Source organism: Microbacterium sp. TNHR37B (assembly GCF_001620065.1).
GTDB lineage: Bacteria > Actinomycetota > Actinomycetes > Actinomycetales > Microbacteriaceae > Microbacterium.
Map to the genome: position 1 here is coordinate 1,260,258 of NZ_LQGV01000003.1, position 57,671 is coordinate 1,317,928.

General features: G+C 69.6%; 45 protein-coding genes and 1 tRNA gene (2 of these 46 cut by a window edge). 17 read left to right on the plus strand and 29 right to left on the minus strand.

Going from position 1 to position 57,671, the window contains the following annotated elements; genetic code table 11:
- On the minus strand, positions 1–152 hold the 5' portion of the coding sequence (locus tag AVP41_RS13860) for a biliverdin-producing heme oxygenase (RefSeq protein WP_067165524.1). Its footprint begins 508 nt before the window's first position; 152 of the gene's 660 nt are visible here — the first part of the coding sequence; it begins with the start codon at positions 150–152; the stop codon falls past the left edge of the window.
- Between the two features lie 64 nt (positions 153–216).
- On the minus strand, positions 217–528 hold the full coding sequence (locus AVP41_RS13865) for a DUF2470 domain-containing protein (RefSeq protein ID WP_067165527.1): 312 nt from the start codon (positions 526–528) through the stop codon (positions 217–219).
- Positions 529–625: 97 nt separating this feature from the next.
- On the opposite strand from AVP41_RS13865, the gene AVP41_RS13870 reads away from it, so the two are divergent.
- Positions 626–1,888 (plus strand): serine hydrolase domain-containing protein, encoded by a 1,263-nt coding sequence (locus tag AVP41_RS13870; protein ID WP_067165531.1) that lies wholly within the window; start codon positions 626–628, stop codon positions 1,886–1,888.
- Entirely contained in the window at positions 1,885–2,748 is an 864-nt protein-coding gene (locus tag AVP41_RS13875) for an EamA family transporter (protein WP_067165534.1), read from the plus strand. The genes AVP41_RS13870 and AVP41_RS13875 overlap by 4 nt, the downstream gene beginning before the upstream one ends.
- Positions 2,749–2,825: 77 nt before the next feature.
- Here AVP41_RS13875 and AVP41_RS13880 read toward each other — a convergent pair whose 3' ends face one another.
- From AVP41_RS13880 to AVP41_RS13890, 3 genes are all read right to left on the minus strand, one after another.
- Positions 2,826–3,200: a YybH family protein gene (locus AVP41_RS13880; protein WP_067165537.1), complete on the minus strand. Its 375-nt coding sequence runs from the start codon at positions 3,198–3,200 to the stop codon at positions 2,826–2,828.
- A 74-nt stretch (positions 3,201–3,274) separates the two neighbouring features.
- On the minus strand, positions 3,275–3,844 hold the full coding sequence (locus tag AVP41_RS13885) for an RNA polymerase sigma factor (protein WP_067165540.1): 570 nt from the start codon (positions 3,842–3,844) through the stop codon (positions 3,275–3,277).
- 89 nt (positions 3,845–3,933) lie between these two features.
- Complete coding sequence (locus AVP41_RS13890; protein ID WP_067165543.1) at positions 3,934–4,884, minus strand: helix-turn-helix domain-containing protein; 951 nt, start codon at positions 4,882–4,884, stop codon at positions 3,934–3,936.
- 614 nt (positions 4,885–5,498) lie between these two features.
- Between AVP41_RS13890 and AVP41_RS13895 the strand changes: the two genes are divergently transcribed.
- The 6 genes from AVP41_RS13895 (at position 5,499) to AVP41_RS16725 (ending at position 11,194) form a co-directional block, all read left to right on the plus strand.
- Positions 5,499–6,782: an ABC transporter substrate-binding protein gene (locus tag AVP41_RS13895; RefSeq protein WP_067165547.1), complete on the plus strand. Its 1,284-nt coding sequence runs from the start codon at positions 5,499–5,501 to the stop codon at positions 6,780–6,782.
- A gap of 127 nt (positions 6,783–6,909) precedes the next feature.
- Complete coding sequence (locus tag AVP41_RS13900) at positions 6,910–7,785, plus strand: carbohydrate ABC transporter permease (protein ID WP_067166034.1); 876 nt, start codon at positions 6,910–6,912, stop codon at positions 7,783–7,785.
- Complete coding sequence (locus AVP41_RS13905) at positions 7,775–8,674, plus strand: carbohydrate ABC transporter permease (RefSeq protein WP_067165551.1); 900 nt, start codon at positions 7,775–7,777, stop codon at positions 8,672–8,674. The genes AVP41_RS13900 and AVP41_RS13905 overlap by 11 nt, the downstream gene beginning before the upstream one ends.
- 8 nt (positions 8,675–8,682) lie before the next feature.
- Complete coding sequence (locus tag AVP41_RS13910) at positions 8,683–9,804, plus strand: Gfo/Idh/MocA family protein (protein WP_067165555.1); 1,122 nt, start codon at positions 8,683–8,685, stop codon at positions 9,802–9,804.
- Positions 9,791–10,678: a DUF6807 family protein gene (locus AVP41_RS13915; RefSeq protein WP_067165559.1), complete on the plus strand. Its 888-nt coding sequence runs from the start codon at positions 9,791–9,793 to the stop codon at positions 10,676–10,678. Before AVP41_RS13910 ends, AVP41_RS13915 begins: the two co-directional genes overlap by 14 nt.
- Positions 10,679–10,843: 165 nt before the next feature.
- On the plus strand, positions 10,844–11,194 hold the full coding sequence (locus AVP41_RS16725) for a hypothetical protein (RefSeq protein WP_157532500.1): 351 nt from the start codon (positions 10,844–10,846) through the stop codon (positions 11,192–11,194).
- 84 nt (positions 11,195–11,278) lie between these two features.
- On the opposite strand, the gene AVP41_RS13920 is transcribed toward AVP41_RS16725, so the two are convergent.
- From AVP41_RS13920 to AVP41_RS13990, 15 genes are all read right to left on the minus strand, one after another.
- A complete protein-coding gene (locus AVP41_RS13920; protein ID WP_067165562.1) occupies positions 11,279–12,286 on the minus strand; it encodes a LacI family DNA-binding transcriptional regulator in 1,008 nt (335 codons plus the stop codon).
- 48 nt (positions 12,287–12,334) lie between these two features.
- On the minus strand, positions 12,335–13,717 hold the full coding sequence (locus tag AVP41_RS13925; RefSeq protein WP_231902760.1) for an FAD-dependent oxidoreductase: 1,383 nt from the start codon (positions 13,715–13,717) through the stop codon (positions 12,335–12,337).
- Positions 13,714–14,496, minus strand: a complete 783-nt coding sequence (locus AVP41_RS13930; RefSeq protein WP_067165566.1) for an enoyl-CoA hydratase/isomerase family protein — start codon at positions 14,494–14,496, stop codon at positions 13,714–13,716. The genes AVP41_RS13925 and AVP41_RS13930 overlap by 4 nt, the downstream gene beginning before the upstream one ends.
- The gene (locus tag AVP41_RS13935; RefSeq protein ID WP_231902761.1) at positions 14,493–15,692 is read right to left on the minus strand and encodes a CaiB/BaiF CoA transferase family protein; all 1,200 of its coding nucleotides are present in this window, start codon (positions 15,690–15,692) and stop codon (positions 14,493–14,495) included. Before AVP41_RS13935 ends, AVP41_RS13930 begins: the two co-directional genes overlap by 4 nt.
- Positions 15,692–16,753 carry an NAD-dependent epimerase/dehydratase family protein gene (locus AVP41_RS13940; RefSeq protein ID WP_157532501.1) on the minus strand — a complete coding sequence of 354 codons (1,062 nt, stop codon included), beginning with the start codon at positions 16,751–16,753 and terminating at the stop codon, positions 15,692–15,694. The genes AVP41_RS13935 and AVP41_RS13940 overlap by 1 nt, the downstream gene beginning before the upstream one ends.
- Positions 16,754–16,770: 17 nt before the next feature.
- On the minus strand, positions 16,771–17,835 hold the full coding sequence (locus tag AVP41_RS13945; protein ID WP_067165569.1) for a dihydrodipicolinate synthase family protein: 1,065 nt from the start codon (positions 17,833–17,835) through the stop codon (positions 16,771–16,773).
- A gap of 257 nt (positions 17,836–18,092) precedes the next feature.
- Positions 18,093–18,725 carry a LysE family translocator gene (locus tag AVP41_RS13950; RefSeq protein ID WP_067165573.1) on the minus strand — a complete coding sequence of 211 codons (633 nt, stop codon included), beginning with the start codon at positions 18,723–18,725 and terminating at the stop codon, positions 18,093–18,095.
- A 222-nt stretch (positions 18,726–18,947) separates the two neighbouring features.
- Positions 18,948–19,418 (minus strand): DUF5956 family protein, encoded by a 471-nt coding sequence (locus tag AVP41_RS16730; protein WP_331709395.1) that lies wholly within the window; start codon positions 19,416–19,418, stop codon positions 18,948–18,950.
- Positions 19,419–19,488: 70 nt separating this feature from the next.
- A complete protein-coding gene (locus tag AVP41_RS13960; RefSeq protein ID WP_197464341.1) occupies positions 19,489–20,013 on the minus strand; it encodes a hypothetical protein in 525 nt (174 codons plus the stop codon).
- Entirely contained in the window at positions 20,013–21,068 is a 1,056-nt protein-coding gene (locus AVP41_RS16735; RefSeq protein WP_197464342.1) for a hypothetical protein, read from the minus strand. The genes AVP41_RS13960 and AVP41_RS16735 overlap by 1 nt, the downstream gene beginning before the upstream one ends.
- Positions 21,069–21,483: 415 nt before the next feature.
- The gene (locus AVP41_RS13970) at positions 21,484–22,923 is read right to left on the minus strand and encodes a hypothetical protein (RefSeq protein ID WP_067165586.1); all 1,440 of its coding nucleotides are present in this window, start codon (positions 22,921–22,923) and stop codon (positions 21,484–21,486) included.
- A complete protein-coding gene (locus tag AVP41_RS13975) occupies positions 22,920–25,976 on the minus strand; it encodes an alpha-mannosidase (protein WP_067165590.1) in 3,057 nt (1,018 codons plus the stop codon). The genes AVP41_RS13970 and AVP41_RS13975 overlap by 4 nt, the downstream gene beginning before the upstream one ends.
- A gap of 42 nt (positions 25,977–26,018) precedes the next feature.
- A complete protein-coding gene (locus AVP41_RS13980) occupies positions 26,019–28,460 on the minus strand; it encodes a hypothetical protein (RefSeq protein ID WP_067165593.1) in 2,442 nt (813 codons plus the stop codon).
- Between the two features lie 238 nt (positions 28,461–28,698).
- Positions 28,699–29,940, minus strand: coding sequence for an Nramp family divalent metal transporter (locus AVP41_RS13985; protein WP_231902763.1), 1,242 nt, complete (start codon positions 29,938–29,940; stop codon positions 28,699–28,701).
- 200 nt (positions 29,941–30,140) lie between these two features.
- Positions 30,141–31,076 (minus strand): dihydrodipicolinate synthase family protein, encoded by a 936-nt coding sequence (locus tag AVP41_RS13990; RefSeq protein WP_067165596.1) that lies wholly within the window; start codon positions 31,074–31,076, stop codon positions 30,141–30,143.
- A gap of 179 nt (positions 31,077–31,255) precedes the next feature.
- On the opposite strand from AVP41_RS13990, the gene AVP41_RS13995 reads away from it, so the two are divergent.
- Positions 31,256–32,314, plus strand: coding sequence for a LacI family DNA-binding transcriptional regulator (locus AVP41_RS13995; protein WP_067166049.1), 1,059 nt, complete (start codon positions 31,256–31,258; stop codon positions 32,312–32,314).
- Here AVP41_RS13995 and AVP41_RS14000 read toward each other — a convergent pair.
- From AVP41_RS14000 to AVP41_RS14010, 3 genes are all read right to left on the minus strand, one after another.
- A complete protein-coding gene (locus AVP41_RS14000; protein WP_067165599.1) occupies positions 32,311–33,117 on the minus strand; it encodes a ChbG/HpnK family deacetylase in 807 nt (268 codons plus the stop codon). The two genes, AVP41_RS13995 and AVP41_RS14000, sit on opposite strands and share 4 nt — an antisense overlap.
- Before the next feature lie 7 nt (positions 33,118–33,124).
- Entirely contained in the window at positions 33,125–34,021 is an 897-nt protein-coding gene (locus AVP41_RS14005; protein WP_067165603.1) for a PRD domain-containing protein, read from the minus strand.
- Between the two features lie 61 nt (positions 34,022–34,082).
- The gene (locus AVP41_RS14010) at positions 34,083–35,993 is read right to left on the minus strand and encodes a glucose PTS transporter subunit IIA (protein ID WP_067165606.1); all 1,911 of its coding nucleotides are present in this window, start codon (positions 35,991–35,993) and stop codon (positions 34,083–34,085) included.
- 406 nt (positions 35,994–36,399) lie between these two features.
- Between AVP41_RS14010 and AVP41_RS14015 the strand changes: the two genes are divergently transcribed.
- The 5 genes from AVP41_RS14015 (at position 36,400) to AVP41_RS14035 (ending at position 50,174) form a co-directional block, all read left to right on the plus strand.
- Positions 36,400–38,838 (plus strand): LuxR C-terminal-related transcriptional regulator, encoded by a 2,439-nt coding sequence (locus tag AVP41_RS14015; protein ID WP_067165609.1) that lies wholly within the window; start codon positions 36,400–36,402, stop codon positions 38,836–38,838.
- A 275-nt stretch (positions 38,839–39,113) separates the two neighbouring features.
- Entirely contained in the window at positions 39,114–45,353 is a 6,240-nt protein-coding gene (locus AVP41_RS14020; RefSeq protein WP_067165613.1) for a DUF7507 domain-containing protein, read from the plus strand.
- A gap of 208 nt (positions 45,354–45,561) precedes the next feature.
- Positions 45,562–48,765 (plus strand): glycosyl hydrolase 53 family protein, encoded by a 3,204-nt coding sequence (locus tag AVP41_RS14025; protein ID WP_231902764.1) that lies wholly within the window; start codon positions 45,562–45,564, stop codon positions 48,763–48,765.
- A gap of 147 nt (positions 48,766–48,912) precedes the next feature.
- Positions 48,913–49,359 carry a GNAT family N-acetyltransferase gene (locus tag AVP41_RS14030; protein ID WP_067165616.1) on the plus strand — a complete coding sequence of 149 codons (447 nt, stop codon included), beginning with the start codon at positions 48,913–48,915 and terminating at the stop codon, positions 49,357–49,359.
- Positions 49,356–50,174, plus strand: coding sequence for a sugar nucleotide-binding protein (locus AVP41_RS14035; protein ID WP_067165620.1), 819 nt, complete (start codon positions 49,356–49,358; stop codon positions 50,172–50,174). Before AVP41_RS14030 ends, AVP41_RS14035 begins: the two co-directional genes overlap by 4 nt.
- Before the next feature lie 147 nt (positions 50,175–50,321).
- Here the strand turns inward: AVP41_RS14035 and AVP41_RS14040 are convergent, their stop codons facing one another.
- Both AVP41_RS14040 and AVP41_RS14045 read right to left on the minus strand, forming a co-directional pair.
- Positions 50,322–51,758, minus strand: a complete 1,437-nt coding sequence (locus tag AVP41_RS14040) for a hypothetical protein (RefSeq protein WP_157532504.1) — start codon at positions 51,756–51,758, stop codon at positions 50,322–50,324.
- Between the two features lie 230 nt (positions 51,759–51,988).
- Positions 51,989–52,843 (minus strand): NAD(P)H-binding protein, encoded by an 855-nt coding sequence (locus tag AVP41_RS14045; protein WP_067165627.1) that lies wholly within the window; start codon positions 52,841–52,843, stop codon positions 51,989–51,991.
- Positions 52,844–52,937: 94 nt separating this feature from the next.
- Here AVP41_RS14045 and AVP41_RS14050 point away from each other — a divergent pair, with 94 nt between their 5' ends.
- Positions 52,938–53,309: a winged helix-turn-helix transcriptional regulator gene (locus tag AVP41_RS14050; protein WP_067165631.1), complete on the plus strand. Its 372-nt coding sequence runs from the start codon at positions 52,938–52,940 to the stop codon at positions 53,307–53,309.
- Between the two features lie 44 nt (positions 53,310–53,353).
- On the opposite strand, the gene AVP41_RS14055 is transcribed toward AVP41_RS14050, so the two are convergent.
- From AVP41_RS14055 to AVP41_RS14070, 4 genes are all read right to left on the minus strand, one after another.
- Positions 53,354–53,869 carry a hypothetical protein gene (locus tag AVP41_RS14055; RefSeq protein ID WP_157532505.1) on the minus strand — a complete coding sequence of 172 codons (516 nt, stop codon included), beginning with the start codon at positions 53,867–53,869 and terminating at the stop codon, positions 53,354–53,356.
- A gap of 202 nt (positions 53,870–54,071) precedes the next feature.
- A tRNA-Gly gene (locus AVP41_RS14060) sits at positions 54,072–54,145 on the minus strand.
- Positions 54,146–54,221: 76 nt separating this feature from the next.
- Positions 54,222–54,914: a CPBP family intramembrane glutamic endopeptidase gene (locus AVP41_RS14065; RefSeq protein WP_082829235.1), complete on the minus strand. Its 693-nt coding sequence runs from the start codon at positions 54,912–54,914 to the stop codon at positions 54,222–54,224.
- Positions 54,915–54,980: 66 nt separating this feature from the next.
- Complete coding sequence (locus AVP41_RS14070) at positions 54,981–55,955, minus strand: sunset domain-containing protein (protein ID WP_067165641.1); 975 nt, start codon at positions 55,953–55,955, stop codon at positions 54,981–54,983.
- Between the two features lie 271 nt (positions 55,956–56,226).
- On the opposite strand from AVP41_RS14070, the gene dcd reads away from it, so the two are divergent.
- Both dcd and AVP41_RS14080 read left to right on the plus strand, forming a co-directional pair.
- On the plus strand, positions 56,227–56,832 hold the full coding sequence (gene dcd / locus AVP41_RS14075) for a dCTP deaminase (RefSeq protein ID WP_067165645.1): 606 nt from the start codon (positions 56,227–56,229) through the stop codon (positions 56,830–56,832).
- Positions 56,833–57,057: 225 nt separating this feature from the next.
- Positions 57,058–57,671, plus strand: partial view of a BCCT family transporter gene (locus AVP41_RS14080; RefSeq protein ID WP_067166051.1) — the beginning only. 997 nt of this gene lie beyond the right edge of the window; 614 of the gene's 1,611 nt are visible here — the first part of the coding sequence; it begins with the start codon at positions 57,058–57,060; its stop codon lies off the right edge, out of view.

Below are 57,671 nucleotides of genomic sequence, written 5' to 3' on the forward strand. Positions count from 1 at the left end.
ATGAACCAGTGCTGCGCGACGAGGGCGATGTAGTCGTCGCGGGTGCCGCGACCGCGCATCAGGTCGGCCATGAAGCCGGCGTGCTCGCTCCCGGAGTGGGCGGAGGAGGAGCGCTCGCGGAGGGCGGTGGAGAACGGGATCAGCTCGGCCATGCGATGAGCATAGCGGAAGTTAGGTACAGCTAACCTGAAGGTTTCCTTTCGAGGGTCGTGCGGCTCAGGCGTGCGGGCGGGGCGTGACGCCCAGACGCTCACAGGCGGCGTCGTACAGGGCGACGACCTCGCGCCGCACCTCGGGGCGCTCCGTGATCGGTCCCCCCGGCCAGGGAATCGTCACCGTCTCCTGCGCCCCTGTCGCCGTGACCACCTGCCACCGGCCGCCGTCGCCGTCGAAGTGCACCATCTCGGCGGAGACGACATCGGGAACCGCCGAGAAGGCGCGCGTGATGAGCACGTTGTCGTCGACGTGATCGTTGTTCATGTGCCCCAGCACGCCGCGCAGAGTGGTCTCGTCGAATTCGTGAGTCATGACAGTCACCCTATTGACGCTCGCGGTACGGCCGCTCGTCCGGGGGCCCGCGAAGCCATGACGTAGGCTGGAAAGGAACACTCGGGGGGGTGATGGGATGAGGCGGAACCGGCGCGCACGCGTCGTGTGGGCGGTTCTCGCGGCAGCGACGATCGGCGTGATCACCGGTTGCTCTCCGTCCCCCACCGTCGAGCACGAACCCCTCCCCCAGGTCGACGCCGCCTTCCCGTCCGCGGTCCAGGAACAGCTCACGACGGCGGTGACGACCGCGATGGCGGCCACCGGCTCCACCGGAGCGATCGTCGAGGTGCGGGCACCCTGGGCCGGCGTATGGCGCCAGGCCCTCGGGACGCAGACGCCGAAGGGCGGTGCCGTCTCGCCCGACCTCGCTTTCAAGGCGGGCCCCATCACGCGCACCATGACCTGCGACGTGCTCTACGGCATGGCGCATCGGGGGATCGTCCGTATCGACGATCACCTGACACGCTGGCTGTCGGGCTATCCGTCGGCGGAGGGCATCACGCTCGGCGACCTGTGCGACAGCACGAGCGGGCTGAAGTCGTACGCGAAGGAGATCTCCGACCGGTGGTACGTCACTCCGGAGCGGGTGTGGAAGCCGAAGGAGCTGGTCGCGTACGGCATGTCGACAGGGTTCGACGGCGAGCCGGGAACGGCCTACCGTGACTCCGACACCGGCTATGTGCTGCTCGGCCTCGCGCTCGAGCGGGCCGGGGGCAAGAGCGCAGCCGACCTCTTCGACGAGTACGTCTTCGAGCCCCTCGGAATGGAGTCCAGTTCGCTGACCTCCGGCTCCCGCACCGGTACCGGCGTGCTCACCGGCCAGCGGTCGGCGAACGACGAGGACGGCAAGATCGACTGCACCGCTCCCGTGGACGTCACCGCGGTCTCCGGGTCTGCCGGGTTCACCGCGGCGGGGGCGTTCTCCACGGTGGACGACCTCAGCGACTACATCCAGGCCGTCGCCCTCGGCACGCGCTCCTTCGACACCGCTGCGCGGTTCGCCGACTCGCTCCCCACCTCGAGCACCGCACCGACGTGGTTGACGGCTCGCGGCGGCGTCGTGCAGGCGGCGACGCTGGTGGGGCAGGCGGGGGCCGTGCCCGGCTACCTCACCGCCGTCTTCGCCGACCGTGAGACCGGGATGTCGGTCGTGGTCGTGCTCAACAACTCTCGGGCGAGTGGGGTGGCTGCGCGCGATCTCGCCTGGGAGCTCGCGGCGACCGCCTCGAAGGCGCCCGCGGCGGCGGGAGAGAAGGCTCCGGAGGGCGGCCGGCTGCCGTGGGAGCCTCAGACGTACGCCGACAAGATCGTCGACGCGGCCATCTGCCCCCTGCCGTGAACCGCCGGGCGGGTGCGGCGTCCGCGTTCGTGGTCATCGGCCTCGCCTGTCAGGAGATCGGTGCCGCGGCGGCCGTGCACCTGTTCCCGCAGGTCGGGCCGCTCGGGGTCGTCATGCTCCGCCTCGTCTTCTCCGCGCTCATCCTGTTGCTGATCGCCCGCCCGCGGATGCGCGGGTACACGCGAGCGGACTGGGCGGCCGTCGTGCGATTCGGTGTCGTGCTGGGGGTGATGAACGCCCTGTTCTACCTCGCGCTGCAACGGCTTCCGCTCGGAGTCACGGTGACGATCGAGGTGCTCGGGCCTCTCGTGCTGTCGATCGTCATGAGCCGTCGGGCGTCCGCGTGGGGATGGGCGGCGCTCGCGTTCGCGGGAGTGCTCGCTCTCGGTGGCGGCGGGTGGGACCGCCTCGATCTGCTCGGGGTGCTGTTCGCCCTCGGGGCGGCGGCCAGTTGGGCGTTCTACATCCTGTCGTCGGCCCGGGTGGGGGCGGTGTTCCCCCGTCTCGACGGGCTCGCGTGGGCGATGGCCGTCGCCGCGGTGCTGTCGCTGCCGTTCGGGGTGGCCGGAGCCGGCAGCGCGCTCCTTCGGGTGGACCTCGTGGCGCTCGGCGCCGCGGTGGCTCTGCTCAGCTCGACCATTCCGTATGCGCTGGAGCTCATGGCGCTCCGGCGCCTTCCCGCGTCCGCGTTCTCGATCCTCATGAGCCTCGCCCCCGCCACCGCGGCGCTCGCGGGTCTGGTGCTTCTCGGCCAGAGGCTCTCGTGGATCGAGGTGGCGGGAATCGCCGTGGTGATCGCCGCCTCGATGGGAGCCGTCCGCTCCTCCGCCCGCCGCACCCCGATCCCTCCCGTCAGCTGACGCGAGTGTCCACGACGCGCCGGGCCCGGGGCGCCCCGGGCGGCGTGTCGTGGACACTCGGCGGTGGGGGGTGGGGGTCAGGCGGTGCCGAAGGGGTTGTCGACCACGTAGCGCCAGCCGTGGGCCTCGTCGAACACCGCGACGTCGGCGGTGGTGCCCGACAGGGCCACCTCGCTGCCGTCGGGACCGGTGCCGGTGATGCTCCAGTCCGCGATCGCGAGGCCGGTGTTGCCGCTGCGGAAGGTGTGGCGGACGGTCATCTCGATCGGAAGCTGCAGGCCGAGGAACTGCTCCAGGGCGCCGCGGACGGCGTCGGCGCCGGTGACGGGCGTTCCGGGTGCCGGGACGAAGACCACGTCGTCGGTGTTGAGAGCCATCAGGCCATCGAGGTCGCGGGCGTTGAAGCGCTCGGCGAAGGCGAGGTTGAGCTGGTCGAGTTCGGTGACGGTCATGAGTGTGTCCTTTCCGGAGGGCGCACGATCGCGCGCTCCAGAGAGGAAGACGCCACGGCGTCAGGAATGTGACATCACGACGCGATCTCGTCGTCGGTGAGCATGCCGCTGCGCCGACAGCCCGCGAGCGCCCGGCGCGCACGGCTGATCCGTTGACGGACGGCGGCGGGACTGAGACCCAGCCGGACGGCGATCTCCTCGGCGCTCAACTGGTCGACCGCGCTCAGGAGCAGGGGTTCGCGCAGAGTGTCGGGCAAGTCGTGCAGGGCGCGGACCGCTCCGTCGAAGACCACCCGCGTCTCCACCTCCTCGGCGACGCTGTGCGGATCGGGAGCGGCGTCCTCCCACGGCGACTCCTCCCGCCGAGCGCGCCACCGAGCGAGATCGACGGCGGCGTTTCGGGCGATCGTATCCAGCCACGAGCACATGCCGCCCGGGGTGACGTTCTCCAGCCGCTCGACGGAACGCCAGGCGCGCAGCAGGACGGTCTGGGCGACATCGTCGGCATCGTCGATCGGCACGCCGAGAGAGATGCTGCGGCGACGGAGCCGCTGCGGGTCGGCGGAGATCATCGCGGTCAGCGAGGCCCGGGCATCGGGTCCGGGCTCCGGCTCCGGCTCTGGAGAGGGCGTGGCGCGCAACATCGACTCCGTTCCTGCGTCGTCCACAGAGGCAGCGCGCGGAAGGGCGAGAGTATTCCGAGGGGGCGACCGTCAGCATCGGCCGTGGACCATCACAGGGCGCGCAGCAGCGAGTCGACGGAACCGAAGCCCACGGCTTCGGCGACCGCGGCGCGGGTGAGCTCGGGGCGCTCCGTCATCAGTCGGCCGGCGGCGGCGGCGCGGACGGTGCGGAGCGTCGCCGCGAAGCTCGTGCCCTCCGTGCGGAACGCCTCTTGGAGGCTGCGGCGGGACACGCCGAGCCGGCCGGCGACCGACGCCGTGTCGATGGACTTGTTCGGGTACTCGTCCATCACGATCTCCATCGCCGCGCCGAACAGCGTCAGCCGCTGGCGGGGCTCGCGGCTGGCCAGCAACTGGATCGCGGTGCGGGCGACCTCTTCGGCGGCGGTGCGAATGGGCTGCGAGTCGGCGAGGTCGGCGGGGTCGAGCCGGCACACCCCCGCGGCGAAGGCGTAGGCGGGGAGGAAGGCGCCGGGGAGCCCCGGGGTCTCGTCGGGTCTCCCCGAGGGGGCGATGCCTTCGCACATCCGCGCGGGCACGCTCAGATACACGACCTCGGTGGGGGTGCTGGACGACCGCATCACGATCGGCTCGGTCCCCGGGAGGAGCAGGCGCGCCCCCGCAGGCCCCGCCGTCGTGCGTGCGGCACCGTCGACCGCGAGGTGGCCCCGTGAGACGAGGAGCAGCGCGGCACGGTCGATCGAACCCTCGTCGCGGTCCCAGAGCAGAGTGAACGGGGGCACCACGGCGTGGACGAACGTCATCCCCGGGAACTGCGCGGCACGGGCACGGAGGGGGACGCCCGTATCGAGCTCGAGGAACCGGATGTTGGCGGTGTAGAAGTAGTCGGCCATCCGCTGGGCGCGGGGCAGCTCCCGCGGATGGGAGAGGTGGATGTCGAGGCGGTGGAAGTCCTTCTCGGCGAAGACGTGCGCGCGGCGGACGCGACGCTCTTGTGCCGGCGAGAAGGTCCCCGGTGCGGTGCCGCTCGACTCGTTCATGGGTCTCCGTCCGCGGCATCCGGGAGGGGAGTGGGGGGGCAGCCGCTCCCGCCATTATGTCGAGCCGACGGTCTCACGCGGTACCGCAGTTCGCGCGTCCGTCGGCGCAGGTCGCGCAATCGCCTGGCGAGACGGGGCAATCTGTGGGCCTCGACGTGCCCCTGGGAGGCGTATCCGCTGCGGACGCGGCGGGCCGTGCCGCACTTCGCGCGCCGGCGGATGCAGTCTGCGCGCCGGCCGCTCCGGCGCCCGCGGCTGCGCCATCATCGAGCCAGAAGTGCCCCGATCCTTGAGCACTTCGGTCCTCTCGTCCGCCCCTCTCGGGCTCGTCGCGATGCCTCCCCCAGCGCATCCGCAGCGGATGTGAGCGATCGGTCCGTACCCCCGCGTGAGCCTCGCTCCGCGGGGGTACGTCGTTGTCCTCGAGTTCGTAGTGAACATTCGATTGCGCATCGGTCGTGAACATCTCGTTGACCGATCGTGTGGCAACTTCTATAGTGATCCTCGAGCCGCAGTGAAATCGATTGTTCAGATGACACGGCGCCCCTGACACGTCGAACCCGTGGAGCGACGGCCAGAGTTCAGCAACTCTCAATGAAGAGAAAGAAGACACAGTGTTCACAGGACGCAAGACACGCATCCTCGCGGGGCTCGCTGCGGCGGCCCTCGCGGTGGGGCTCGCGGGGTGCGCCTCGCAAGCCGAGCAGAAGCCGGAAGGGCCGGTGGAGATCCGGTTCACGTGGTGGGGCGGCGACGCTCGCCACGAGCTGACCAACAAGGCGCTCGACGCCTTCGAGGCCGAGAACAAGGACATCAAGGTCGTGCGCGACTTCGGTGGCTTCGACGGCTACCTCGACAAGATCACCACGCAGTACGCCGGCGGCAACTCGCCCGACGTCATCCAGCTCTACAACGAGGTGCTCGTCGAGTTCGCCGACCGAGGGCAGCTCTGGGACCTCAACAAGGCGGTCGACTCCGGCACGCTGTCGCTGGAAGGCTGGCCGCAGGACGTCGTCGACACGACCACCGTGGGCGACGAGCTGGCCGCCCTCACCTTCGGCTCGACCACGCACGCCTACATCTTCGACCAGACCGCGTCGGAGAAGTACGGCGTGACCGCGCCTGCCGAGGGCTACAGCTGGGACGACCTGAAGACCTACTCCGAGGCGATCTCGAAGGCGAGCGACGGCAAGGTCTGGGGCACCACCGACCTGTCGCACAGCTACCAGATCTTCGAGGTGTGGGCCAAGCAGAACGGCGAGGAGTACCTCACCGCCGACGGCATCGGCTTCTCGCAGAAGACGCTGGAGTCGTTCTGGCAGTACTGGGCCGACATGCGCGAGGATGGCGCCGTGCCCAGCCCCGACGTGTCGACCGAGTACCTGGGCACCCCGTACGACGCGGTCGTGCAGGGCGTGGTCACCTCGACCTTCCTCTTCACCAACCAGTTCGCCTCGGTGGCGGACAGCACGCCGTCGACGCTCTCGATCGCGCGGATGCCCGGCGAGAACCCCACGCCCGGTCAGTACCTGCGCTCGGCGATGAACCTCACCGTGTCGAGCCAGTCGAAGCACCCCGAAGAGGCGGCGCGCCTGGTGAACTTCCTCCTCAACAGCGACGAGGCCAACGAGCTCCTCGGCACCGACCGCGGGTTCCCGTCCAACACGAACGTGTTCCCCGCCGCCACGAAGGGGCTCGAGGGGGCCTCGGCGGAGGCCGCGAAGATCTTCGAGTCGGTGCGCGAGAAGGGCTCGCCGGCCCCCGTCCCTGCGCCGGTCGGATCGGCCGCCGTCAACACGATGTTCAGCGAGTACGCCCAGCAGGTGCAGTTCGGCCAGCTGAGCGTGACCGATGCGGCCGCGCAGTTCCTGAAGGCCGCCGAGTCGGAGCTCGGCTGATCCGATGACCGACCACGCCACTGACCCGGAGCGCGCCGTCGTCGACGACCCGGCGCGCCCGGGGAGGGGCCGGGTGCGGGCCCCGCACGGGTCCGCACCCGCTCGGTCCGCGTCGCTCCGACGGGCGATGCGGCGGAACCGGATCGCCCCCTACCTCTTCCTCACGCCCTGGCTGATCGGGTTCTTCGTGATCACGCTCGGGCCCATGCTGTATTCGTTCTACCTCTCCTTCACCGACTTCAACCTGCTCGGGTCGGCGGAGTGGATCGGCATCGACAACTACATCGAGCTCTTCACGTCCGACCCGAAGTACCTCGAGTCGGTGCGGGTGACCCTCGTCTACGTCTTCGTGTCGGTGCCGCTGCAGCTGGCGTTCGCGTTGCTGCTGGCGGTGCTCCTCAACCGCGGACTGCGCGGTCTCGCGCTGTACCGCTCGATCTACTACCTCCCCTCACTCATCGGGGCCAGCGTCGCGATCGCGGTGCTGTGGCGGCAGATGTTCGGCCGGAACGGGCTCGTCAACCAGGTGCTCGACTGGTTCGGCATCGTCGGGGAGAGCTGGATCGGAAACCCCGACACCGCCCTCGGCACGCTCATCATCCTCAACGTCTGGACCTTCGGGTCGCCGATGGTGATCTTCCTCGCGGCGCTGCGCCAGGTGCCGGAGTACCTGTACGAGGCCGCCGCGGTCGACGGTGTCTCCAAGTGGAAGGCGTTCTGGCACATCACGCTGCCGATGCTGACGCCGGTCGTGCTCTTCAACCTGGTGCTGCAGCTCATCGGGGCCTTCCAGGCGTTCACCCCCGCCTACGTCGTCTCGGGCGGCACCGGCGGCCCCGTGAACTCCACCCTCTTCTACACGCTGTACCTGTACCAGAAGGGCTTCGCGAACTTCGAGATGGGCTACGCGAGCGCCATGGCCTGGGTGCTGTTCTTCTTCATCGCGATCGTGACGGCCGTCAACTTCTGGCTGTCGAGGTATTGGGTGCACTATGACGACTGAGACCGCCGCCCTCATCACCCCCGCCGGGCGACGCCGCCGCCGCGGGGAGGAGAACGTCCGCCCGCCGCGGAAGCGTCCGCTGGCCCACCTCATGCTCATCGGGTTCGGCGTGCTCATGCTCTACCCGCTGATCTGGATGCTGGGCGCCTCGTTCAAGGAGAGCCAGTTCATCTTCTCGGAGGTGAGCCCGTTCCCGAACCCGGTGACGCTGGAGAACTACCGGCAGGGGTGGCAGGGATCGGGAGTCGGCTTCGGCACGTACTTCCTGAACTCCACGATCGTGTCGGGACTGTCGGTGCTGGGCAACATGTTCGCGTGCTCGCTCGCCGGCTTCGCCTTCGCCCGGATGGAGTTCCGCGGCCGCAAGTTCTTCTTCGCCGCGATGCTCGCGACCCTCATGCTGCCCACGCACGTGCTCCTCGTGCCGCAGTACATCCTGTTCTCGAACCTCGGCTGGGTGAACTCGTTCCTCCCGCTCGTGGTGCCGAAGTTCCTCGCCGTCGACGCGTTCTTCATCTTCCTGATGGTGCAGTTCCTCCGGGGGCTCCCGCGGGAGCTCGACCAGGCGGCGATGATCGACGGCGCCGGGCCCTGGCAGACGTACTGGCGGATCATCCTGCCGCTCACGCTGCCGGCGCTCGCGACGACCGCGATCTTCACGTTCATCTGGACGTGGAACGACTTCCTCACTCCGCTGCTGTATCTGCAGGATCCGCGCATGTACACGGTTCCGCTCGGTCTGAACGCGTTCCTGGATGCCAGTGGCGAAAGCGCCTGGGGTCCGATGTTCGCCATGGCCGTGCTCTCGCTCGGTCCGCTGTTCGGCTTCTTCCTGGCCGGGCAGAAATACCTCACCTCCGGAATCGCCACGACTGGTCTGAAAGGCTGAACCCGTCCATGTCCTCTCATCCCCTCGCCCGTGTCGCCGTCGTCGGCGCCGGGGGCATCGGAGCCGCCGCCCACCTCCCGGCCGTCACCTCGCTCGCGGGCGAGGTGGAGCTCGTGGCCATCGTCGACCTCGACGAAGAGCGTCGCACGGCGGCCGGTGCGCAGTTCGGATGCGGCAACCTGTACGCCGACATGGCGCAGATGCAGGCGGAGCAGCGCCCCGACATCGTGATCATCGCGACGCCGCCGCACCTGCACGAGCCGCTGTCGATCCAGGCGATGCGCGCGGGGGCGTGGGTGTATTGCGAGAAGCCCCTCACTGGGTCGCTCGCGAGCGCCGACCGCATCATCGCCGCCGAGGCCGAGACCGGGCAGTGGACGATCAGCGTCTCGCAGTTCCGCTATGCCGGCGGGTCGCAGCAGGCACACGAGGCGCTCCGCTCCCACCGGTGGGGGCGGCCGCTCATCGGCGTGGCCCACACCACGTGGTACCGCGGGCCGGAGTACTGGGACATCCCGTGGCGCGGGAAGTTCGCGACGGAGTTCGCCGGTGCCACCACCACGCAGGCTTACCACGCGGTGGATCTGCTCCTGTGGCTCATGGGCGGCGACTGGGCCTCGGTGAGCGGCATCGCCGACACCCTCGCCCGGCCGATCGAGGTGGAAGACGCCTCGGCCGCGGTGGTGAGGTTCGAGTCGGGCGCGATCGCCACTCTGCTTTCGACGGTGCTCTCGAGCAAGCAGGAGACGCGGCTGCAGGTGATCGCCGAGCGCGCGACCGTCGACCTGGACACCCTCTACCTTCCGCAGTGCGACGAGTGGTCGCTCAGGCGGATCGACGAGGAGGGTCAGACGGTGGTCGACGCCTCGTGGCCGGTGCCCGAGCCCCCGCTCGAGGTGAACGCGCATCGCTCGCAGCTGCAGGCGATCCTGGCCGCCTGGCGTGAAGGCCGTGTGCCCGAGGTCACGGCGAGCGAGGCCCGTGCGACGCTGGAGTTCCTGACGGCGCTGTACAAGAGCTCCGCGACCGGTGGACCGGTCGCGCGGGGCGAGATCGGCGCCGGTGACCCGTTCTACGAGGCGCTCGACGCCGCCGGACCCGACCGCAAGGGAGTGCATGCCCGTGTCTGACGTCTCCATCCGCCGCGACGGCGATGACCTGCACCTCACGGTGGACGGGAGCGAGGTGGGACTATACCGCGCGAGCGACGAGAGCATCCCCGCGGTCAACACGCCCAAGCCGTACTTCCACCCGTTGCGCACCGTCGGCGGCGTGGTGGTCACCGGGTTCGCGCCCGACGACCACCCGTGGCACCACGGCCTGGAGTTCGCCTTTCCCCGGGTCGGCGCTCACAACCTGTGGGGCGGCGGCACCTACTTCGGCCCCGAGCGGGGCTATGAGGTGGTGGAGGATCAGGGGCGCATCCGCCACGACGCCTGGGGAGAGGTCGATCCTAGCCGCTTCTGGCACACGCTCTCCTGGCTCGGGCACGACGGCGAGCCGCTGCTGACCGAGGAACGGTCGTACCGGCTCCACGCCGTTTCCGCCGACGAGACCACGGGCTGGCTCCTCCAGCTCGACACGGTGCTCCGCAATGCCACCGACGAGGAGGTGGCGATCGAGACTCCGGCTCAGCGCGGCCGTCCCGACGGCGGATACGGCGGCTGGTTCCTGCGGTTCGCCGAGGGTTTCACGGCAGCGGGCCTGACCGCCGACGGCGAATCGGTAGAGGCTTCCGGCGCGGCCGGAGACACCTTCGTGATCGATGGGCGCACCGCCGCCGGTGAGGCCGTGACGGTGGGCATGCACTACGGCCCCGGAGAGAGCGCGGGGGAGCGGCGGTGGCTGTACCGGTTCGAGCCCTTCTCGCTCGCGGGATTCGCCGTGGCCTACGACCGCGGGCTGGTCGTTCCCGCCGGCGGCGAGCTCTCCTTCTCCCACCGCATCGCCGTGTTCGACGGGTCGATCCCGGGCGACGCGGTGACGGAGGTGCTGCGCGGCTGACGGGGGCTGGTTCACCGCCATTCATGTCGCGACGGAAGCGGCGTAGCGGGCCCTGACAAGCCGTGGTTGGACACATATCGGAGGTGCGGCAAATGAGCGTTGGGTCCGATTCGCCGGTGACTACCGGACAGCGGTTTCTTTCGGTGCGGCAGATACGTTTCAGGGATGACTCACGCACCACGAGATCCGACCTCGGAATCGGCGCTCGCTGGAGTCGTCGTCGGGCTGCTGCTTCTTGTAGCAGTCGCGTCCCTCGCGGCTGGTAGCGCCCTACAGTCTTCGCTGAGCGGTGGGCTGCCGCCCTACGGCGCCACGGCGTCAGAGGAAGCGCGCTGGGCGTGGGGAAGGGCGCTGTGGGCCATCGGAGCCACGTTGGCTCTTGGCTGGGCCGTGCTTGTGGTCGCGATTCGACGAAGGATCGGACTCCGCCTGATTCCGGCAGTCGGTGTTGCGCTCGGCGGAATTGCCGTCGCGCTCTCCATTGCATTCGTGGCCTGGATCCTCTTCCTCGCCTGAATCGGTTCCCGACCACCTCGCGAACGGGTGCCTCATTCGACGGCTCAGGGACGCGGGCTCGGCAGTTCCGCCCCGTAGCCGTCCTCAACGCGCCGCGGTGGACTCCCGTGCGATCAGTTCCGGGGCGGGGTCGGCGACCAGCTCATTGGTCAGCGGCTCGCCGCCCAAGTGGTCGAGGAGCATCGTCGCGGCGCGCGCGCCGGCCCGGCGCATGGGCATGGCGACCGCGGTGAGGGTGGGGACGGTGTAGCGGGCCATCCACGCGTCTTGGATCGTGACGATGCTGAGCTCCGAGGGAACGGCGACGCCGGCCTCGTGCGCGGCGCGGAGGGCGCCGATGGCGGCGTTGAGGCTCGCGGTGACGAGGGCCGTCGGCCGCGACGACAGCGCGAGCACCGTGCGGGTGGCCGCGGCGCCGGCGGGGGCCTCCCATCCGGCGGGGACGATCCACTCCTCGTGCACGGCGAGGTCGGCGGCAGTCATCGACTGACGGAAGCCTTCGAGGCGGCGGAGGGCGGCGTCGTGGCGGGGCGCCCCGGCGATGAAGCCGATGTCCTCGTGACCGAGGTCGCGGAGGTGATCGATCGCGATCGCCACGGCGCGACGGTCGTCGAGGGCTACCGATCCCACGTGCCCGTCCAGCCGGGTGTTGAAGAGGACGACGGGCACGTCGAGCTGGGTGGCGGCGAGGAGGTCGTCGTCGGTGAGGTGCTCATTGCGCTGCAGGATCACCCCGTCGACGCGGCCGTGACCGATGACCTCCGCGACCGACCGCGCATCGGCGGAGTCGGTGTCGAGCTGCGCGAGAAACACGGACGAGTGCCGATCGTGCACCACTTCCTGCACCCCCTGGTGGAGGCTCGAGAAGATCGCGTTGTTGACCTCGGGGACGATCAGCGCGATCGCCCCGGCCCGCGACAGCCGGAGCGCCCGGGCGCGGTGGTCGGGCACGTAGTTGAGCTCTTCGGCGGCCGCCATCACCCGTTCCCGGGTCTGCGGACTGATCCGCGCCTCGGTGTCGTTGTTGAGCACGCGGGAGGCGACGCTCAGCGACACCTGCGCACGCGCCGCGACGTCTCTGAGGCGGGCCATGCCGCTGATCCTATCGATTGCGCAGCCTCTCGTGGGGTCTCACTGCGCCTAGATCGAACTGCCCGACGCGACCAGGTCGGCACGGACGTCCTCGCCCCGGATCGCACGGTAGGGCACGTCGCCTCGGAGCGAGCGCACCGTCGCCAGAGCGGCGGCGTTCCCATACTCGAAGCACTGCGCGGTCACCCGCGCCGACGCGAGCGCCTCGTGCTCGGCGCCCAGGCACCGTCCCGCGACGATGATGTCTTCGCCGGCCTCCGGAACGAGGCTGAGATAGGGCACGTCGTACCAGTCGTCGATGAGCCAGTGGAGCTTCGGCGCGGCCCCGTCGTGGAGCTCGATCGGCCACGGTGAGCGGACGATGCCGTCGGAGCGCTTCCGGCAGGCGACGACGTCGTCGTTCGTGAGCATCTCCACCGCCTCGATCGAGCGCGTCTGACGGATGCCGGCTTCGACCCCGGTATCGACGACGAACGCGTCGGCGCACCCGGCGACCGCGCCCCGCAGGAAGTCGGCGTACGCGCGCACCTGACGGCGCCCGCGGACCTCGGCGATCGTGAAATCCTCGGGGTCGACGACGTTGAGCATGCGGCCGTCGGCGGCGGTCAGCCGCGTGGCGTTGACCATGAGTTCGCCCGGCCGCGTGGTGGCGAAGATCCAGATCTTGTCGCGGGGAAGATCGGCGCCTGTCGCGCGCGCGGCGACGATCGCCTGCGAGACGGCAGGCGGGCTGATGGTGTCGTCGCCGAACTCCGCCCAGAACGCGTCGGTGTCGACCCCGCCGAGGCGGAAGAACATGGTCGGGTTCTGGATGCGGCCGCCGTCGCCGTAGCGGTAGCGCCCGCCGGCCCGGGCGACCACCGCGGCGTCGCCGGAGGCATCGATCGTCCGCCGTGCGTGCACGGCGGTGCGCCCCGCCTTCGACTCGATCGCGACGCCCAGGTGCCGGTCGCCGTCGAGGATCGCCGCGACGACCGACGCGTGGAAGATCACCCGCACCCCGGCACGCTCCAGCAGGTCGTCGGCCGCCTCGCGCCAGACGACCGGGTCGTGCGCCGAAGCCCATGTGCGGCCGTAACGCTGTGGCGGGGTGAGCCCGCCGCGATCGTGCAACGCGACCCGGAACCGCTCGGTGAAGCCGTGCACCACCTGCTGCGGCGCCGCGTGGTCACCGGCGAGGTACATGCCGCAGATGGTGCCGCTCATCCCCGCGACGGCGGCGCCCCCGGCGAAGCCGTACTGCTCCACCAGCACGACGTCGAGCCCCTGCTCGGCGCAGACGACCGCGGCGGCCACACCGGCGGCGCCCCCGCCGACGACCACGACGTCCACGTCGGCGAGCACCGGGAGGCCGTGGTCCGCGGGCAGCACGCTGCGCTCCTGCCACGAGGCGTCGTGCGGAAGGGGAGACGCGGCAGGTGGCATGGTCATCGGCCCTCGAAGCGTGCCGCGCGCTTCTCGACGAAGGCACGGACGCCCTCCCGGCCATCGGCGCTCGCGAAGAGCGCGAGGAGGGATCGGGTCTCCTCCTCACTGCCGGGAGAGCGCCCGTGGGTCTCGTACGACGCGCCGATCGCGCTCTTGGCCGCCGCGAGGGCGAGCGGAGCGCGGGAGACGAGGTCGGCCACGCGCTCATCGACGAGCGCGGACAGCAGTTCCGGCGTCGTGACGGCGTTCAGGAGCCCCGCCGCCTCGAGCTCGGGCGCCGACAGCACGCGTGCGGTGAGAATCGCCTCCTTCGCGCGCGTGGGCCCGAGGTGGCGGACGAGGCGCTGCGTGCCCTCCCAGCCGGGGATGAGGCCGAGCGTGATCTCGGGAAGACCGAAGCGCGCGCGGTCACTCGCGAACACGAGGTCGGCGGCGAGCACGAGCTCGAAGCCGCCTCCCATCGCGATGCCGTCGACTGCGGCGACGACGATCGTGGGACTCGAGCTGAGACGGTGCATGAGCGACTTCGCACGCGCGCCGAAGGCGGCCAGCGCGTCGAGGTCGTCGAGGCTGCCGGCGTAGCTGGCGATGTCGGCGCCCGCGCAGAACGCGGCTCCGCTCGCCGAGATCACCATCACCGGCAGGCGCTCGTTCTCGGCCCGGTCGAGTGCGGCGTGGAGGCCGTCGAGCATCTCCCGGGTGAGCGCGTTGCGCTTCTCCGGCCGGTCGAGGCGCACGTGGAGCGCGCCGTCACGCGCCTCGACCCGGATCCCGGTGCTCATGCCACGGCTCCCGTACTGCGCAGGGCGTGAACATCGTCGTCGCTATAGCCGAGGCTCGTGAAGACCTCGGCCGTGTGCTGGCCGAGCTCCGGCGGCGCCGTCCGGACTCCCGGACGCACCCCGTCGTAGGTCACCGGATGCTTGAGCACCCGCACGGTTCCGGCATCGGGGTGCTCGTACTGGTCGAAGCTGTCGTTGTGCTGCACCTGCGGGTCGGCGATCACGGCGTCGTGATCGTTGACGGGCGCCCACCACATCGCGGCGGCGCGGAAGACCTCCGCCCATTCGGCGGTCGGTCGGGTCGACAGGTGCGCGGCGACCCGCGCGTTGACGTCTTCGCGGCGGGCGAAGGCGTCGCCGGGCTCTATGCCGTTGAAGCCCTCGTCGTCGAACACCTCTCGCAGTTTCTGGGGGCTCGTGAGCGACAGGCAGATCCACCCGTCCGCGGTGCCGAACACCCCGTAGGGCGCGGTGTAGAACGGGCTCGACACCCCGCTCGCCGAGCGCTCGCCGCGGAAGCCGTTGAGGGCGTAGGTCAGTGGCTCGATCTGCAGGTCGAGGGCGGCGTTGAGGAGGTTGCTCTCCACCTTCGTGCCCACTCCCGTGCGTTCGCGTCCGTGCAGGGCGGCAAGGATGCCGAAGGCCCCGAGTACCGCCCCGTGCTGATCGACGATGCAGGCCCCCGTCGGCTGCGGCGGCTGGTCGGCGCGCCCGGTCGCCATCGCGAGACCCGACATCGCCTGGATGAGCACGTCCTGCCCCGGGCGGTCGACGTAGGGTCCGTCGGACCCGTAGCCCGACAGCGACGCGTAGACGAGGCGCGGGTTGCGGGCGTGGAGCGCCTCCCAGCCGAACCCGAGCCGGTCGAGGGTGCCGGGGCGAAAGCTCTCGATCAGCACATCGGCGCTGTCGAGCAGGCGCAGCAGCGGCTCGGACGCATCGGGGTGCTTGAGGTCGACGACGATGCTCCGGACGTTGCGGTTGCCGAGACCGAAGAACGGGCTGTGCCCCTCCAGGAACGTCCCCGGCCCGGTCCACGAGCGCTCGAACGCGCCCGTCCGCGGTTCGATCTTGATGACGTCGGCGCCGAGGTCGGCCAGCAGCTGACTGGCCGACGGTCCCTGCAGGAAGTGCGTGAAGCTGACGACGCGGATGCCGGAGAGCATCCCCGGGCCCGCCGCGGGGGTCGCGGACATCAGAAGATCCCCGTCCGCACCTGGAACTTGCTGGGTTTGCCATAGAGCGGCTGGCCGCGCTCCACCCAGTCGGCCACCCAGTCGATCATCCGTTCCACCCCGACCACGGGGTTGCCGAGGAGGTGCTGCGCGCGCTCGCAGTTGACGAACAGCGCGCTGTCGCTTTCCTCGCCCTCGAACACCGGGGCGACACCGAACCTCCGGCCGAACTCCTGCGCCACATGGCGCACGCTCACGCATTCCGGGCCGCCGATGTTGATCGGTGTCGCGGGGGTCTCGCAGTGGGCCAGCAGCCGCACGAACTGGTTGATCGCGTCGCCCTGCCACTGGATGTTGACGTTGCCGGTGGCCAGCGGAATCGGGGTTCCGGTCTTCACCCAGTCCGCGATCTCCTGCAGCACGCCGTACCGCATGTCGATCGCGTACACGAAGCGCACGATGCGGCCCGGGGTGCCGTGCAGGCGCGAGAAGTACTGGAACGTCCGCTCGCGCCCGACGACGGAGTTGGCGTACTCGCCGGGCCGGGCCAGCGGCGGCACCTCTTCGGTCACGCCGCCGCGCCGGGGGTCGGACCACGGGTAGACGTGGATCGTCGACAGTGCCACGATGCGGCTGTCGCGGAAGGCCTCGGCGACATAGCCGGGCACGAGCGTGTTCATTGCCCACAGGAAGTCCTCGCGCCCGCGGTAGTCGAACTTCAGCCCCGCCATGTAGATGACGTTCGGGAGTTTGGGGAGCGCCTCGACGGCCTCGCGGTCGAGCAGGTCGGCGGTGATCGCCTCCACGCCGTGCTCTTCGAGATACTCGCGCGAGCCCGCATCGCTGAAGCGGGCGACCCCGACGACGCGCTTGTGCGGGGCGGCGCGCTTGATGAGCCGCGCGAGACCGAGCCCCATCTTCCCGGCGACACCCAGCACGATGACGTCGCCGTCGAGGGCGGCGAGGTCCGCGACGGTCGCCGACGTGGGGCGCGAGAGGAATTCGTCCAGCGCGTCGACGTCGTCGAACCGGTCGGGGAGCGGGTCGCGGTCGAGCAGCAGCGGTGGGGCGGTCGTCGTCATCGGGTGTTCCTCCAGGGTCACGTCAGCCACGCGTCTCGGTGCGCGGCGACGAAGTCGTCGTCGGTCAGGTGCGGGTAGGACGCCTGTACGCGGGTGATGTCGTCGGCCTGTCCGGGGGAGAGGGTCTCGTTCTCGTCGAGGCACCACACGCCGTCGAGGAGACCCTGACGGCGGAGCACCTCGTGCACGCCGGGGATGCATCCCGCGAAGTCGTGCACGGCGTCGTAGACCGCGCGGTTCGCATCGGTCACCTGGCTGTCGAGGGCGAGGAGGCGCGCGGGCACGGTGTCGTCGCGAGCGGTGCTCCGCAGCTCGTCGAACAGCTCCACGGCCCGGCGCGTCCAGACGCTCCAGTGTCCGAGAAGGCCGCCGACGATCCGCACCGTGACGAGCTCCTCGCCGCGACGGATCGCGAAAGGCTGCAGCAGGTCGAGCACGATGTGGTCGTCGTTGCCGGTGTAGAGGGCGATGCGTTCTTCGGCGCGAGCGTCGACCACGGCGCGGACGATGTCGATCGTCCGGTAGCGGTTGAAGGGGGCCATCTTGATCGCGATCACGCCCTCGATCTCGGCGAACCGTCGCCAGAAGTCGTAGCTCAGGTGCATTCCGCCGACCTCGGGGAGGAGCGCGAAGCCGATCACCGGCGCCACCTCCGCCACGGCACGGCAGTGGGCGAGGATCTCCGCCTCGTCCGAGCCCCGCCACGACGCGATGTTGAGGAGCACGGCGTGGTACCCCGTCGAGAGCGCGAGTTCCGCTTCGGCGACGGTCTGGCGCGTGTCGCCGATGACGCCGGCGATCAGCGCGACGGGTCGGTCGGTCCAGGTCGCCGCCTCTTCGGCGGCGATGCGGAGGACGTCGGGGAAGAGCCCCGCGGCGCGGATGCCGAACTGGGTCGTGTGCACACCCACCGCGAGACCGCCGACACCGGCGTCGAGGTAGTAGCGGCTGAGGGCGCGTTGGCGGCGCTCGTCGATGCGCCGGTCGGCCGTCAGCGCGAGGGGATGCGCCGGGATGACGGCGCCGCGCGCGATGATCTGCCGAGCGGCGTCGGCCGCGCTGTCGGGCTGCTGGAGCGTCACTGCTCACCTTTCGTTCTGGGGGAATCAAAGCACAGGGAACGAGAGGAGCGCAACCGTTTGTTCACACGTGCTGCATCGAGGTGCGCAATCCGTTGCTCATTCGCGTGCGCAGGCAGTGTCCGCCGCGGGTCACGGGGCTGTGGATTCTCCCGGCACACGACTCCGGACGGAGGAGATCAGCCCGTGGCTGGACGGCGGGGGCTGATCTTCTTCGGGAGAACGCGCGGAGAAGTGCGGAACGTCGCCGGTGGGCGGCGTCAGCTCTTGGAGCCGGTGAGGGCGAGCGTGCCGCCGAGGCCGATCATCATGACGCCACCTGCGCCGGCGAGCGTCGAGGTGCGTCGCGGCGACCGGGCGAACCACAGCCGGGCCGTGCCGGCAGCCAGTGCCCACACGCTGTCGCAGATGAGCGCGAGCACTTGGAAGACGATGCCGAGCAGGAGCAGTTGCGCCCACACCATGCCCGCCGACGGCGCGACGAACTGCGGCAGCACCGCGACGAAGAAGGCGATGGTCTTGGGGTTGGTGAGCCCCACGATGAAACCTTGTCCGAGAAGTCGCCACGACGAGGTCGGCACAGGGTCGGCTCCCGTCGCATGTGCGTGACGATGCCGGATCGCCTGAATGCCCAGATAGACGAGGTAGAGCGCGCCGACGATCTTGATGACGGTGAAGGCGACGATCGACGAGGCGACGATGGCGCCGACGCCGAAGGCCACCGCGACGACCGCTGGCACGGTGCCGAGGGCGTTGCCGACGACGCTCAGTACCCCGGCGCGGCGACCCAACGCGATCGAGCGTCCGATGACGAACAGCACGCTAGGCCCCGGAATCACGATGATCACGATCGACGCCACGGCGAAAGACACGAGGTTCTCGATCGGGATCATGAGGGAACCGTACTCCCGCGGCGCCTGACACGCGAACCCGCGAGATACCGACCGAAGAAAACCAGATCGGCGATAAGGACGGCGAGGGCTGCTCCGAGGGCAAATCGCACGCACGCAACGAGGCCGAAGCCATGCGACCAGATGAATGCCTCGTCCCTCGTGAACTCCGAAACGGTGACTGCCCACATCGCAAGGTCGCTCCTCGAAACAGGCGGAGACACCCTAATCGAGAGCACCCAGCACGTCTTCGAGGCGCCGTTTGATCGCGGCCACCACTTCGCGGCCGTTCGTAGGGGTATAGGCAGGGATGGCAGGGTCATCCAGCGCAGCTTGGAGATCCGACCCCGACAACCCCGCAGGGAGATGCAGGCGCCACTCGTCGCCCGGGGGAGGCGCCGGCAGTCCTAGCTCCCCCATGAACTGCTCAAGTGCCTCCTGGACGTCGGCGATGTCCTCCGCGTCGGCCGGGCGTGTACGCCAGGTCTCACCGCCTCTACTCTCGCGGACCATACCGTGAACCCTCGGCACCCGCTGAACGAAGCGGGGCCCCGCCAGGTAGGCGACCAGAGCCTGCGCTGTGCTAGCGGCGCTCAGAATGACGACCTCCCCTCCACCAGCGATTGGTGTGCTTGGAAGGCAGTCCCAGCGATTGACTTTCACGGAAAGTTGCACCCCGAGCGTCCCGAAGGGCACGCGAAGCCGGCACTCACAATGATCACGATCGACGCCACGGCGAAAGGCACTTCGGATGAGCGGGCGGTGGTCACTTCGCCGTGGTGGCTGTGCGGGCTCGCGGTGCTCGTGAAAAACCGCGGCCCGAGAAGATCAGGTGAGAAATGAGAACGGCGAGGGCTGCTCCGAGGGCAAATCGCAAGCACGCGACGAGGCCGAATCCATGCGACCAGATGAATGTCTCGTCCCTCGTGAGTTCCGCCACGGCGACCGCCACTCCCATCGACAGGGCAGCCGACACGGCAGCGAGAAGCACGTGGAGGCCGCGTCGCGCGAGGATCTCGGCTCGCGCCATCGTGACGGCGAGGTACAGCGCCACGAAGAGCACAAGCGGTAGGGCGTACCAGGGGTTTGCCACCGAATACAACACCGGCATCCAGAACGGTGCAGAGACCACATCCCACACCGTCGCACCCGGAGTCGTGCCGAAGATCGACGCACCCCAGATGAACACACCGTTGTAGAGCACGATGCTCAAGGCGGCGACGCTCGTTCTCATGAACGCGCGCGCTCCTCGTGTCGCGGGAAGCGACTTGGCAGGTGCTTCTTCTGTCATCAGTAGCTCCCAGTCTTCACCAGAGAATCGTAAGCGCAGAAATTTATGGCGGCGAGACAGCCAAAGCCATCGTTCTTGCGCTGCAGGATTCGGGTCCACGTGGAGCTCGAGTCGCGTCTCAGATACGCCTCATGGTTTGGCACAGGACGCCGAGTGCCCGCGAGGATCGAGTAGGATCCAGAACGTTTCACTTCAATTTGAAGCTCCGCGTAGATGGGCAGCGTCAAGGCGGGATTACAGAAAGGGTTGCCCACAGCGATCTTCATGTACAGTCTTGCGCTGGTCGAACTCATCGACTTGTTCGTGGTAGTGATGCCCGAGGTGCCAGCGTTCTTGGTGTCGTCATGGACCCAGACGTTGTTCGAGTTTTTGACCTGGCGCGTTGTGCTGCCGACAGACTTCACGGTAGACATGGTAGCCGTGGTCCACATGAACTGCGTGGTGACCTGAGTGCGGCTGGTCCCGCTGCTGGAACTCCAAGAACGGTTGTCGCCCTTGAAACGGTAGGTACCAGTCGGTGGTGTGCAGGCGATCTGCGGACCCGCGACGTACGCGTCAGCAATGAACGTCCGGTATCGAAAAGTTGTCTTCGAGGGTGCCGCGGCGGCCGCTGATGCTGCGGCCGCTGTTGCTGCGGGTTCGGATTCGCTCGTCGGCACGGTCACTGGGATTCCCCAGGTCGTTGACTCCTGAGGAGGCTCGGTGTCCCCGGCGCGCACGGACGCAAGTTCGTCCTCGGTCAGCAGGTCTTCCCAGCGCTCTTCAGGGATAACTGAAGTCAGAGACGCCTGGTACATGTAGGACTGGCCTGGTGAAGCTGTCTCATCCACGACATTCACGCGGGGCGCGCCGTCGTAAACGAGGGTATCTTCACGGGTCACTTGCAGGCGGAAGCCTTCAATGTCCGGGAGCAGTAGTTCGACGCGATCGTTACTCGCTACAGCCGCAGCGCGACTCTCTGGATCCGCGGAGTCAAGAAGCGCTCCAAAGACCGCAGCAAAACCTCCGTTGCCATCCTCAATCACCGCTGTCTCATCCTCGAACGAGCTTACCACCTCAGCTGGCTGGTATTCTCGTTGAAGCGAGTCTTCTATCGAGACGGAGTCGCCTGCGACCGCGGGAATAAGTGTGAAAGCCGAGTCGCCTGACTGCGATTCGTGTGTCGCGTCGGCTATCGCGGGCGATGCCGCAGTCGATGTGGCTAGCACAGTCACGGCTGCCAACAATAAGGCTCCCCAGTCGCCCACTCGAGATTCTCTCACAACTTCCCCAATCTGTGGATCTCGGACGATATTGCCGAAGAACTGGGCGGCGGTCAAATCGCAGCACTCAGTACCCTCATGATGCCGCTCGCGACTTCATGATGACGAGTTGAATGACGATTCTGACTATCGAGGTTTGGTGCCCGGGTCGGTGTGTGAGCCGGTAGGCGAGGGTGCAGTGCCTTCGCCCGCCCGTCGACGCTCGCCGTCAGATGAGGGAGCGCGCCGTCTGCAGCGTCAGTTCCGGCAGGCCGGTCGTGTCGAGCGTGGGGGAGAACCCGAACGGTGCTGCAAGGGCGCTCGCGAAGTTCACGTCACCGCCCTCGATCCGCAGTCGTGCGCCCACTCTCTCGTCGGCGCGGTAGAGGTCGGGATGGTGAGCCAGGGCGTCGTCGACGATCGTGGCGCCGAGCGGGGTGAGCCGTCCGAAGTAGTGGTGGCCGTTGCGCTCCAGGTGCGTGAGGCCCATCGCCGAGGCCACGACGAGGTCGTGCGACACGGTGAGCGGCGGCAGCGTCGAGAGGTCTTCGGCGGTCATGAGCCGGGTGCGCCCGTCGACTGCCGTCCGGTGGGCGGTGAGCACAGCGTTGGCAAGACCGCGGAACACGCCCTTGCACCCCTTGTAGGTGCCCCCGGCGTATCCGAGGTCGAGCGCTCGTCGGACGGCGCCCACATCGGCGTCGGACTCGTCGATGATCACTGCGATCCCGTCGGCGGTGAGGCGACCGAGCGTGTCGGCCAGGGCCGGGTCGAGGGCGACATCACGGTGCACCGGCTGTTCCACGGCGATGAGGCTCTCGCGCAGGCGCGGCCCGACCTCGGGGTCCGACCAGAGGTCGCCGATCCAGCGCTCCAGGTGGGCGCCGTCGCGCATCGACTCGTTGCCGTCGATCGTGAGTTGCGGAGTGACGGCGGCGGCGTCGCATACCCGGAAGATGCCCGCGAGGCGCACGCGATCGGCCGCCGGGTCGCCCGCGGTCTTGATCTTGAGGAATCGCACGCCCGTCTCACGCAACACGCCTTCCAGGCTCACCGGAAGGCCGTCCTGCGGCGGATCGACGCACTCCGCGTCGGTGAGCGCGTCGGCGAACCCCACCGTGTGGCGCACCGCGAGGCGCGACGCGGGGGCGCCGGGAAGGTGGGCTCGCCAGTCCGAGCTGCTCAGCTCAGGATGGAGGTCGGCGGGCGAGAACCCGAGCGTGCCGTCGTGCAGCGCCTCGACGAACGGACGCCCCGCGGCCCGGCACACCGCGTCGATCACGGCGCGCTCCACCAGGGCGGTTCCGAGCCCCGCAAGGAGCCCCGGCACGCCGTCGGCGGCGGCCCACGCCGACTGTCGCGCGTCCAGCTGGCGCCACAGGTCGAACGCGGTCTCGCCGCGGAGCCCTCGTGCGGCGTCGAGAGCATGGAGCACGACGCCCACGAGGCCGTCGAGGTCGTCGGAGAACGACGTCGTGGCGTCCTTCGTGAACCACTTGGGGGGCAGCTGCTCCGACGCCCAGCCGGTCACCGGTTCGGCACCGTCGATGCGCAGAGCCACCTCCACGACGGTGTGCGGCGCGACGGTCATCTCGGCGATTCCGTAGCGGAACGGAAGGCGGGTCTGCACCCGCACCACCCGCGCCTGCGCGGAGACGAGCTCGATCATTCGTGGTCCTTCCTGATCAGACGCAGCGTAGCGAGCTGGAACGGCCGGAACTCCAGCGGGATTCCGCTAGAGCCAAGCTCGTCGCGGACGACGCGTGGCTCGATCGGACGCTCCAGCAGATCGGTCTCGGTCACCAGGGTCACGGCGAAGTCGGTCGTCAGCGCGCCCCGAGAGCGGCGGCCCCACGCCTCGTACAGGCGCACGATCACGTCGCCGCTGCCGTCGTCGGCGAGTTTGAGCGCTTCGACCATCACCCCGGGAGCCGTCACCCGCACGAGGGGTTCGATCGGCACCGCGGCGGCGCCCGGCACCTCGCGGAGCGGCACGTTCAGGCGGTACCCCTCGGCGACGGCCTCCGGAATGCCGGCGCCGGGGCGCAGCGAGAACCGCATGCGGTGGCGTCCGCGGTCAGACGTCGGATCGGGATACCGCGGAGCGCGGGCCAGGGAGATCCCCACCACGGTCGCCGGCGTCCCGGCGAACGTCTCGCGGGTGACGTCGTAGCCGTAGGTCGCCTCGTTCGCGAGCGCGACGCCGTATCCCGGCTCGCCGACGTGCAGCCACCGGTGCGCCACGACCTCGAACCGGGCCTCCTCCCAACTGGTGTTGGTGTGGGTCGCGCGGCGAAGGTGACCATACGCCACTTCGAAGGTCGCCTCGTCGGTGTGCACGTCGAGCGGCAGGAACAGCTTCAGCACCTTCTGGTCCTCGTGCCAGTCGAGGTCGACCGCGATCTCCATCCGCGGCTCGCCGCGGCGGAGCGTGTAGTCGATCGCGATCGTCGATGCCTCCGTGCGTCGGCGCACGCGGACGGTCGCGGTGTCGGCACCGGCCTCGACGATCTCCACCTGCACCCCCGGGCGCAACGGCGCGGGCCGGGAACGATAGTGGGCGTCGAGATCCCATGCGTCCCACGTCGTGGGGGTGTCGTGGAAGAGGCGCAGGCGCCCCGCGGTGGCGCCCGCGGGAATCAGCTCGCGAGCGGCGCGGAGGTCACGGAGGGAGGAGATCTCCCCGTCGGCGGAGACGGAGACGCGGAGGAGCCCATTGTCGATCACCGCCCCGTCGCCCTCGGCCCCGGCGAGCACGGCGGGCGCGCTCGACTCCGCCACCGGCACGCCGCCGCCCAGCGCGGGGATCCCGGCCTCGGTCAGCGGGGACGCGTTGACGGCGACGACCGCCGGCTCCCCCGACGCATCCGCCGGGATCGCGGAGCGCAATGCCGTCGCGATGAGGTCGTCGAGCTCGGCCTCGATCCGGGCGTACGCCTCTTGCGCTTCGTGATGCACCCAGGTGATCGACGACCCGGGCAGGATGTCGTGGAACTGCAGCAGGAGCACGTCCCGCCAGAGCCGGCGCAGCGCGTCGTGCGGGTACGCCGCACCTGCCCGCACCGCGGCCACGGTCGCCCACAGCTCGGCCTCCCGCAGCAGGCGTTCGGCCGTGCGGTTGCCGCGTTTGAGGGCGATCTGCGTCGTGGCGACGCCGCGGTGCCGTTCGAGGTAGAGCTCTCCCACCCACACGGGAGGATCCGAGAGGTCGGCGATCGCCTCGTCGAAGAAGCGCGCCGGCGTCGACGGGATGACGCGGGGGCTCCCCTCCAGGTCGGCGTAGCGGGCGACCGAGGCGAGCATCTCCTCCGTGGGGCCGCCCCCGCCGTCGCCCCACCCGAAGGGAAGGAGCGACACGTTCGTGGCGCCCTTGTCGGCGAACTGCCGCTCCGCCTTGCGCAGGTCGAACGCCGACACCTCGGCGTGGTACGTGTCGGCCGACGGGAAGTGCGTGAACAGCCGCGTGCCGTCGATGCCCTCCCACAGGAAGCTGTGGTGAGGGAAGGTGTTGGTCTCGTTCCAGGAGATCTTCTGGGTGAGGAAGTACCGCGCTCCCGCCGCCGCGGCGATCTGCGGCAGCCCGCCGCTGTAGCCGAAGGAATCGGGGATCCAGACATCCTCGGTCTCCACCCCGAACTCCTCGAGGAAGAAGCGCTTGCCCTCGATCAGTTGCCGGGCGAGCGACTCGCCGCTGGGCAGATTGCAGTCCGGCTCGATCCACTGGCCACCGGTGGGGATGAACCGTCCCTCGGCCACCCGCTCGGCCACCCGCGCGTACAGGTCGGGGTAGTCCTCCTTCACCCAGGCGAACTGCTGGGCCGACGTCGCGGCGAAGGAGAACCCGGGGTCGGCGTCCATGAGGGCGAGCACGTTCGCGAAGGAGCGGGCGACCTTGCGCCGGGTCTCCCGCAGCGGCCACAGCCAGGCGCTGTCGATGTGGGCGTGCCCGACGGCATGGATCCGATGCGCCGAGGCGTGCGCCGGACGCGCGAGCACCTCCGCGAGCTCGCCGCGGGCCGACCCGGCCGACCCCGCGACGTCGCCGGGGTCGATCCGGTCGAGGGCGCGCTCGATCGCCGTCAGGACCTCCTCCCGGCGGGCGTCGGCGTCGGCCGCCTCCGCGACGAGGCCGGTGAGGGCCTGCAGGTCGCGCAGCAGCTCCGTGGTGGGAAGGTGCCGGCGGGCGAGCTCGATCCGCCCCCACCGGTAGAGCGGGTCATCGCCGGCGGTGGCGCGGTCGCCGAGGGAGGTGGGAAGGAAGCGGAAGTGCTGGGCGACGTCGGGATTCGCGGCCGCTTCGATGAAGTAGACGAACTCCTCACCCGGGCCCTCCGGCAGCACGAACACGCGCTGGGCGGGTTCGATGCCCTTGACGGGGCGCCCGTCGGCGGTCCAGATGAGCGCCTCGCTCTGGAAGCCCGGGCGCCAGTCGAGGAACCCGAGGTCGATGCTGAGTTCCGTGCGGTGCTCGGCGTCGCCTTCCCACTCCTCCGGCACGCGTCCCGAGACGCGTAGCCAGGCCGTGCTCCACGGCGCGCCCCACGCGTCTCCGGTGCGCGCGGGCGTGTACTCCTGCTCCACCGCGACGGGGAACGGCAAGGGTTCGGTCGTGGCCCACACGGCGAGGCTGAGCGGCACGGTGTCGAGGTGGACCGCGGGGAGGAGGTCGTCCCGCACCGCCCGGGCAGCACGGGCGAGCACGCGGTCACGTCGGTCGAGCATGAAGGTCCTTTCGAGGAGGGAAGCGCCGGGGGTGGCGGAGGGTCAGCGGCGCGCGGTCCGGAGCGGCGCCGGAACGTCGCGTCCGTAGCGGTCGAGGGCGACGGCGAGGATGCCGAACTGCTCGGTGAGCTGGCCCTCGTAACCGCACGTCGCCCCGTCCCAGTACCGCCAGTCCACGCCGGTCTGCGATCCGCCGAACGCGGTCCCGTCGGCGAGCGTCTCGCACAGGGGCGTCAGGAGCGATTCCGCCTCCGCGGCCATCCCGACCCGGAACAGCGCCGCGACGAAGTGGCGCGACTGCGAGTGCGAGAGGGCGCCGTTGAGGTAGAACCCGTGGGGGAAGCCCTGCATGGGAGCGGTGAGGTCGGCGTCGGGGATCGACCACAGGTTGTTGGGCAGCCCCCACCGCGCATCGGGCGCGCCGCAGCGCTGGTATTCGTCCCAGAGGGCGGCGATCACGGCGCGCTCGCGTTCGGGTGACAGCACGCCGCTCGTCGCCACGATCGCATTGACCGCCAGGAACGCGTGATCGTGGAGCGCACCGTCGGCCGACCGCCACCCGGCGATCCACCCGGTGTCGGGGTTGTGGAAGGCGGGCAGGAACGCCCGCTGCAGCCGCGTCGCCCATTCCGTCAGCCCGTCGGCGAGGTCGCCGGCTCCGAGCCGCGGCAGCGAGACGGCGAGGAGGCGCAGGGTGCGGAAGAGGAGGGCGTTCACGTAGGCGTCCTTCCAGCCGAACGAGACGACGTCGTACCAGTTGGTGCTCCAGTCGTGCTCGCCGCTGACGCCACGGCGGTGGGGGCTCTCGATGAGGCCGTCGCCGTCGAGATCCCGTGCCGCGAGTGCGTCGAGGTGGGCGCGGAGGCGCGGCCGGTAGGCATCGACCCAGGCGGCGTCGTCGGATCCCTCGAGATACTCGGCCAGTCCCAGCAGCGTTCCCACTCCCGAGATCAGGTACTCGTCCTCCGCCGGGCGCAGCACCGGACCGTCCCGGAGGGTGCCGCTGGCGTAGCCGGGGCCACCGTCGAGCCAGCGTTCCAGGGAGTCGCGGAGCATCGCGCGCGTGTCGATCCCCGGGGCGACCTCGCCGCAGCGCACGGCGAGGGCCGACCAGGTGTCCATGCTCATGGGGCAGTGGATCGAGACGCTGTTGTTGCTGTACGTGCCCGTATCGGCGCGGTACGACAGTCCCGTCAGTGCGGTGCGGCGGATCGCGCGCGCGATCGGCTCCGGAGCCTCTTCGCGGGCCTCGACGCCCGTGTCGGTGACGCGCCACGACATCCGGGCGTGGAAGGTGCCCTCGGCCAGCACGACGGTGCCGCGATCGGTGGGCTCCTCGCCGAGCTTCAGTTCGCCCAGCAGCCAGCCGTTGCCGCGATCGGCATCGGAGCGCCACGCGGCATCGGTGCTGTCGCCCGTGACGTGGAACGAGCCATGCCCGGGGACATGAAGGAGGAGAGGGAGGTCGAGAAGGCCGGTCCGGCCGATACGACGCACCGTCCCGAGAGTCGTCGTGGCGGCCACACCGGGATCGAGCGCCGTCTGCCAGAGGGCGCTCTCCCAGGCCTCGATCGCGCGGCCGGACGTGCGGGTCGCGTCCAGCTCGAGCCCCTCGGGGGTCATCGTCCACGCCAGGCGCAGGCGCTGCCCGGCGTCGGGGATCGTGAGGTCGTAGGTGACGGTGGCGCCCGTCACCCGCACCTCTCCATCGACCCGGCAGCGCAGGGCGGGCCCGACGAGCGACGACCCGCCGACCGGGTGCAGCATGACACCCTGCAGGTTCACTCCCGGGCGGTGCAGGAGCAGGTCGCGATCGACGCGGCCGTGGCCCTCGTCGTCGACGGCGAGGAAGCTGAACCCGGCGCGACCGAGGGAGAAGCCGACGGCGTACCGGTCGGTGGCAAAGCGCACCTCCCCCCGATCGGCTTCGGCGGAGACGCCGTCGGGAAGACCCGACAGATCCACGCCCGCGTTCCGCAGTCGCGCCTCTCCCTGGGTCGGGGCGACAGGGTCGTCGCCGAGCAGTTCGAACGCGTCGTCGGCGAGGTTCCATGGCGTCCACGGCCCATCGAGTGCGCTCCGACGCACCTCGATCACCGCGGCGGAGGTCTCCACCCCGCCGAGGTCGAACTCCACCGGCGGCGCGGACCCGTCCACGGGCACGGGCAGGTCGGCGACGTCGAGCAGCGTCGTCCATCCGGCGCCGGTGAGAGCCCGGAGGCGGATTGCCGTCACCGCGTCCCACTGATCCTCGCTCCCGCACTTGTGATAGCCGCGCCCGGGTCGCACCCGCAGCGTCCGCAGGGCCGTGGGCGCGGGGAGCCGCAGCGTGCGGGCATGGACGATCCGGCGCCCGACGAGCGCGTCGGAGGGCTCGCCGTCGGCCCAGATCGCGACCGTGACGCCGGAGCGATTACGAAATCCCATGCCGCCCAGCGGCGGCGGGCGTTCGATCAGGGAGAGCAGGTCGACGGTGGCGGTCATCGGGCATCCGTGGGTCTGTCGGGCACAGCGGTGTGCGGAGGAGCGCACGAACAATTCATGCGCAATCGATTTTTCACGATGGTAGCGCACGACGCCCGACCGCGCCACGGGCACGCTGTGCCGCCGCGTCAGTCCCGCGGACGCAGAACGAGACGCCCCGCACCGGGCCGGATGTCAGAGACACGCAGCCCGAGCGGGGCGATCGGTGGGTCACGCGGGCAGGAGGCGCCCGCGGCGGTTACGTGAGGAGACTGATGGCGAGCCGGATGGAGAGGGCGACAACCGACACGAGTCCGATAACCCCCATGACGTTCTGCCACCAGCGGTTGCGGAGGCTTCCCATGAGGGCGCGGTTGTTCGCCATGATGAGGATGAGTGTCGCCAGGATCGGGGCGAACAGAACGGTCAGGGCCTGCGCGATGACGATCAGCTCCACCGGAGACGATCCCGAGAAGATCAACGTGATGGCGAGCCCGAAGGCCAGGATGAAGGCGCTGCCGAGACGAGCCGTCTTCGTGTCCGCTGACCCGCCGCGTCCGAGGGCGTCGGAGATCATCGTTCCGCCGGCCACGCAGTTCGGGATCATCGACGAGAAGGCGGCGCCGAAGAACCCCAGGGCGAAGATCCACGCGCCGACCGGGCCCGCGATGGGCTCGAAGATCCGCGCCAGACCGCCGAAGGCCCCGGGGGCGTCCGTGCCGGTCGCGTGGAGGACGGCCGCAGCGACGACGATGACGAGGGCGGTCATGATCCCCGGTGCGATGATGCCGGGAATCGTGTCGACGATCGTGATGTCGCGATAGTCCGCCTCGGTACGACGCCGGGCCTTGGTGCCGTAAGAGGCGTAGAAGGCCGCGTTGATGGAGAAGTTCGTGCCGACGAGCCCGATGATCAGCAGCCACGCACCGTCCGGCACGACCGGGACGAGTCCGGCGCCGGCGGCCGCCCAATCCGGATTGGCGGCGAAGGCCGAAACGATGAAGCACACGGCCATGAGCGCGACGATGACGATGAGCGCCTTCTCGACCACGCGGTAGATGCCCTTGAGGAGCAGGATCGTGGCGACGGCGGCGGAGCAGATGATGGTCCACATCACGGGGGACGTGCCCGGGATCAGCATCGACAGGCCGACGCCAGAGCCGACTGCGTTGCCCACCGAGAAGCAGAGCGTGATGAGGAAGACGCCAACGCCGGCGACCACGCCGACCCAGCCGCCGAGGGTCTCCTTGATCGAGGCGATGAGGGACACCGGAGTCCGGATCCCGAGCCGCACGCTCATGTCGGTGAGGAACACCATGAGGATCGTCGAGACGATGATGACCCAGATCAGGGTGTAGCCGTAGAGCGCGCCGGCGTTCATCGCCGTGGTCAGGTTGCCGGGGCCGAACTGCCAGGCGCCCGCGACGAATGCGGGTCCGATGAGAGTGAGCTGTCGCCAGAAGGAGCGACGACGGTGACGGGACTCGACGATGGACCTCACTGTCTCAGTCGAGATGCGCCCGTGTCCAGTGGCAGGCGTGGCGGGTGGTCGGGTGGCGGAGGGGCGGTCGGTGCTCATGGTTCTCCTTCGTTGGAGGGCGGCGATGCCGCGTCGTCGTCATTGACAGGGGGCGGTGCTCCGAGGGTGAGAACCGCGAGAGCCGGGCGGGGCGTCCGCGACACGCCCCGCCCGGAAGTGGATCACGCCGGGACCGTGACCGTGCCGAGCTCGGCCGAGGCAAAGGCGGCGGCGATCTCAGCGTCGGCTCCGGGCTCCAGCGGCAGGAGCGGCGTGCGGACCGTCGCGTGGTCGAGGATGCCGCGGTTGACGAGGCCCCACTTGAGGGCGACCGTGCCCTCCATGTGCGATCCGCGGTGGTACACGGCCTTGGTGACGGGCAGCAGACGCTCATGGATCGCGTGGGCGGCAGCGTAGTCGCGCCGCTTCCCCGCCTTGATGAGCTCGATCAGCAGTTCCGGCGCGATGTTGCCGTAGCCGACCAGCAGGCCGTCCACGTCGAACATCGTCGGCAGCAGGTACTCGTCATGACACGACAGGATCTGCAGTTCCGGGTAGGCGGCCCGCAGGGCGGGGATCTCGGTGTACCACCGCCGCATGTTGCGGACACCGTTCTTGGTGTGGTTGACCCCCTCCTGCCCCGCGATCTCGAGCTGGGTGTCGAGGTCGTAGGAAGCCTTGGTGTTGTCGGGGTACTGGAACAGGATCTCCTCCAGGCCGGACTCCTCCCAGATCGCGCGGTAGCGGGTCTGCGGTGCGCCGGACTGGAAACCGAAGCGCAGCCAACCGTGCGAGGGGTAGACGAGCGCCCCCTTCGCACCGGCGTCGGCGGCCGCCTTGGCCTCTTTGGCGGCGGTGAGGTTTCCTTCCTTCGTGATGCCGGCGATGATCGGCAGCCGGTCATCGACCGAGTCGCGGAAGGCGCGGATGACGTCGAGCTGCTCCTCCTCGGTGAGGAAGGTGCCTTCACCGGCGTGACCGAGCACGACGAGGCTCTTCACGCCGTCGAGCGAGCCGAGCCAGGATCCCAGTCGCTGGATCGCTGCGTAGTCGACGTCACCGTCTTCCGTGAAAGGGGTGACGGGGGCGGGGTTGAGGCCGCGGAGGTCGAGGACCATGGGAGGCTCCTTCTCTTCGTCGAGATCCACCGAACTGAGAACGTTGGCGGGAACGTTTGCATTAACGTTTGCAAGTATTGTGGGGACATGAGTTCCTGTCAACCCCTTCGCGGCTCGCAGGATCCGGTGCCGTCTCCGGGTCTGGCTAGACTGTGCGCGGCGACGGGGAGGGCGCATCGATGAGCACACCGCACGCGGGGCCGGGATCGCGCCATCGCGACGGGGGGCCGGTGACCCTGCGGGAGGTCGCCGAGGTGGCAGGGGTGAGCATCTCCACCGTGAGCAGGATCCTCGACGAGCGCACACCGCCGTCGAAGTCGGCGACCGCGCAACGCGTGCGCGCCGTCGCCGACGAGCTGGGATACCGCCGGAACGTCTTCGCCTCCAACCTCCGGCGGGGTGCGACGGGCACAGTCGGGGTCCTCGTTCCCCGACTGACCGACGCGGTGATGGCGATGATGTTCGAGGCGATCGAGCGCGTCGCTCGTCAGCGCGGCTACTTCGCCGTCGTCGCGACCTGCGGCGACGACCCCGACGCGGAACGCCGCGCCACCGAGACGCTGCTCGATCGCGGCGTGGACGGGCTGATCCTGGCCACCGCGCGACTCGACGACGAGCTCCCCGCTTCGCTCCGCTCGCGCGGGGTGCCGCACGTCCTCGCGCTGCGCACCGACCGCGTGAGTCCGTCATCGCTCGGCGACGACGAGACCGGCGGATACCTCGCGCTCAGGCACCTGCTCGACCTCGGCCATCGCGACATCGGCGTCATCACAGGCCCATGGTTCACCTCCAGCGGCCGCGATCGTCGCGCGGGCGCGGCCCGTGCCGCGGCCGAAGCGGGAGTGGCGCTCGCCGACGACCGCATCCTCGCCGTCGGGTACGGGCTGCAGCACGGCATCGACGCCGGGCGCCAGCTGCTCGAGGGGGACTCGCGGCCCACGGCCATTTTCGCCGCCAACGACAACCTGGCCGTCGGGGTGCTGAGCGTCGCTTACTCCCTGGGCATCCGTGTCGGCGAAGAGCTCTCGATTGTCGGGTACAACGACATCCCACTCGTCGCGCAGCTACCCGTGCCGCTGACCTCCGTACACACCCCGTTCGATCAGATCGCGGCTAACGCCGTCGAGCTCCTGCTCGGAGAGAGTTCAACGCAGACGCTGGTCGCGCTACCGTCGCTCATCCCGCGCCAGTCCACCGCTCCGCACCGACCGGGGCAGGCGCCCGCGAACGTCCGCTAAGCGGGAAGCGCGTCGGTGAGACGGACGATCTCCACGCCGGCGTCGTCGAGGCGTCGCCGCACGGCGGGCGAGGTCACCAGCTCCAGGTCGCGCGCCCGGATGATCGAGTAGCTGCTGAGGTCGAGGATCTCCGCATCCACGTAACCGGGATGCACGATCAACAGGCTCACCTCGTGCGAGAGGATCGTCGGCAGCAGCCGGTCGATGGCCCCCACCGCGTCGGCGCGGGCCTGATCGTCGAGCGGGAAGGGCTTGGCGTACCAGTCGTTGGGCAGGAGCGGCAGGCCGCCCGTGCGGTACAGGTCGTCGACGAAGGGCACACCCAGGTCGGCCGCCGCGCGACGGACCACCTCGTCGGAGACGGGGGAGACGAGCGAGTGGTGGTGCACGTAGGCGGGCGGGCGGCCCATGAGCCCGAAGAACCGCTCGATCTGCGCGGCGGCTTCGGCGGCCGTCTGTTCCGGGTCGAAGGGCTCCTCGGCGAACTCGGTGTAGACGGCGTCGCCGCCCACGACGCGATACGCCTCCCGGATCTCTCCGGACGAGCGGAAGCGCCCCGACTCGGTCACGAGACCCGGCACCTCCGTGGCGGGAAGCAGCGGAAACCCCGTCACGAAGTTCACATCGATCCCGACATCCACGCCATCGAGCTCCCTGAGCCGCTGCGCGGCGAACTCCGCATCGGGACAGTTGGTGAACATGCCGGTGGCGCGGACGATCCCGTCGGAGATCGCATCGAGGATCCCGAGAGTCGTCCCGTGGGTGATGGCGATGTCGTCGGCTTGGACGATGAGGGCGGTCATGGCTGTCTCACTTCTCGGGTGCGGGTGCGGGTGCGGGTGCGGGTGCGGTGGTGCCGGCTTCGGCGTCGCGACGCTGTTCGTCGCGCAGGGTGATCAGGTGCAGGAGCAGGTAGATCTTCTCCTCGTCGGTCACCCCCGCCTCGAAGGTGGAGTCCAGGTATGCGCCCATGCGTTCCGCGCACGCGTAGAGGTCGGCGTTGTCGGCGATGAGAGCCGCGTAGTACTCGTCGGCGGCGCCGTGGTGGACGCGGTGCCGGGTCAGGCGCTGCACGACGAACTTGATGTGCGTGAGAAAGCGCGCGCTCGCCGTCGTCGATCCGTCGACCTCGATGCCGAGGTCTTCGCGCACGATGTCGATGAGCGCGCGGATCGTCGTCCCGAGGGTCATCGCGCGGCCGGGATCGCCCACGAGGCCGGCGTTGACGAGGTGCAGCGTGATGAAGCCGGCCTCGTCGAGGGGGAGCTTGCGACCGAGCTCGGCATGGATGACGTCGAGGGCGTGGAGGGCGATCGCGAACTCGTTCGGGTAGGTCATCTTCGTCTCCCACAACATCGAGTTGTAGAGCGGGATGCCGTCGTCGATACGCCGGATGGACTGCGCGATGTGGTCGGCAAGCCCCACCTCCACGGGCGAGGGGAGCTCGATGCCGTAGGTCTTCGACAGCATCTCCGACACGCGGGTCGTGGCGTGGAGCACGGGGTAGGGCACCTCCAGCAGCACGCGGAATGCGCCGCTGCGGCCGACGCCGGTGAGGTGGAACTCCCGCTCGACGCGGGACTCGTCGACCGGCTTGCCCTTGCTCGTGAGGTAGCCGACGCCGGCTCCCACGAGGATGACGTCCTCGCCGTCGGCGTCGACGGCGTTGACGATGTTGTTGTTGAAGATCTTCGTGATGGTGCGCATGAGACTCTCGTCTGCGGTGGGGCGGGGCCGGCGTCGGGTCGCCGGCCCCGCCAGGAGGTGGCTAGTCGGACGCCGGGTGGATGGTGAACAGAGGATCGCGCTCGGCCACTGCGCCCTCGGCGCGGAGGTCGACGCGCTGGTCGCCGCCGAGGTTGGTGACCACGACGGGGGTGACGAGCGAGTATCCGGCCGCCGAGATCGCGGCGGCGTCGAACTCCACGAGGAGGTCGCCGGCCGCCACGCGCTGCCCCTGCACGACGCGGGTCGTGAAGTGCTTGCCCTCGAGTCGCACGGTGTCGATCCCGACGTGGATGAGTAGCTCCACGCCCTCGTCGGTGCGGATGCCGATCGCGTGACCGGTGGCCGGTACGGCCACGACGGTGCCGCCCACGGGGGCGACGACCCGATCACCCGTGGGGTCGATCGCGACGCCGGGTCCGATGAGCCCTCCCGAGAAGATCGGGTCGGGGGTCTGTGCGAGCGCCAGCACCGTGCCGGCGAGGGGCGCCCCCACCACGACCGTGGCGGTGCGGGCAGCACCGTCGACGAGGCCGCGGAAGCCGGAGCCGAGGACCGGAGACTGCGTGGCCTCGGCGTCGGCGGACTCCGCGGAGGCCGTGCCCTTCTTCTGGTAGCCCCACACCTGCAGCAGGACGATCGGCACCACGAGGCCGACGATGAGGGCGATGACGGCTCCGACCACCGGCACCAGTAGCGGCAGCGCCAGGATCGGCGCGGGGCTGAAGCCGACGCCGTAGACGCCGAAGATGCCGAGCACGAGGCCCGACGCGGCGGCCGAGATCATCTGGATGATGAGCACGCGACGGAAGGGGAGCACGAGCCCGTAGAGCGTCGGCTCGGTGATCCCGCCGATCCCCACCGAGATCGTGGCGGCGACGGCCGTGTCGCGGAGCTTCCCGTTACGCTCGCGCGCGGCACGGATGACCATGCCGAGCGCCACGCCGAAGATCGCGTACTGGTACCCGAACGCCGCGCCGATGATGACGCTGCTCCCGGCGGCGAGCTCGACGAGGGCGATGGAGATGAGCGCCCAGTGGATGCCCATCGCGACGAGGAAGACCCAGAGCGCCGGGACCACGACGTAGAAGACGAGCGGAGCGTTCGTGCTGAGCCAGGCGAGCCCCTCGCCGATTCCCTGTCCGACGACGACGCCGATCGGCCCGAACACGAGGGCCGTGAGCGGCACGAGGATGAGCAGTTCCAGCGTGGGCACGAACACCTGTTGCAGGGCCCGCGGCAGCACGCGCTTGAGGAGGCGGTCGAAGCCCGCGAGGGCCAGCGCCATGAGCAGGGCCGGGAACATCGAGCTGGCGTAGGAGTACATGAACAGCGGCAGCCCGAACGCCTGCGCCACCGATCCCTGCTCGCCGATCGCGGTGAAGGCGGGGTGCAGCAGAGCGGCGGCGATCGCGGCGCCCACGAACGGGTTGGCTCCGAGCTTGCGCGACGCGGTGAAGCCCACGAAGACGGGGAGGAAGAAGAACACCGCGTTTCCGGTGGCGGTGAGCACCGCCGCGGTCGGGCTGTCGGCCGCGAGCACGCCGAACTGGGTGAGCAGCAGCACGAGCACCTGCACGAGGGCTGCTCCGGTGATCGCGGGGATCAGGGGCTGGAACGTCGCCGCGAGGAAGTCGAACACGACGTCCAGCGGCCGGCGCTTCCCCGTCGCTTCGGCGGTGTCGTCGAGGCGGGACCAGCCGGGCAGCGCGACGAGGCGGTCGCGCACTTGGTCGACGTGGGTGCCGATGACGACCTGCACCTGTCCGCCCGCGCGGACCGTCTGCAGCACGCCGGGGGTGTCGTTCAGCCGATCGAAGTCGACCTTGCCCTCGTCGCGCACGACGAAGCGCAGTCGGGTCGTGCAGTTGTGTACCGACGCGACGTTCTCGGCTCCACCGACGAGATCGCCGATCGTTCGCGCGAGAGTCGCATCCGTGTCCGTGGTGACCACGGCTCCTCCTTCATTGGATGATCTGCGGAAGTCTCGCCTGCGGGCAACAAAAAAGACCTCACACCACGAATGGATCGTGATGGAGGTCTCGCCTGCCGTGCAGTAGCAATCCTCACGTGGGACGGGTGTCCCGCCGAGAATTATCCTCAGCCGCGCGGGGGACGTCAACCCCACCGCCGAGTGTCCACGACGCGCCGCCCGGCCCGGCCCAAACCCGGCGCGTCGTGGACACTCGGCCGTGTCGGTGGCGTCGGTGGCGTTCGCCGGAATCCGCAGTCCGGCGTTCGATCTCCGCATGGCGGACGGGTCGGCGTCATGGCGATGCGGGTGCGGGCCATGCTGGACGTCGAGACGGGAGTCGCCCGATCTCTGTCGTCACCGGACCCACCCAGCTCCGAGGATGCGCGTGACCCTTCATCAGCCGACGCAGCGTTCGCAGGAACGGCTGCATGCCCGCCTCGATGCGGGGGCCGATGTGACCCTCGTTCGTGGTCCGGTCGCCTCGGGCAAGACGACGCTGGTCGCCGCGTGGGCTCGCACCCGACGCGATCACGGGCAGCGCGTGCTGTGGCTGGACGGAGAGGTTCCGCCGGAGATTCGCGAGGGGCGAGGGGCGGGGGCCGGCGGCGGCCCCGCGATCGTCGTGCTGGATGACGCCGACCGCGTCCGGGATCTCGATGCGCTCGACGCGCTGCTCGAGGTCCTCGATGCAGCCGGGACACGCCTCGTGGTCATCTCGAGGCGCCACCACCCCGTCATCGACCGGCTGCCCTCGCGAGGCGCGACGCTCGCGGTCATCGACGAGCGCGAGCTCCGCGTCGACGCGGCCGATCTGCGCGAGGCCGCGTGGGGCTGGGGAGAGCTGCTCACCGACGACGAGGCGGAAGAGCTCGTGGCCGACACCGCGGGGTGGATCGGCCTTGCCCGCGCGGTCGCCGGTCGTCTCTCCGGCGACGCCGCCCGGCTCGCCGGCTTGAGCTTCGTCCACACTCAAGCGTTCCCGGCCGATCCCGAGACGATGGGCCACGCGATGCTGTTCGCGCTCGCTGAGCACGTGACGGTCGATATCGCGCGGGTGGTCGTCGACAGCGTCAGCGCGGCGTCCCCCTCCGGACGCGTCGACGAGTCGCTCGCCTCACTGGTGTCGGCGGGCTTCCTCCGTCCCCAGGGAGGTGCCGGGCCCGCTGCGTGGCGTTTTCCGCCTCTCATCGGCGAGGTGCTCGCTGAGGCGGGGCGACGACACTTCGCAGCTCACCTCGACACCCTGCACTCGGCGGCCGCGCGGAGCCTCCTGCCCCATGCGGCTCACGACGACGAGGCCCTGGTCGCCGCCGTCCGGCACGCCTCGTCGGCCGCAGACGACGACCTGCTCGGGCGGCTCTGGGTCGAGCACTGGCCGGCGCTGACGCGACGGTTGAGCGCTCGCGTCGTCCCGTCGTTCGTCGAGCGGACCCGCGGGCTCGGATCCGCCGACGCCGGCGTGCGACTCGCCGCGTCGGTGCTGTCAGCGCTGCAGAACCCTGTCACCGGTCCTCGCTCCTACGAGCAGCTGGGATGGTCGGCGCCTGCGCCCACCGCCGCGCCGGCCTCGGCGACCGATGCTCTCGTGGTCAGCAGCGCGGTCATCGCGCACCGTCGCGGGTACGCCTATGAGGAGGCTCTGCGGCTGTGTCGGCGACTCGATGATCGTGCCCATCCGCCCCTCGCGACGACGGCGGCGGCCGCGTGGCTGCGGCTGCAGCGCGGTCTCACCGAGGCGTCGCACAGTGACCCGGAGGGCGTGCCGAGGCTGGAGTCGGTCGCGGCCGCGCCTCTCGCGGGTGCGGAGTTCATCGCGGCGATCGCCGCAGCGTCGGCGGCGGCGGCCCGTGCCATCCGCGGCGAGACGGCGCAGACGCGCGAGCTCCTGCGGCGCCTGGACGAGCTCGACAGCGATCACGGTCCCTACGGCGACCTGGTCCGCTATCCGGCAGATGTCGCTCGGGCGCTGCTGCGCTTCGATCGACTCGATCCCTCGCCCGCGGGAGTGCTGGATCATCGCGCACTGTCGCGGACCGCGTTCGACGAGTGGCCCCTGCTCCTGCCCACCCGCACTCGACAGGCCCTGCTGTTCGGTTCCCCGGCCGTCATGATCGGCGAAGTCTCACGACTGCGCGCATCGGCGCCGCCGACTCTGCCGCCGCAGGGGCGCATCCGCCGGCTTCTGGACCGGACGTTCGCCGATCTGCTCCTCGCGCTCGGGGAGGTCAACCGGGCCCGGAGGTTCTTCGACGAGTCGGTGGCGCCCTCGGTGGTCCTCTCCGTTCCTCGCGCCCGGATGGCCGCGATCGTCGGCGACCATGTCGGAGTCCACGCCGAGGCCACGGGGTTCGGGTGGAGCGCCGAGCTGTCACCGCGCGACCGAGCGGAGCTGGCGGCGATCCTCGCCGGATCGGCATGGGCCGCCGGAGACCATGCCCTGGCGGGGGAGTCGTTCGCGCGTGCGGGCGGCCTGGCGGGCGAGATCGCGACGCTGGTTCCCTTCGCCGGCATGCGTCGCGATGCATTCGACGCGCTGTCGGTCGAGTACCCCGTCGTGCTCGCCGCCGAGGACGTCCAGCGCGTCCGCGCCGTCCGAGAGGTGTACCCGCGGGAGGGCGCGCTGGTCACCCTTTCGCCGCGGGAGACCGCAGTACTGCGGGCCATCGACGAGCATGCACGTCTCGCCGATGCCGCCGCCGCGTTGAGCGTCTCGGTGAACACCGTCAAGAAACAGGTGGCCGCCGTGTACGCCAAGCTCGGGGTCAACGACCGTCAGGCCGCTCTCGCCGCCGCTCGCCGAGAGGGTCTGCTCGCCGACGCGTGACCCGCCATCGGAGAACCGTCGCGGGAGAAGCGCCGCGGATGATGCGCGTACCAAACAGCGGACCATTTTCGGTCCCGTCTGTGAGAACCCTGTGACCATGGCAAGGATCGTCGCGTGCCCCCCCGAGCGCGATGACTGCTCTCGCTCGTCGGCGAGAAGAGGTCGATGTGAAAGGTCCCCCCGTGGCACGTTCGATGATGCGAGTCCCCGCTCGACACCTCCGCGATGATGGTCGCCGGCGCGGCGGGCGACGAGACGGAGGGCGGCGTGGTGCCGTGCTCGTCACCGTGGGCGCCTTGGTGGCCTCATTGCTCTCCGTCGGCACCGCTGCGTCGGCCCAGGCAGCGAGCGTGTTCGAACTCGAGGGCCAGTGGGCCCAGGACACCCCGCTCCCACCCGACACGGTCCGCACGGACGACGTCGTAAACGCTCGGTGGTGGCTCAACGTCAACGACGATCAGCCGGCTCCGGGCAACGAGCCCACCGACGACCCGATCCTCGCCACCGTCACGGCCACGGGTGCGATCTTCGAGGATGTCCCCGCGGTGTGTGCTCCGGCCACCTCCACGATCAGCGCCGACGGAACCGTGCTGGTCTGTGACCTCGGCACCCGCTTCGACGGATCGGCCATCACCTTCACGAGCGGTATGCGCGTGACGGCTCTCTCGGGCGAGCAGGTGAGTGTCACGGCCGAGATCCCCGGCGCTCCGGCCGTCGCCCTTCCGCCGCTCGAGGTCGCCAACCCGTTCATGATGGACATCGCCTTCGGAGCGAACTCGAACCAGCGCAACATTGGAACCACGACGCGCGATCTCCGGTTCAACTGGACGATCTTCCACGGCACGGACGGCCCGGCCGGTCCCGCGAGCGTCACCTACGACCTGACGGTGACGAACACGCATGGCGCTCCGACGGTGCAGTTGTCGAACGCCTGTGGCCCGTTCGACACGTCGTCGGCCTCGGGGCACCCCTGGTCCGGAGGCACGCATTCGGCTGACCAGATGGCTCCTGCCGCCACCTGTACGCTCACGCGTCTGACCAACACCACGTATCGACTCGTGATCAGCGGACTCGACTACAGCAAGACCCAGGTGCCGACTCGTGACTCAGTCGGCAACGCCCTCCCCACGGATCGACAGGCGATTGCATCCGGTGCCTTCTGGATCCGAGTCTCCAGCGAAGAGACGCAGGGGAGCGTCACCGTTGCGGCGGCACCCGTGACCTACACCGCTGTTGACGGCACGACGAGCGCTGATGACGCGTCCAACAACTCGTCGACCAACCCCTGGTCGATTGGTGTGAACTATGGCGGATGGGGCGACACATCGTCGTGGTCGGACACGCTGAGGGTGGCGACCGGCACCGAGGTGCGTTCCCGCTCGTCGCTCTCGATTGCGAATGTCGCGACACCGGGGCCGATCGCGGGTAACTGCAACATTCTGGATACCCGGTATGTGACCTTCACCAGTGCGAGCTTCTATGACTCGAACAACAACAACGCTCCTCTACCGGGGACGATCGAGTACTACACCGGCACAGCGGCGTTGCTCAACCCGCTCAGTGCGAGCTACGACCCCAATGCCTGGCAAGGCTGTGACGGGACGACCGGGTGGTCGGCGACTGTTCCTGCGGACCTTTCCACCGTCCGCGCGGTGCGGGTGCTCTACAACCCGAGCACCGACGTTCCCGCCACGTCGCGCGTGTTCCTCGACACATACCAGCGCATCAAGGATGACGTCGCGGTCGGTCAGGACGTCTGGATGTGGTCGGCCTACACCGGGCCGAGCTCGGCCAACCCTCCCTGGTACTACCCGAACCGCAGCATGTCTGTCTCTGATATCCCCGACGTGGGAACGCGGACCCCGGAAACGCGCTATCCGTTCACGGGTCACCACCGCGACATCCTGCGGATCATCGGCGTCGAGCCGAACGTCGCCAAGGCGGTCTCCCCCGCGGTGATCACCCCCGGTGAGACGACGGCGACCTACACGCTCACCTACTCCGCCGATGGCACCGGTCAGGTTGCGCCGGAGGTCGATGGGTACGTGCTGAGCGACGTGCTTCCAGAGGGCGTGACTTACGTTGCGGGCAGCGCTTCGCCCGAGCCGGTCGTGACCACCGCGGGGGGTCAGCAGACGCTCACGTGGACGTTGAATGACGTCCCCACGAACACCGAGCAGACCCTGTCGTACGACACGACGTTCGCGCCGACGATCGCCGGTGGAGAGACGCTGACCAACACCGTCACCGCCACCTACGGCGAGGTCTCCGACACCGCGCGCGCCACGGTCACCTCGAACGACGCTGGCATCACGCGCATCGTGAAGACCGCCGACCAGAGCTACATCCCCAACGTCGCCGGCGACGGCGTCGGTGAGGGATCGTGGACGGTCAGCGTGATCTCCCGCGACCCGCTTCCGCAGGCCTTCACCGACACGATCGACATCCTCCCCTACGTGGGTGACGGCCGGGGCACCGACTTCGCCGGCTCGTATCAGCTGTCGGGTCCGATCGTCGCGCCGGGGGCGACCGTGTACTACACGACGACGCCGCCCGCGCTCCTCTCCGACGACCCGGCGCACGTGAGCAACGGCTCGGCGGGGAACCCCGGCGGCAACACGGTGGGGTGGTCGACGACCTTCCAGCCCGGCGCCACCGCCGTCCGGGTGATCACCGGAACCCTCGCCCCGCAGGCGACCTACGCGTTCACCGTGCCGATCGTCACCGACGGCGTCGCGGGCGGCGACGTTCTGGTCAACCGCGCGCAGGGTCGCGCCGAGAACACGCGTCTCGTCATGCGCACCTCGGACGAGACGACGATCGCCAACTACTACTCCGCCGACCTCAAGAAGTACGTCCGCGATGAGGACGGCGAGTGGATCGATGCCAACGATGCTGCGACCTATCCGACCTTCCACATCGGCGACACCGTCGAGTTCCTCATCCGGGTGACCAACACCGGTCAGGGAACGCTGACGGACCTCGAGATCTCGGACGACGAGTACCCCGAGCTCGGATCCTTCACGATCGCCGAGCTCGCACCGGGGGACTCGGAGGATCACACCTTCTCGTTCGTGATCGAGAACCCGATCGCCGACACCGTCGTGAACACGGCCTGCGCGGAGGCCGCGATCCCGGCCGACTCGCAGATCGCGCCGACCATCCCCTGCGACCCGGCCGGATTCCGCGTCGTCGGCGACCCGACCCACGAGAAGGAGCTCGTCAGCGCAACGCCGATCGGCAACGGCCAGTGGCAGCTGGACTACCGGCTCACCGTGTCGAACCAGGACACTCCGTCGACGACGTACTCGCTCGTCGATGAGCTCCGATTCACCGACCAGGTCGACGTCGTCTCGGCAGAGGTCACCTCGGCCCCCGACGGCGTGGAACTGTTCGACCCCGCCTGGGACGGACAGGACAACGTCAGGATCGCGACCAACGTCTACCTCGCCGGCAACGACGACGAGGGCTATGAGCCGCACGTCTATGAGCTCCGCGTGATCGCCGATGCGCCGCTGCAGTTGGACGGCGTGGGCGGCGACGACGACCCCACGGCGTGTGGTGCCGACGGCAGCTCCGAGGCGCGAGCGTTCACCAACACCTCGACACTCACCAAGGTCGACGGAACGACCGAGGACGACGCCGCATGCGCCGCTCTCCCCTCCATCGACATCGTCAAGGCGGTCGCAGGGGGCCCGACGCCCGAGGGCGATGGCACCTGGAGCATCGACTACCTCCTCACCGTGACCAACAGCGGGGCCGGTGCCGGTGAGTACGACCTCGTCGACGGCATGACGCCGACGGGTTCGCTCGAGGTGATCGAGCGTGAGCTCACCGACGCGCCCGACGGCGTCACGACCAATGACGACTGGACCGGACTCGGCACCGCCGGATCACCGGAGAACGTCATCGCGGAAGGCGTCGAGCTCGGTGCGGGCGCGACCCACACCTACCGGATCCGCGTGCTGATCGGGATCGGGGCGAGCGAGGGAGTCCCCGTCGTGAGCGCCTGCGGCAGCGAGACGCCGGAGGGCTCGTCGGGTCTGTCGAACACCGCGCAGGTGGGTCACAACGGGCTGACCGACGACGACGAGGCCTGCGTCAGCGTGGCGGCGTTCACGATCGACAAGTCCATCGCCTCCGGACCGACGCCGAACGGCGACGGCACGTGGACGATCGCGTACGACCTCGTCGTGGAGAACGTGGGCGGAGACGTCGGTGAGTACGACCTCGACGACAGGCTCCGTTACGGCGAGGGCATCGATGTGCGGGAATCGCGCATCGTCTCGTCGCCGGAGGGCGTGACTCCGGCCACCACGTGGACGGGTCTGGGTGAGCCGGGCGCCGAAGCGAACCGCATCGCGTCGTCCGTGACGCTCGCCGCGGGAGGCACCCACACCTACCGTGTGGAGGTCACCGTCGAGCTCGATGGGGCGGCGGTGTCCACGGAGTCGCTGGCGTGCGCTCCCGCCGGCAGCGGAGCGGACGGGGGCCTCGCCAACTCGGCCTCGGTCAGCTACAACGGCATCGTCGCCGAGGACGAGGACTGCGCGGGCCTGCCGTGGCTGCTCCTGGACAAGGAGGTCGCCGAGGGGCCGATCGCCAACGGCGACGGCACCTGGACGCTGGCCTACGACCTCACCGTCACCAACGCCGGTTCCGCCTCGGGCGACTACGACCTCGACGACCGCCTGCGCTACGGCGAGGGGATTGACATCGTCTCCGCCGCCGTCGTCTCGGCACCTGACGGGGTCGACACGCTCGCGTCGTGGACCGGCACCGGCACGGCCGGCGCGGAGCAGAACGACATCGTCCGCGATCAGGCGCTCGCCGCCGGGGAGGCGCACGTCTACCGCGTGGAAGTCGTCGTGACCTTCGACGACGCCGTGCTCGAGGGGAGCGCTCCGGCCGGGCTGACCTGTCCCGAGCCGGGTTCCGACCAGAGCGGCGCGCTCGCGAACACGGCCGGGCTCTCGCACAACGGCGAGGACAGCCGAGACGACGCCTGCGCGACGTTGCCGCTGATCGACATCGTCAAGGAGGTCGCCGGTGCGGTCGTGCCGGTGGCGGGCGAGGCCGGCGTCTACGACGTCAGCTACCGCATCCGGGTCACCAACTCCGGGCAGGCCGAGGGGCAGTACGACCTCGATGACCGCCTCGCGCCGGGAGAGGGCGTCACGGTGGAGGAGATCGTCGACGTCACCACCGACGTCGAGGGCGCTCAGCTCGACGAGACGTTCGACGGCCTCGACCAGCCGCGCCTCGTGACCGGCCAGGAGATCGCCGCCGGCGCGACGCACGTCTATACGGTCGTCGTCCGCTACTCCGCTGTGCTCACCGATGTGGAGCTGGGATCGAGCGACGCCTGCACGGGCCCCGGCGGCACGGTTGCCGGCGCGCTCAACAACGTCGCTCAGGTCTCGTGGAACGGCATCGAGGGCGATGACGACGCATGCGTGCGTCCGGGTCAGCCGACCCTCGACAAGGAGCTGGTCTCGGCCGAGCCCGTCGGAGAGGGCGCGTGGCGCGTCGTCTACGCCTTGACCGTCGGCAACGTCGGGGGTGAGGCGACCACGTACGACCTGGACGACACGTTCCGGTTCCTCGAGGCTGCCGAGGTGACGGACGTGTCCGTCGCCGGGCCCGAGGGCGTGACGATCGAGGCCGGCTTCGACGGTGCGGAGCAGCCGCGCATCGCCTCGGACGTCGCGCTGGCCGGTCTCGACGACGAGGGCTACGCGCCGCACGTCTACACGGTCGCCGTGATCGTCTCGGTGCCGCTATGGATCGACCCGACGACGATCGGGGCCGACGGCACGGGATCGACGGCGTGCACGCTCCCTCCCGGGAGCAACGGGCTGGCTCAGGGTCTGAACAACGTCGCCACGCTCACCGATCCGTCGGGCGGAACCCAGGAGGACACCGCGTGTGCGGAACTGCCCTCGATCTCGATCGCGAAGTCGTTGGTGGGCGCCCCGAAGGAGCTGCGCGAGGGCGTGTGGTCGATCGCGTACCAGATCGACGTCGTGAACGACGGGGCGGCGGCGGGTGACTACACCCTCACCGATCGCTTGCGCTACGGGACGGGGATCACGGTGCTCGACGTCGACGTCGCCGGGCCCGACGGAGTGACCCTGAACGACGGCTTCACCGGTCAGGAGTCGGACGGCGCCCCGGCTGTTCGCGTCGCCGACGGCACTCTCGCGGCGGGGGAGACCCACACCTTCGAGGTCACCGTCACGGCGGAGGTCGCCGAGAACGGGATCGACACGACGACGGTCACCTGCCCGACCGGCGACGGTTCCGACCGCGGCGGCTTCGCCAACACGGCGGCCGTCACGCACAACGGCCTGTCCGCGGCGGACACCGCCTGCGGCGTCCCGGACATCCCGCCGGGGGGCCTGGTCGACACGGGGTCGACCGTCGCGATGCTGCCCATCGCGGCCGGGATCCTGTCGATCCTCGTCGGAACCCTCATCGTGGTGCTCCGTCGTCGTCGCCTCCAGGACGTCTGACCCGCCCCACCCCCGCCGAGTGTCCACGACGCGCGCACCCGAGGAGCCCCCGCTCCGCGCGTCGTGGACACTCGGCCGTTGCAGGCGCAGGAGCGGTACCTCTAGACTGTGACCGGTTACAGACTGTGACCGGTCACAGTTCCTCCGCGTGCAGCATGGTCGCCGCTCGGACACTCGGACCCCTCGAAGAAGATGGGATGACAGCAACGTGAGACAGCACTGGGTGCGTCTGGCCGCTCTCGGCACAGCCGCCGCATTGATTCTGGGAGTCAGCGCGACTCCCGCGATGGCGGCCGATACCGGCCCGGTCGACGCCGACATCTCCGTGGAGAAGGTCGACGGGCTGTCGCCCGACTTCACGATGGGCGTGGACATCTCCTCCTACCTCTCGCTGATCGACTCGGGCGTCGTCTTCCGCGACGACGCCGGTCAGCCGGCCAACCTCTTCGAGGTGCTCGCCGACCACGGCGTCACGGACGTCCGGCTCCGGGTGTGGAACGACCCGTACAACTCCACTACGGGCGCCGGCTACGGTGGCGGCACCGTCGACGCCGAACGTGCCGCGGAGATGGGCAAGCTGGCCACGGCGGCGGGGCTCGGCGTGCTCGTCGACTTCCACTACTCCGACTTCTGGGCCGACCCCGGCAAGCAGAAGGCGCCGAAGGCGTGGGCGGGGCTCGGGATCGCGCAGAAGGCTGCCGCGGCCAAGGCCTACACGATCGACGCGCTCACCCTCATGAAGGACGAGGGCGTCGACGTGCGCATGGTGCAGGTCGGCAACGAGACCACGAATGGTGTCGCGGGGGAGACCTCGTGGGCCAACATCGCGCAGATCTTCCAGGCGGGATCGGAAGCCGTCCGGCAGGTCTTCCCCGACGCTCTCGTCGCCGTCCACTTCACCAACCCCAACCGCGCCAACTACACGACGTTCGCCGCGACGCTGCAGACCTACGGCGTCGACTATGACGTCTTCGCCTCGTCGTACTACGCGTTCTGGCACGGCACGCTCGCCAACCTCACCAACGAGCTCAACAAGATCGTCAACCAGTACGGCAAGAAGGTCATCGTCGCCGAGACGTCGTGGGCGTACACGCTCGACGACGCGGACGGCCACCCCAACGTCATTCGCACCGCTGCCGCGGCCACGCAGTACCCGGTCTCGGTGCAGGGGCAGTCTCGCGCGCTCCGCGACGTGATCGCCGCGGTCAGCCAGGTCGACAACGGCGCGGGCCTCGGCGTCTACTACTGGGAGCCCGCGTGGCTTCCGGTCGGTCCGCCCAGTGCGCTGGAGGCCAACAAGGCGCTGTGGGAACGAGATGGCTCGGGCTGGGCGAGCTCGGCGGCCGCGGAGTACGACCCCGCGGATGCGGGCGTCTACTACGGCGGTTCGGCGTGGGACAACCAGGCGTTGTTCGCCGCCGACGGCACGCCGCTGTCGTCGCTGTCGACGTTCGAGTACGTCTACACGGGAGCCACGGCGCCGCGCGAGGCGGTGGGCGTCCAGCCGGTGTCGCTGACGTTCCCCCGCGCATCGGACATCGCCCTCCCCACCACCGTGACCGTCGAGTACAACGACGGGTCCACCGGATCCGCAGCGGTGGAGTGGTCCGACGCGGTGTCGTGGATCACGAGCCCCGGCATCTACACCGTGTCCGGAGCCGTCGCCGGGGGCCTCACCGCCACGGCGACCGTGACGGTCACCGCATCGACGACCAACCACGTCGGCAACCCCGGCTTCGAATCGGGGACCGCTCCGTGGACCGTGACCGGGACCGGCGGGTCGATCGCCGCGACGACGGATGCCTCGTCCGGTACGCGCGCGTTCAAGTTCTACTCCGGCAACTCGTTCTCCACGGCGGTCAGCCAGACGGTGACGGGCCTCGAGCCGGGCAGTTACCAGCTGTCGGCCGTTGCCCACGGCGGCGCCTTCACCTCCGGCGCGGCGACGCTGCGGGCGGTGACCTCGGAGGGCACGTTCGAGACGCCCCTGTCGCTGACGGCCTGGGGGGAGCACAACCCTTCCAGCGTGGTCGTGCAGGTGGGCGCGAACGGCGAAGCGCAGGTCTCCGGATCGCTCACGAACGCCTCGGCGGGCGCCTGGGGCACCTTCGACGACTTCGCGCTGGTTGAGTATGCGCCCTCGACCGTCGACACCGCCGCGCTGGCCGCGGTCGTCGATCAGGCCGACGACATCGACCGCTCGCTCTACACGGGTGCCTCGCTGGCCGTGCTCGATCGAGCCGTCGAGAAGGCACGCATCGTCCTCGCTGCCTCCGCGCCCTCGGCCGAGCAGGCGGAGGAGGCCGCGACCCTCGTGACCGACGCGATCGCTGCGCTGGAGAGGATCGTCGAGCCCGTGCTCGAGGTCGTCGCAGCTCCCACGATCAGCGGGACGGCCCGCGCGGGACAGACCCTCACGGCCTCGGCGGGAGAGTTCACCCCGGCGGTGGACCACGTCGACTACCAGTGGCTCCGTAACGGCACCGCCATCTCGGGCGCGACGTCGAGCTCGTACCTCGTGGTGGCCGCCGACCGTGGCGCCGAGATCTCGGTGCGGGTCACGGCATCGCGTGCCGGGTGGACCTCGGCCTCGGCGACATCCGGGGCAGTGAGCGTCGACCGGGTGTTCACGGCGGTGGGCACCCCGAAGATCTCGGGCACCGCGGAGGTCGGCAAGAAGCTGACCGCGTCGGTGTCGGTGAGCCCGGATGCGGCGAAGGCCTACCAGTGGTCCGTCGACGGGAAGGCGATCGCCGGGGCCACCTCGGCGTCGTACACGGTGCGCGCGGCGGATGCCGGGAAGAAGCTCACGGTCGCGGTCACCCTCACCCGAGCCGGCTATGAGACGGTGACGGTGACCTCCGCGCCGACGACCGTGGCGAAGGTGTTCACGCGTGTCTCCACCCCGAAGATCACCGGAACCGCGCAGGTCGGCAAGAAGCTGAGCGCGACGGTGTCGGTGAGCCCCGAGCCCACGAAGAAGACGTATCAGTGGTTCGCGGGCAGCTCGCCCATCGCCGGGGCCCGGAGCGCGACGTACACGGTGAAGAAGGCCGACGCCGGCAAGAAGCTCACCGTGCGCGTGACCGTCTCACGCAGCGGTTACCAGTCGGTGACCGTCACGTCGGCCCCGGTGACCATCGCCAAGGTGTTCGCGAAGGTGGGCGCGGCGAAGATCACTGGCACGGCCAAGGTGGGGAAGAAGCTCACCGCGTCCCTCACGGTCAGCCCCGCTGCGACCAAGAAGTACCAGTGGTACCGCAACGGCAAGGCGATCGCGGGTGCCAAGGGCGCGACCTACACGGTGAAGAAGGCGGATGCCGGCAAGAAGATCACGGTGGCCATCACGGTGAGCAAGAGCGGATACCAGAGCGTCACCAAGACCTCCGCCGCCAAGCGCATCCCGAAGTAACCCCCCACCCCCACCCACCCCCCACCCCGTCCCGTCCCCCCACCCCCACCCCCCACCCCACCCCCGCCGAGTGTCCACGACACGCGCCCTCGGGCGCACCGCGTTCAGCGCGTCGTGGACACTCGGCGGTGTGCTTAGGCTGAGCGGATGGAGATCGGGCTGCGTGACAGCGTCGCGGGAGACATCGACTGGCTCGTGGAACTGCGCGCCGATGTCCTCCGCTCGGATCTCGAGAGGCTCGGCCGGTTCGACGAGGTGCGCGTGCGCGACCGCATGCGTGCCGCCTTCCAGCCCCGATGGACGCGGATCATCGTCTGCGGCGGCGATGACGCCGGGTCGATCACGGTGCGGCCGGAGGGCGCTGTCCGCTGGATCGAGCATTTCTATCTCACCCCGTCACGACAGGGCGTGGGGGTGGGTTCCCGGGTGCTGCGCGCGGTCCTCGCCGAGCCGTTCGAGGGCCGCACCCGCCTGAACGTCCTCCAGGGGAGCCCCGCCCGATACCTCTATGAACGGCACGGTTTCGTCGTCGACAGTGAGGACGATGTCGACGTGTTCATGACGTGGAACGGCGCGGGCGGGAGCGACGGATGACGGGTGACGAGCGGCGGCCGGGGACGACCCTCCTCGTCGGGTGCGGAAAGGTGGGCGTGCGGCTCGGCCTCCGCCTGCATATGCGCGGGGAACGGGTGATCGCGTTGCGACGCACGATCGACGGTCTCCCGCCCGTGTTCGAGGCGGTCGCCGTCGACCTCGACGCCCCCCTTCGCGAATCCCTTCCCCCGGCCGACTCGGTGGTCGTCACGCTGCCGCCTCGGCGCGGCGCCGGCGTGGGGTACCGCGCGCAGCTGGAGCACCTCGCGGCGGTGTTGCCTTCGCATCCGTCACGGGTGATCTTCGTCTCGTCGACGGGGGTGTTCGACGGCAAGGACCCGGGCCACCCGGTGACCGAAAGCGATCGTCCGCAGCCGACGTCGGAGCGCGCGCGGGAACTGCTCGCAGGGGAGCGGGCCGCCATCGAGCTCTTCGGCGCGATCGTCGTCCGTCCCGCCGGCATCTACGGCCCCGGGAGGGAGTACCTGCTTCGCCAGGTGCGCGCCGGGGCGCCCGTGGACTACGCCCGCCGCACCAATCGGATCCACGAGGTCGACCTGGTGCGAGCGCTCGAGCAGCTGCTCACGCTGGCGGACCCGCCCGCCCTGGTGCACGCCGTGGATGCGGCGCCCGTCCAGCTCGGCGACGTGGTGACGTTCCTCGCCGCCGAGCTGGACGTGGCCCCGCCGCCCGTCGCCGAGCCGGGCCGCAGCGGGATCGAGCTCGACGGCAGGCTCCTGCGGTCGCTCCTTGGAGAGCTGGAGTATCCCGACTACCGCGCGGGTTACCGTGCGGTGTTGGCCCGACGCGACTGAGCCGGCGCGGGGCGAGAGCTCAGTCAGGCGACCTCCGACCCGTCGGCGCACGGGAAGCGCGCCGCGAGCGTCACGGCCACCGCACGGGCTGTGTCTTCCCGTCGCGGCAGTTTTCCCGCCGCGGCAGTTTTCCCGCCGCGGCGGGCATCACTTCGTCGACAGCACCTTGTACGAGTACTCGACCGTGAACGTCTGGATCCCGACGAAGCTGTATTCGCCCAGGCCGAGAAGCACATCGAGCTTCTTGGTCGTCGCCGGCAGCGTGAACCATCCCGGAGAGTTGTTGCCGGTCGAACGGATCGCGGTGGACTTGGACAGGTCCTTCCCCGCGGGCGCATAGCCCCAGGCGGCATCGCCGTACAGGCTCGAGACCTTCGCGGTGATACGCACCTTTGCGCCCCCGTATTTCTGCGCGTTGACGACGGCAGTGGGAACGGTGCGGGTGCCACTGGCCAGCAGGGAAAGGCCATCGATCGAATCGTCACCGTCGCAGAAGATGTCACCGAGCACGTAGTAGTTCTGCCAGCAGTCGTTGTAGTCCCAGTCCCCGAGATCGAGGTAGGAGGTGAGGATGGTGTTCGCCTTGACCGTCGTCTTGAGCGACTTCGAGACGAGCTTTCCCTTCTTCACCTGAACGGTGGTACTCGCCGTCCGAGTCGTCCCTTCAGGGCCTTTGAGCGATGTCTTGACGGTGTACTTTCCGTACACCACGCGAGAACCGCTCTTGCCGTTCCAGACGCCCGACCAGGTCTTGCTCGACGACAGCTTCCACGTCTTGAGCGTCTTGCCTTTGGAGTTGATGATCTTGACCGTTCCGGTCACGGGAATCGCTGATCCCGTGGTTGTCGTCGACGAGACGGTGAGCTTCACGCTGTCCTTGTAGCCGTCTTTCGTCGGGTAGACCACCGAGGTGGAGCGGGCGATCTTCGTCGACGCGACCGCCGTCGTGCGCACCGTGAGCGCGGCGGCGTTCGAGGTCGCCTTGGCCCCATTGGCGGTGACCGTGGCGGTCACCGTTCCGCTCCCCGCCTTCAGCTTCGACGCGGGGATCGTCGCCGTGGCTGCCGCACCGCGCGGCGACGTCACGGCCGCCGAGTACTTCGCCGAGCCCACGAGGGCGGTGACCGTCCCGGTGAAGGGGATCGTGAGGTTCGTCTCGTCGACCGCGGACACCGTCGCGACGGTCGATCGTGCGGAGCTCCCGCTCCACGTGTGGATCGTGCGGGGATTGAGCGAGACCGTGGCTTTCGTCGGCTTTCCCGATCCGACGCGCAGGGGAGAGGTCACCGGCGCGCCCAGCGTCGGCGTCGCCTTCACCGACAGGAGACCGGCCGGCAATCCGGCGACATTCACCGTGATGTTCGCGGTCAATGCCGAGGCGGTGAGGGAAATCGGTGCGAGCGAAGTGACGACTGTGGCGCCGTCCGCACTGACGATATCGATCGCGACCGTCGTTTCGCCGTCGGCGGTGAGTGCGAAACTCGCGCTGTCGCGCACGCCGTCACCGGCCGGGAGCGAGAGAACGGCTTTCGGGTCGCTCAGTGTGAGCAGAGTCTCCGGTTCGGGAGTGGTCTCCTCTGCCATAGCCGGAGCCCCAACCCCGACGAGGGCAAGCGAAAGTGCGAGTGCGCCGATACGCGAGCGCGTGTTGATCATGGTCATCCCCAGTCCGCCATTTATGAGAAGGCTCTCATAAAGCGGTTCCGGCTCGCTAGTGCGAATGTGGGGAAAAGTCCGGGATTGCGCCATTCCTGCGAGCGCGGGGCGCCGATCGCTGAATCGGCGCCCCGCGCTCCCCGTTCGCAGGCGTCGGGTCAGACGAGCGCGCGGAGCCCCTCGACGAGCGGAGTGGTGGGTCGTCCGATCAGGCGCGAGAGCGTGCCGTCGGTGTCGGCAAGGGCGCCGCCGCGGATGCCGGCGTCGAGCGCGACGACGAAGCCGACCGTCCCGGCGTCGAGCCCCGCCGACTCGAGTGCGGCGGCCTGCTCCTCGGGGGTCAGGTTCTGGTAGGTCACGTCGCGGCCCAGCACCTCCGCGGCGGCCGCGGCCAGCTCGGGGTAGGTCCAGGCCACGTCACCGGCGAGCTCGTACACCTGCCCGATGTGACCGTCCTCGATCAGCACCACAGCAGCGGCGTCGGCGTAGTCGGCGCGGTTCGCGGAGGCCACGCGGCCCTCGCCCACGCTCGCGGCGATCACGCCGGTCTCGCGGGCGCGCGCCACGTCGGCGGCGTAGTTCTCGGTGTACCAGTTGTTGCGGAGGATCACGGCGGGAAGACCCGCGGCGGCGATCGCCTCCTCGGTCGCCTTGTGCTCCGGGGCGAGCACGAGGTCGCTCGTCGTCGCCTTCGGTGCGCTGGTGTAGACGAACTTCGCCACGCCCGCTGCGGCGGCGGCATCGATGACGGCCTGGTGCTGCGCGGCGCGCTGTCCAACCTCGGAGCTGGAGATGAGGAGCACGCTGTCGACGCCCTGCAGGGCCGCTGCGATCGTCTCGGGCTGCGTGTAGTCGAGGGGCACGACAGTGACGCCGCGGGCGGCCAGATCGGCGGCCTTCGAGGTGTCGCGCGCGCCGGCGACGATGTCGGAGGCGGCGACGCCGCGGGCGAGGAGGCTCTCGACGACGAGGCGGCCGAGGTGACCGGTGGCACCGGTGAGGAGAACAGTCATGGTGTTCCTTTCGTGAACGGACGTCCGGGTCAACGCTCCCGCCCGGCGCTTACCTTCCCGATCGGAGATACCCACTTTCGGGTAAGGTACCCACGTGACGGTGAGTTATGCGCAGATCCGGGAGGCAATTCCCGGAGTGTTCTCGGAGCAGTGCGAGACGAGGGTCGTGCTCGACCACGTCATGAGCAAGTGGGGCGTGCTGGTGCTGTCCACGCTCTCCGACGGCACACAGAGGTGGGGCGAGCTCAAGCGCGGCGTCCCCGGGATCAGCGAGAAGATGCTGGCCTCCACCCTCAAGACCCTGAGCGCCGACGGTCTCGTGCACCGCGAGTCGTTCCCGACCGTCCCGCCGCACGTCGAGTACTCCCTCACTCCGCTCGGTCGAGAGCTGATGGACCGCATGCTCCCGCTGATGGAGTGGATCGCCGACCACGCCGGAGCGATCGTCGGAGGTGCGGGACGCTGAGGCGGGGCGGAGCCCTGAGGGGGCCGGCGCGTGGGCGGGGCGCGTCAGATCGTCTCGCCGCGCGGTGAGTCTGCCGCTGTGTCCGTTGTGTCGCGGAAAGACTTCTCGTCCAAGAGGGATGGGCGCACACGCGCAGCGCGTCTGTCATCGCGACGCCGGAGCAAGAAGGCTACCGATCGCCCGACGATGACGCAGACGGCGCAGCCAAGACCCAACGCGACGATATGGGGGGCACCCACGACGACCACGTTTGATCCTGAGACAACCGCGGGGGCGATGGCGAGGAGGGTCGCGGCGAGATACCCCAACGCCCCGAACGCGAGAAGGTGCAGCGAGACAGAGCGGACGGACTTCATAGCGCGCCCCAGGGCCCACGCGAGTGGGGCACCGAGCCAGGTAAGGCCGAAAACGATGGCGCCGATCATGAAGATGAAGGATCCGACGTCCGGGAGGTTCGTCGACAGCAGATTGACGACGATCACACACATCGCCACTGCCCACGTGACGAGCGTGTGCCGTATGACGTCGCGCGCAGTGAAGGGGCGCTCAACGACTGCCATCCCGGTCACCTCCCCATCCTGATCACACGCGGTGCGCACCGCACACGTTCACGTCTGCGGGGTCCTGCGTCGAGATCAGCCTAACCCGCCCTCTTCGGGGGAGGAGGGCGCGGTTCCCGGCTCGGAACGCCGCGAGGGGCGCCAGCGCGCGCGTGCAGGAACCGTATCGTCCGAACGAACTCCGGACCTGACGCGGAAGATGTGGAGGGGCTGACGGGAATCGAACCCGCGCTGTCTGCTTGGGAAGCAGAAGTTCTGCCATTGAACTACAGCCCCGCACCTCGGCTCGCGCAGGATCCTGCGGTCGGACGAGGTGTCGCAAGCCTACCCGCTCGACGCGGGTGCGCCAAAGTCACGCGGTCGTGGTGAGGAGCAGGAAGACGAGGCCCGTGGTGTTCCAGACCGCGTGGACGGCAATCGATGCGAGAAGGTTCCGGCCCGCCAGCAGGTACGTCGTGGCGAGGGCCGCCGCGAACCCGGCGTAGAGCACGGCGAGCGGCCACTCCTCGATGCCGCGGAGGTGGGTGAGGGCGAACACCGTGCACGTCAGCACGTAGGCCACCCAAGTCGGGAGGCGGCGACGGAGGCGTCCGAACGGGATCTCGCGGAAGAACAGCTCCTCCACGAGCGGGGCGACCAGACCGCCGATCACCACGAACAGCACGCCGCCGAGGGGCGACGCCGCATTCGCGAGCACCTCGGCGACGATCGCGGCCTGATTGGCGCCTCCGGTCGGGGCGACGAGCTGCGCGAGGGCGCTCAGTCCCGAAGCCGCACCCATGAGCGCGAGTCCGAGGACGACGGTGGCGGTGAGGCGTGGCCGCGCGCGGAGGTCGCGCCATCCCCGCACGAATGCGTCGCGCAGCGCCCACACCCCGACCACGGCGGTCGCGACGTACCCGAGGTTCTTGACGGGGCGGAAGGCGTCGTCGCCGGCGACGTCGCTCCCGAGCAGGATCCAGACCGTGAGGGCGATGTAGAGCGCCGCGAAGAGGGCCACCGCGAAGGTCGCGCTCCGGGGGCGTGATTGCCGAACGTCATTCATGTGCGGACAGACGAGGGCGGGCGGTCCCCCGACCGCCCGCCGTTCGCGCGAGGAATGCGACGCTTGTCAGCGCTTCGACTTCCGGTATCCGGCCGCGCGGGCGGCGGCCTCGGTCGCAAAGCACTCCTCGGGTATGGTGCGGCTGTAGTAGGCGCCGCCGGGCACGTGATAGATCCCGCTGTCGGCATTGCCCTTGATCGGGTACCCGGCGGGGCAGTTGTATCCACCCGTGCCCCAGACCGACGACGGCTTCTTCTTCTGCTTCACCACGAGGGTCTGCGCCTTCGACGTCTTGGTCTTCGTGCCGGAGTAGACCTTCGTCGTCTTCTTCTGCGTGACGTACGTGGTCTTCATGAGGTCTCGGTCGGGATTGAACGTCGCGGAGAACTCGATGCCGACGGTCGGCAGGGAGGTCGCGGTCAGCTCGTCGAGACTGCTGTCGCTGAATCCCCACCACTCATCGTCGAAGTTCATGAGGTAGCCCGCGAAGGTGATCGAGCCGTCGAATCGCGGGGAGGTGCATCGGGCGACGATGTCGGCGCCCCACATCTCGAGACCGTCGGTGTCGTATTGGGGGGTGACGCCGGACGCGACACACTTCACAGCCACGTCCTGGGACGCCTCCACGCCGACGACCTTCTTCTTGACTCTCGTGGTGGTGGTCTTCGTCGAATAGGTGCGGTAGGTGACCTTCTGCGTGACGCGGTAGGTGCCGGCGGAGAGCTTGACCGAGGTCTTGTTCTTCGCGACGGTCCGCGAGCCCTTCTTCACCGTGAGGGTCTTCTTGCTCACCGTGACTTTGCCCGTCGTCTTCACGTTGGGCTTGACGGTGGACTTCCCCTTGTACGGCGCCGTCTTCGCGGTGACCTTGCCGAAGGTGACCGTGTTCTTGGCGGGCGCGGCCGGCGCGGGGGCAACGGTGGCCGACGTGGTCGGCGGGGCGGCGGTGGCCGGGGTGCTGACGGTGGCCCCGGCGGAAACGAACGCGGCGGTGAGGAGCAGCGCTGCGATCCTCCGGCGCCCGGTGAAAGGTGTGTGCATACGCGCATGGTAGCGGTCCCACGCTTGCGGCGCTCGACGAGGTCGCCGGGCATACGCGCCCGACGAAACGGGAATGGGCCGGACAGCCCCCCGACCGTCCGGCCCTGCACCCGAGAGGCGAAGCCTGCCCCTCCGTCGAGGCGAAGCCTGCCCCGATACCTCCACGCTACGGATCGGCCCTCGATCCGACATCCGCCGGAGGGGGGAGATGATGTCGTCCTGCGGGGTGATCCAGGGTGATCCGGGGGTGTCGCGCCGCTAGGCTGGCCGCGTGCTGCTCAGTGACCGTGACATCCGCCGGGAGATCGCCGAGGGCCGGGTCGGCCTGGATCCGTGGGACCCCGAGATGGTGCAACCGTCGAGCGTGGATGTCCGCCTCGACCGGTACTTCCGTCTCTTCGACAACCACAAGTACCCGTTCATCGATCCCTCCGAAGACCAGCCCGACCTCACCCACCTGATCGAGGTGGCTCCGGACGAGCCGTTCATCCTGCACCCGGGCGAGTTCGTGCTCGGCTCCACGTTCGAACAGGTGACGCTGCCCGACGACGTCGCTGCGCGCCTGGAGGGGAAGTCGTCGCTCGGTCGGCTGGGCCTTCTCACCCACTCCACCGCGGGATTCATCGACCCGGGGTTCTCGGGCCACGTGACGCTGGAGCTCTCGAACGTCGCGACGCTTCCGATCAAGCTGTGGCCGGGGATGAAGATCGGGCAGCTGTGCTTCTTCCGCCTGTCGTCGGCCACCGAGTCGCCCTACGGCTCCGGCCCCTACGGAAACCGGTACCAGGGGCAACGCGGACCGACCGCGTCGCGTTCCTTCCAGAACTTCCACCGCACCGACGTGGGCGCCACCGACGCCGGCGCACCCGGCCGCTGAGCCCTCTCACCACGCGCGAGTGTCCACGACGCGCCGTGTGATCGTCGTGGCGCCCGGCGCGTCGTGGACACTCGGCGAGGGGCGCACGGGAAGAAAGGGTGTCGGTAGGCTCGGCGGGTGAGCAATGCACCCGCCGATGACGCCGTGTCCCCTCCGGAAGCCACTGCCGCGGCGGAGGCCACTCCGGCTCCGGAGGTCCCGCAGAGCCCGTTCCGCACCGGTCCGATCCTCTGGGTCATCGTTCCGGCGGCGGTCGTCACTCTCGTCTTCAGCGCCTTCGCGATCGCGTTCCCACGCCAAGCGGAGACCTTCTTCGGCACCATCCAGAGCGCGATCGTCGACGGCTTCAGTTGGTACTACGTGCTCATCACGGCGTTCTTCGTCGCGTTCTGCCTGTTCATCGGGTTCAGCCGCTTCGGCGACATCAAACTCGGGAAGGACGACGACGCGCCCGAGTTCTCCACGCCCGCGTGGTTCGCGCTGCTGTTCGCGGCCGGGATGGGCATCGGACTCGTCTTCTACGGCGTGAGTGAACCGCTCAGTCACTTCGTCTCGCCCAAGCCCGGCGTGGAGGGGACCCCCGCTCAGCTCGCCCAGTCGGCGCTCACCCAGACCTACCTCCACTGGGGGGTGCAGGCTTGGGCGATCTACGTCGTGGTCGGTCTGGCCCTGGCCTATGCGATCCATCGCCGAGGCCGTCCGCTGTCGATCCGGTGGGCGCTCGAACCAGTGCTCGGACGCCGGGTGCGCGGCGGCTGGGGCCACGCGATCGACGCCGTGGCGCTCGTCGGCACGCTCTTCGGCGTCGCGACGAGCCTCGGCCTCGGAGTCATGCAGAT

What these genes read in the sequence shown, in the direction of transcription:
- AVP41_RS13865 (WP_067165527.1), bottom strand. Translation starts at nt 528, where the DNA reads ATGACTCACGAATTCGACGAGACCACTCTGCGCGGCGTGCTGGGGCAC.
- AVP41_RS13870 (WP_067165531.1), top strand. Translation starts at nt 626, where the DNA reads ATGAGGCGGAACCGGCGCGCACGCGTCGTGTGGGCGGTTCTCGCGGCA.
- AVP41_RS13880 (WP_067165537.1), bottom strand. Translation starts at nt 3,200, where the DNA reads ATGACCGTCACCGAACTCGACCAGCTCAACCTCGCCTTCGCCGAGCGC.
- AVP41_RS13885 (WP_067165540.1), bottom strand. Translation starts at nt 3,844, where the DNA reads ATGTTGCGCGCCACGCCCTCTCCAGAGCCGGAGCCGGAGCCCGGACCC.
- AVP41_RS13890 (WP_067165543.1), bottom strand. Translation starts at nt 4,884, where the DNA reads ATGAACGAGTCGAGCGGCACCGCACCGGGGACCTTCTCGCCGGCACAA.
- AVP41_RS13900 (WP_067166034.1), top strand. Translation starts at nt 6,910, where the DNA reads ATGCGGCGGAACCGGATCGCCCCCTACCTCTTCCTCACGCCCTGGCTG.
- AVP41_RS13905 (WP_067165551.1), top strand. Translation starts at nt 7,775, where the DNA reads ATGACGACTGAGACCGCCGCCCTCATCACCCCCGCCGGGCGACGCCGC.
- AVP41_RS13910 (WP_067165555.1), top strand. Translation starts at nt 8,683, where the DNA reads ATGTCCTCTCATCCCCTCGCCCGTGTCGCCGTCGTCGGCGCCGGGGGC.
- AVP41_RS13915 (WP_067165559.1), top strand. Translation starts at nt 9,791, where the DNA reads ATGCCCGTGTCTGACGTCTCCATCCGCCGCGACGGCGATGACCTGCAC.
- AVP41_RS16725 (WP_157532500.1), top strand. Translation starts at nt 10,844, where the DNA reads ATGACTCACGCACCACGAGATCCGACCTCGGAATCGGCGCTCGCTGGA.
- AVP41_RS13920 (WP_067165562.1), bottom strand. Translation starts at nt 12,286, where the DNA reads ATGGCCCGCCTCAGAGACGTCGCGGCGCGTGCGCAGGTGTCGCTGAGC.
- AVP41_RS13925 (WP_231902760.1), bottom strand. Translation starts at nt 13,717, where the DNA reads ATGACCATGCCACCTGCCGCGTCTCCCCTTCCGCACGACGCCTCGTGG.
- AVP41_RS13930 (WP_067165566.1), bottom strand. Translation starts at nt 14,496, where the DNA reads ATGAGCACCGGGATCCGGGTCGAGGCGCGTGACGGCGCGCTCCACGTG.
- AVP41_RS13935 (WP_231902761.1), bottom strand. Translation starts at nt 15,692, where the DNA reads ATGTCCGCGACCCCCGCGGCGGGCCCGGGGATGCTCTCCGGCATCCGC.
- AVP41_RS13940 (WP_157532501.1), bottom strand. Translation starts at nt 16,753, where the DNA reads ATGACGACGACCGCCCCACCGCTGCTGCTCGACCGCGACCCGCTCCCC.
- AVP41_RS13950 (WP_067165573.1), bottom strand. Translation starts at nt 18,725, where the DNA reads ATGATCCCGATCGAGAACCTCGTGTCTTTCGCCGTGGCGTCGATCGTG.
- AVP41_RS13960 (WP_197464341.1), bottom strand. Translation starts at nt 20,013, where the DNA reads ATGACAGAAGAAGCACCTGCCAAGTCGCTTCCCGCGACACGAGGAGCG.
- AVP41_RS13970 (WP_067165586.1), bottom strand. Translation starts at nt 22,923, where the DNA reads ATGATCGAGCTCGTCTCCGCGCAGGCGCGGGTGGTGCGGGTGCAGACC.
- AVP41_RS13975 (WP_067165590.1), bottom strand. Translation starts at nt 25,976, where the DNA reads ATGCTCGACCGACGTGACCGCGTGCTCGCCCGTGCTGCCCGGGCGGTG.
- AVP41_RS13980 (WP_067165593.1), bottom strand. Translation starts at nt 28,460, where the DNA reads ATGACCGCCACCGTCGACCTGCTCTCCCTGATCGAACGCCCGCCGCCG.
- AVP41_RS13990 (WP_067165596.1), bottom strand. Translation starts at nt 31,076, where the DNA reads ATGGTCCTCGACCTCCGCGGCCTCAACCCCGCCCCCGTCACCCCTTTC.
- AVP41_RS13995 (WP_067166049.1), top strand. Translation starts at nt 31,256, where the DNA reads ATGAGCACACCGCACGCGGGGCCGGGATCGCGCCATCGCGACGGGGGG.
- AVP41_RS14000 (WP_067165599.1), bottom strand. Translation starts at nt 33,117, where the DNA reads ATGACCGCCCTCATCGTCCAAGCCGACGACATCGCCATCACCCACGGG.
- AVP41_RS14005 (WP_067165603.1), bottom strand. Translation starts at nt 34,021, where the DNA reads ATGCGCACCATCACGAAGATCTTCAACAACAACATCGTCAACGCCGTC.
- AVP41_RS14030 (WP_067165616.1), top strand. Translation starts at nt 48,913, where the DNA reads ATGGAGATCGGGCTGCGTGACAGCGTCGCGGGAGACATCGACTGGCTC.
- AVP41_RS14035 (WP_067165620.1), top strand. Translation starts at nt 49,356, where the DNA reads ATGACGGGTGACGAGCGGCGGCCGGGGACGACCCTCCTCGTCGGGTGC.
- AVP41_RS14040 (WP_157532504.1), bottom strand. Translation starts at nt 51,758, where the DNA reads ATGGCAGAGGAGACCACTCCCGAACCGGAGACTCTGCTCACACTGAGC.
- AVP41_RS14045 (WP_067165627.1), bottom strand. Translation starts at nt 52,843, where the DNA reads ATGACTGTTCTCCTCACCGGTGCCACCGGTCACCTCGGCCGCCTCGTC.
- AVP41_RS14055 (WP_157532505.1), bottom strand. Translation starts at nt 53,869, where the DNA reads ATGGCAGTCGTTGAGCGCCCCTTCACTGCGCGCGACGTCATACGGCAC.
- AVP41_RS14065 (WP_082829235.1), bottom strand. Translation starts at nt 54,914, where the DNA reads ATGAATGACGTTCGGCAATCACGCCCCCGGAGCGCGACCTTCGCGGTG.
- AVP41_RS14070 (WP_067165641.1), bottom strand. Translation starts at nt 55,955, where the DNA reads ATGCACACACCTTTCACCGGGCGCCGGAGGATCGCAGCGCTGCTCCTC.